At 65.6% G+C, this 56,905-nt stretch carries 51 protein-coding genes and 1 tRNA gene (1 of these 52 running past the window's edge); 24 read left to right on the top strand and 28 right to left on the bottom strand.

The genetic code is table 11. The features are described from left to right. Nucleotides 1-83: 83 nt before the first annotated feature. The 7 genes from leuD to BMX07_RS21975 all read right to left on the bottom strand — a co-directional run bounded on the left by leuD (nt 84) and on the right by BMX07_RS21975 (nt 7,530). A complete protein-coding gene (leuD, locus tag BMX07_RS21945) occupies nt 84-719 on the bottom strand; it encodes a 3-isopropylmalate dehydratase small subunit (RefSeq protein WP_090622555.1) in 636 nt (211 codons plus the stop codon). Continuing rightward, on the bottom strand, nt 716-2,137 hold the full coding sequence (gene leuC / locus BMX07_RS21950) for a 3-isopropylmalate dehydratase large subunit (RefSeq protein WP_090622559.1): 1,422 nt from the start codon (nt 2,135-2,137) through the stop codon (nt 716-718). The genes leuD and leuC overlap by 4 nt, the downstream gene beginning before the upstream one ends. Further along, the gene (locus tag BMX07_RS21955) at nt 2,134-2,430 is read right to left on the bottom strand and encodes a DUF7989 family protein (RefSeq protein WP_090622562.1); all 297 of its coding nucleotides are present in this window, start codon (nt 2,428-2,430) and stop codon (nt 2,134-2,136) included. The genes leuC and BMX07_RS21955 overlap by 4 nt, the downstream gene beginning before the upstream one ends. Before the next feature lie 10 nt (nt 2,431-2,440). Next, the gene (gene ilvC / locus BMX07_RS21960; protein ID WP_090622564.1) at nt 2,441-3,496 is read right to left on the bottom strand and encodes a ketol-acid reductoisomerase; all 1,056 of its coding nucleotides are present in this window, start codon (nt 3,494-3,496) and stop codon (nt 2,441-2,443) included. Then, nucleotides 3,489-4,154, bottom strand: coding sequence for an acetolactate synthase small subunit (gene ilvN / locus BMX07_RS21965; RefSeq protein ID WP_090622569.1), 666 nt, complete (start codon nt 4,152-4,154; stop codon nt 3,489-3,491). Before ilvN ends, ilvC begins: the two co-directional genes overlap by 8 nt. Next, a complete protein-coding gene (gene ilvB, locus BMX07_RS21970) occupies nt 4,151-5,965 on the bottom strand; it encodes a biosynthetic-type acetolactate synthase large subunit (protein WP_090622573.1) in 1,815 nt (604 codons plus the stop codon). The genes ilvN and ilvB overlap by 4 nt, the downstream gene beginning before the upstream one ends. Before the next feature lie 326 nt (nt 5,966-6,291). Beyond that, nucleotides 6,292-7,530 (bottom strand): LeuA family protein, encoded by a 1,239-nt coding sequence (locus BMX07_RS21975; RefSeq protein ID WP_449289582.1) that lies wholly within the window; start codon nt 7,528-7,530, stop codon nt 6,292-6,294. Nucleotides 7,531-8,032: 502 nt separating this feature from the next. Between BMX07_RS21975 and BMX07_RS21980 the strand changes: the two genes are divergently transcribed. Together BMX07_RS21980 and BMX07_RS21985 are read left to right on the top strand one after the other, a co-directional pair. Beyond that, on the top strand, nt 8,033-8,488 hold the full coding sequence (locus tag BMX07_RS21980; RefSeq protein WP_090622580.1) for a ferritin-like domain-containing protein: 456 nt from the start codon (nt 8,033-8,035) through the stop codon (nt 8,486-8,488). Nucleotides 8,489-8,795: 307 nt separating this feature from the next. After that, complete coding sequence (locus BMX07_RS21985) at nt 8,796-9,086, top strand: DUF5779 family protein (RefSeq protein WP_090622584.1); 291 nt, start codon at nt 8,796-8,798, stop codon at nt 9,084-9,086. A gap of 9 nt (nt 9,087-9,095) precedes the next feature. On the opposite strand, the gene BMX07_RS21990 is transcribed toward BMX07_RS21985, so the two are convergent. Both BMX07_RS21990 and BMX07_RS21995 read right to left on the bottom strand, forming a co-directional pair. Then, nucleotides 9,096-9,869 (bottom strand): FkbM family methyltransferase, encoded by a 774-nt coding sequence (locus tag BMX07_RS21990; RefSeq protein WP_090622587.1) that lies wholly within the window; start codon nt 9,867-9,869, stop codon nt 9,096-9,098. Between the two features lie 216 nt (nt 9,870-10,085). Next, nucleotides 10,086-10,772 (bottom strand): VOC family protein, encoded by a 687-nt coding sequence (locus tag BMX07_RS21995; protein ID WP_090622590.1) that lies wholly within the window; start codon nt 10,770-10,772, stop codon nt 10,086-10,088. A 157-nt stretch (nt 10,773-10,929) separates the two neighbouring features. Between BMX07_RS21995 and BMX07_RS22000 the strand changes: the two genes are divergently transcribed. Together BMX07_RS22000 and BMX07_RS22005 are read left to right on the top strand one after the other, a co-directional pair. Continuing rightward, nucleotides 10,930-11,613: a hypothetical protein gene (locus tag BMX07_RS22000; RefSeq protein ID WP_090622594.1), complete on the top strand. Its 684-nt coding sequence runs from the start codon at nt 10,930-10,932 to the stop codon at nt 11,611-11,613. Nucleotides 11,614-11,686: 73 nt separating this feature from the next. After that, nucleotides 11,687-12,109: a JAB/MPN domain protein-containing protein gene (locus BMX07_RS22005; RefSeq protein ID WP_090622598.1), complete on the top strand. Its 423-nt coding sequence runs from the start codon at nt 11,687-11,689 to the stop codon at nt 12,107-12,109. A 132-nt stretch (nt 12,110-12,241) separates the two neighbouring features. On the opposite strand, the gene BMX07_RS22010 is transcribed toward BMX07_RS22005, so the two are convergent. Continuing rightward, complete coding sequence (locus tag BMX07_RS22010; RefSeq protein ID WP_090622605.1) at nt 12,242-12,451, bottom strand: ribbon-helix-helix domain-containing protein; 210 nt, start codon at nt 12,449-12,451, stop codon at nt 12,242-12,244. Nucleotides 12,452-12,636: 185 nt separating this feature from the next. Here BMX07_RS22010 and BMX07_RS22015 point away from each other — a divergent pair, with 185 nt between their 5' ends. Next, nucleotides 12,637-12,966 (top strand): DUF5789 family protein, encoded by a 330-nt coding sequence (locus BMX07_RS22015; protein WP_090622609.1) that lies wholly within the window; start codon nt 12,637-12,639, stop codon nt 12,964-12,966. Between the two features lie 91 nt (nt 12,967-13,057). Here BMX07_RS22015 and aglJ read toward each other — a convergent pair whose 3' ends face one another. Next, entirely contained in the window at nt 13,058-14,065 is a 1,008-nt protein-coding gene (aglJ, locus tag BMX07_RS22020) for an S-layer glycoprotein N-glycosyltransferase AglJ (protein WP_090622613.1), read from the bottom strand. A 180-nt stretch (nt 14,066-14,245) separates the two neighbouring features. Here aglJ and BMX07_RS25350 point away from each other — a divergent pair, with 180 nt between their 5' ends. Beyond that, nucleotides 14,246-14,803 (top strand): OB-like fold-containing membrane protein, encoded by a 558-nt coding sequence (locus tag BMX07_RS25350; RefSeq protein WP_090622618.1) that lies wholly within the window; start codon nt 14,246-14,248, stop codon nt 14,801-14,803. Then, nucleotides 14,787-15,299, top strand: a complete 513-nt coding sequence (locus BMX07_RS22030; RefSeq protein ID WP_090622621.1) for a metal-dependent hydrolase — start codon at nt 14,787-14,789, stop codon at nt 15,297-15,299. The genes BMX07_RS25350 and BMX07_RS22030 overlap by 17 nt, the downstream gene beginning before the upstream one ends. A gap of 13 nt (nt 15,300-15,312) precedes the next feature. Here the strand turns inward: BMX07_RS22030 and BMX07_RS22035 are convergent, their stop codons facing one another. Next, nucleotides 15,313-17,322 carry a hypothetical protein gene (locus BMX07_RS22035; protein WP_090622624.1) on the bottom strand — a complete coding sequence of 670 codons (2,010 nt, stop codon included), beginning with the start codon at nt 17,320-17,322 and terminating at the stop codon, nt 15,313-15,315. Nucleotides 17,323-17,651: 329 nt separating this feature from the next. On the opposite strand from BMX07_RS22035, the gene BMX07_RS22040 reads away from it, so the two are divergent. Together BMX07_RS22040 and glmS are read left to right on the top strand one after the other, a co-directional pair. Beyond that, nucleotides 17,652-18,818, top strand: a complete 1,167-nt coding sequence (locus tag BMX07_RS22040) for a sugar phosphate nucleotidyltransferase (RefSeq protein ID WP_090622627.1) — start codon at nt 17,652-17,654, stop codon at nt 18,816-18,818. Between the two features lies 1 nt (nt 18,819). Beyond that, nucleotides 18,820-20,625, top strand: a complete 1,806-nt coding sequence (gene glmS / locus BMX07_RS22045) for a glutamine--fructose-6-phosphate transaminase (isomerizing) (protein ID WP_090622632.1) — start codon at nt 18,820-18,822, stop codon at nt 20,623-20,625. Between the two features lie 19 nt (nt 20,626-20,644). Here the strand turns inward: glmS and BMX07_RS24785 are convergent, their stop codons facing one another. Beyond that, complete coding sequence (locus tag BMX07_RS24785; protein ID WP_175480238.1) at nt 20,645-20,782, bottom strand: hypothetical protein; 138 nt, start codon at nt 20,780-20,782, stop codon at nt 20,645-20,647. 244 nt (nt 20,783-21,026) lie between these two features. Between BMX07_RS24785 and BMX07_RS22050 the strand changes: the two genes are divergently transcribed. From BMX07_RS22050 to BMX07_RS22065, 4 genes are all read left to right on the top strand, one after another. Beyond that, nucleotides 21,027-22,202 carry an NAD-dependent epimerase/dehydratase family protein gene (locus tag BMX07_RS22050; RefSeq protein ID WP_090622636.1) on the top strand — a complete coding sequence of 392 codons (1,176 nt, stop codon included), beginning with the start codon at nt 21,027-21,029 and terminating at the stop codon, nt 22,200-22,202. 1 nt (nt 22,203) lies between these two features. Beyond that, the gene (locus tag BMX07_RS22055; RefSeq protein WP_090622639.1) at nt 22,204-23,157 is read left to right on the top strand and encodes an NAD-dependent epimerase/dehydratase family protein; all 954 of its coding nucleotides are present in this window, start codon (nt 22,204-22,206) and stop codon (nt 23,155-23,157) included. After that, nucleotides 23,154-24,143: an NAD-dependent epimerase/dehydratase family protein gene (locus BMX07_RS22060; RefSeq protein ID WP_090622643.1), complete on the top strand. Its 990-nt coding sequence runs from the start codon at nt 23,154-23,156 to the stop codon at nt 24,141-24,143. Before BMX07_RS22055 ends, BMX07_RS22060 begins: the two co-directional genes overlap by 4 nt. 87 nt (nt 24,144-24,230) lie before the next feature. Next, nucleotides 24,231-25,088: a TrmB family transcriptional regulator gene (locus BMX07_RS22065; protein ID WP_090622649.1), complete on the top strand. Its 858-nt coding sequence runs from the start codon at nt 24,231-24,233 to the stop codon at nt 25,086-25,088. A gap of 69 nt (nt 25,089-25,157) precedes the next feature. Here the strand turns inward: BMX07_RS22065 and aglF are convergent, their stop codons facing one another. The 8 genes from aglF to aglG form a co-directional block, all read right to left on the bottom strand. Next, nucleotides 25,158-25,883 (bottom strand): UTP--glucose-1-phosphate uridylyltransferase AglF, encoded by a 726-nt coding sequence (aglF, locus tag BMX07_RS22070; RefSeq protein ID WP_090622655.1) that lies wholly within the window; start codon nt 25,881-25,883, stop codon nt 25,158-25,160. Between the two features lie 136 nt (nt 25,884-26,019). Further along, on the bottom strand, nt 26,020-27,438 hold the full coding sequence (locus tag BMX07_RS22075; protein ID WP_090622659.1) for an oligosaccharide flippase family protein: 1,419 nt from the start codon (nt 27,436-27,438) through the stop codon (nt 26,020-26,022). Between the two features lie 160 nt (nt 27,439-27,598). Further along, complete coding sequence (locus BMX07_RS22080) at nt 27,599-29,464, bottom strand: asparagine synthase-related protein (RefSeq protein WP_090622663.1); 1,866 nt, start codon at nt 29,462-29,464, stop codon at nt 27,599-27,601. Nucleotides 29,465-29,609: 145 nt separating this feature from the next. Further along, nucleotides 29,610-30,668, bottom strand: coding sequence for a PLP-dependent cysteine synthase family protein (locus tag BMX07_RS22085; RefSeq protein WP_090622667.1), 1,059 nt, complete (start codon nt 30,666-30,668; stop codon nt 29,610-29,612). A 318-nt stretch (nt 30,669-30,986) separates the two neighbouring features. After that, complete coding sequence (locus BMX07_RS22090) at nt 30,987-31,922, bottom strand: glycosyltransferase family 2 protein (RefSeq protein ID WP_090622670.1); 936 nt, start codon at nt 31,920-31,922, stop codon at nt 30,987-30,989. 1 nt (nt 31,923) lies between these two features. Next, nucleotides 31,924-33,282 carry a sulfatase family protein gene (locus BMX07_RS22095; protein WP_090622674.1) on the bottom strand — a complete coding sequence of 453 codons (1,359 nt, stop codon included), beginning with the start codon at nt 33,280-33,282 and terminating at the stop codon, nt 31,924-31,926. A gap of 21 nt (nt 33,283-33,303) precedes the next feature. Then, nucleotides 33,304-34,296 carry a glycosyltransferase gene (locus tag BMX07_RS22100; protein ID WP_090622678.1) on the bottom strand — a complete coding sequence of 331 codons (993 nt, stop codon included), beginning with the start codon at nt 34,294-34,296 and terminating at the stop codon, nt 33,304-33,306. Next, nucleotides 34,293-35,213, bottom strand: coding sequence for a glucosyl-dolichyl phosphate glucuronosyltransferase (gene aglG, locus BMX07_RS22105; protein WP_090622682.1), 921 nt, complete (start codon nt 35,211-35,213; stop codon nt 34,293-34,295). The genes BMX07_RS22100 and aglG overlap by 4 nt, the downstream gene beginning before the upstream one ends. 112 nt (nt 35,214-35,325) lie before the next feature. Between aglG and BMX07_RS22110 the strand changes: the two genes are divergently transcribed. Both BMX07_RS22110 and BMX07_RS25525 read left to right on the top strand, forming a co-directional pair. Then, complete coding sequence (locus BMX07_RS22110) at nt 35,326-38,277, top strand: oligosaccharyl transferase, archaeosortase A system-associated (RefSeq protein WP_090622686.1); 2,952 nt, start codon at nt 35,326-35,328, stop codon at nt 38,275-38,277. A gap of 393 nt (nt 38,278-38,670) precedes the next feature. Continuing rightward, nucleotides 38,671-38,805: a DUF7503 family protein gene (locus BMX07_RS25525; protein WP_281246991.1), complete on the top strand. Its 135-nt coding sequence runs from the start codon at nt 38,671-38,673 to the stop codon at nt 38,803-38,805. Nucleotides 38,806-39,016: 211 nt separating this feature from the next. Here BMX07_RS25525 and BMX07_RS22115 read toward each other — a convergent pair whose 3' ends face one another. The 5 genes from BMX07_RS22115 to glpA all read right to left on the bottom strand — a co-directional run bounded on the left by BMX07_RS22115 (nt 39,017) and on the right by glpA (nt 46,757). Beyond that, on the bottom strand, nt 39,017-41,095 hold the full coding sequence (locus tag BMX07_RS22115; protein ID WP_090622689.1) for a hypothetical protein: 2,079 nt from the start codon (nt 41,093-41,095) through the stop codon (nt 39,017-39,019). Between the two features lie 67 nt (nt 41,096-41,162). Beyond that, a complete protein-coding gene (locus BMX07_RS22120) occupies nt 41,163-42,347 on the bottom strand; it encodes a Cdc6/Cdc18 family protein (RefSeq protein ID WP_090622693.1) in 1,185 nt (394 codons plus the stop codon). Next, nucleotides 42,347-43,681 carry an anaerobic glycerol-3-phosphate dehydrogenase subunit C gene (locus BMX07_RS22125; RefSeq protein ID WP_090622697.1) on the bottom strand — a complete coding sequence of 445 codons (1,335 nt, stop codon included), beginning with the start codon at nt 43,679-43,681 and terminating at the stop codon, nt 42,347-42,349. Before BMX07_RS22125 ends, BMX07_RS22120 begins: the two co-directional genes overlap by 1 nt. A gap of 109 nt (nt 43,682-43,790) precedes the next feature. Then, complete coding sequence (gene glpB, locus BMX07_RS22130; protein WP_090622700.1) at nt 43,791-45,083, bottom strand: glycerol-3-phosphate dehydrogenase subunit GlpB; 1,293 nt, start codon at nt 45,081-45,083, stop codon at nt 43,791-43,793. Next, nucleotides 45,084-46,757: an anaerobic glycerol-3-phosphate dehydrogenase subunit GlpA gene (gene glpA, locus BMX07_RS22135; protein WP_090622705.1), complete on the bottom strand. Its 1,674-nt coding sequence runs from the start codon at nt 46,755-46,757 to the stop codon at nt 45,084-45,086. Between the two features lie 305 nt (nt 46,758-47,062). Here glpA and glpK point away from each other — a divergent pair, with 305 nt between their 5' ends. The 4 genes from glpK to BMX07_RS22155 all read left to right on the top strand — a co-directional run bounded on the left by glpK (nt 47,063) and on the right by BMX07_RS22155 (nt 51,377). Then, on the top strand, nt 47,063-48,604 hold the full coding sequence (glpK, locus tag BMX07_RS22140) for a glycerol kinase GlpK (protein ID WP_090622709.1): 1,542 nt from the start codon (nt 47,063-47,065) through the stop codon (nt 48,602-48,604). 3 nt (nt 48,605-48,607) lie between these two features. Beyond that, nucleotides 48,608-49,660, top strand: coding sequence for a DUF7973 family transport facilitator (locus BMX07_RS22145; protein ID WP_090622712.1), 1,053 nt, complete (start codon nt 48,608-48,610; stop codon nt 49,658-49,660). Nucleotides 49,661-50,013: 353 nt separating this feature from the next. Further along, the gene (locus BMX07_RS22150; protein WP_090622717.1) at nt 50,014-50,703 is read left to right on the top strand and encodes an HAD-IIB family hydrolase; all 690 of its coding nucleotides are present in this window, start codon (nt 50,014-50,016) and stop codon (nt 50,701-50,703) included. 149 nt (nt 50,704-50,852) lie between these two features. Further along, nucleotides 50,853-51,377 carry a response regulator gene (locus BMX07_RS22155; RefSeq protein ID WP_090622721.1) on the top strand — a complete coding sequence of 175 codons (525 nt, stop codon included), beginning with the start codon at nt 50,853-50,855 and terminating at the stop codon, nt 51,375-51,377. A gap of 79 nt (nt 51,378-51,456) precedes the next feature. Here the strand turns inward: BMX07_RS22155 and BMX07_RS22160 are convergent, their stop codons facing one another. Next, entirely contained in the window at nt 51,457-52,221 is a 765-nt protein-coding gene (locus BMX07_RS22160) for a TVP38/TMEM64 family protein (protein ID WP_090622884.1), read from the bottom strand. 234 nt (nt 52,222-52,455) lie between these two features. On the opposite strand from BMX07_RS22160, the gene BMX07_RS22165 reads away from it, so the two are divergent. Both BMX07_RS22165 and BMX07_RS22170 read left to right on the top strand, forming a co-directional pair. Then, nucleotides 52,456-52,540: transfer RNA gene (locus BMX07_RS22165), tRNA-Leu, on the top strand. Between the two features lie 251 nt (nt 52,541-52,791). After that, nucleotides 52,792-53,355, top strand: coding sequence for a DUF420 domain-containing protein (locus BMX07_RS22170; protein ID WP_090622724.1), 564 nt, complete (start codon nt 52,792-52,794; stop codon nt 53,353-53,355). 33 nt (nt 53,356-53,388) lie between these two features. Here the strand turns inward: BMX07_RS22170 and BMX07_RS22175 are convergent, their stop codons facing one another. After that, entirely contained in the window at nt 53,389-53,586 is a 198-nt protein-coding gene (locus tag BMX07_RS22175; protein WP_006186216.1) for a DUF5800 family protein, read from the bottom strand. A 152-nt stretch (nt 53,587-53,738) separates the two neighbouring features. On the opposite strand from BMX07_RS22175, the gene BMX07_RS22180 reads away from it, so the two are divergent. The 3 genes from BMX07_RS22180 to BMX07_RS22195 all read left to right on the top strand — a co-directional run. Then, the gene (locus BMX07_RS22180) at nt 53,739-54,596 is read left to right on the top strand and encodes a polymer-forming cytoskeletal protein (protein ID WP_090622888.1); all 858 of its coding nucleotides are present in this window, start codon (nt 53,739-53,741) and stop codon (nt 54,594-54,596) included. Between the two features lie 264 nt (nt 54,597-54,860). Next, complete coding sequence (locus tag BMX07_RS22190; protein WP_090622730.1) at nt 54,861-55,727, top strand: electron transfer flavoprotein subunit beta/FixA family protein; 867 nt, start codon at nt 54,861-54,863, stop codon at nt 55,725-55,727. Nucleotide 55,728: 1 nt separating this feature from the next. After that, nucleotides 55,729-56,905: the 5' portion of an electron transfer flavoprotein subunit alpha/FixB family protein gene (locus tag BMX07_RS22195; protein WP_090622733.1), read on the top strand. It continues 434 nt past the right edge of the window; only the first 1,177 of its 1,611 coding nucleotides appear in the window; its start codon is at nt 55,729-55,731; the stop codon falls past the right edge of the window.

The raw sequence follows: 56,905 nt of genomic DNA on the forward strand, positions 1-56,905 counted from the left end.
GCACTCTCTCAAGGATAGACGATTCCGGATACTCGAGCAGCCAGCTCGACGAAAACCGCACTCGAGCGGGTCGAGAGACGAGGCTATTCGGCTTCCGGGATCGCCGCGTCGTCGACGTAGGGCAGTTCTCGAGCCGTCTCTCGGACTGCGCCGGCGTTGGACTTCATCAGCGCCGTCGTGTCCCAGACGCCGTCGACGAGGGCCTTGCGCTGGGCGTCGTCGACGGTGACGTCGATGGTTCGATCGCCGTAGGTGACCGTCTCGGCCTCGACGTCGATGTCGATCTCGCCGTCGGGGTGTTCGTCCACCCACTCCTGCAGGTCCTCGATCGTCTCGCTGTCGGCCGTAACGGTCGGAATACCGAGTGCCAGACAGTTGCCCGCGAAGATCTCGGCGAAGCTCTCGCCGATGATCGCGTCGATCCCCCAGCGCATCAGGGCCTGGGGTGCGTGCTCGCGCGAGGAGCCACACCCGAAGTTCGAGTTGACGACCATCACCGAGGAGTCCTGAAACCGGTCCTCGTTGAACGGGTGCTCCTTCTGGTTGTCGTCGTCGTCGAACCGCAGGTCGAAGAACGCGAACTCGCCCAGCCCGTCGAAGGTGACGACCTTCATGAACCGCGCGGGGATGATCTGGTCGGTGTCGATGTCGTTGCCCCGAATCGGGACGCCCGAACCGGAAACGGAGTTGACCTCCGGAATCTCGACGTCGTCCGTCATGCGAGGTTCACCTCCTTCAGCTCGCGCACGTCAGAGACTTCGCCGGTGATCGCTGCCGCCGCGACCATCCGCGGGTTCATCAGGACGGTCCGCCCGTCCTTACTCCCTTGGCGGCCGACGAAGTTCCGGTTCGAGGAGGAGGCGCAGGCCTCGTCGCCCTCGAGTTGGTCCTCGTTCATGCCCAGACACATCGAACAGCCGGCGTTTCGCCACTCGAAGCCGGCTTCCTCGAAGGTGTCCTTGAGACCTTCCTCCTCGGCGGCTTTCTGGACCCGCTGGCTGCCGGGGACGACCATCGCGCGGACGTCGTCGTCGACCTCCCGCCCCTCGACGATTCGGGCCGCGCGTCGCAGGTCCGGCAGGCGAGCGTTCGTACAGGAGCCGAGGAAGGCCACGTCGATATCGTAGCCCTCCATCGAGTCGCCGGCCTCGACGCGCATGTGCTCCTGCGCGCGTCGGGCAGTATCCTGCTTGTCTTCGGCCAGATCCTCGGGTGCCGGGATCGGCTCCGTGACGCCGACGCCCTGGCCGGGTGTGGTGCCCCAGGTGACGACCGGCTCGAGTTCGTTCGCGTCGATGTGGACGACGTCGTCGTATTCGGCGTCCGCGTCGGAGCGGATGGACTCCCAGTAGGGCTTGAGTTCGTCGAATTTTTCCGGATTCTCCTGGAAGTAGTCGGTCTCCGCGAGCCACTCGTAGGTGGTCTCGTCGGGGTTGACGTAGCCCGCGCGAGCGCCGCCCTCGATGGACATGTTACAGATCGACATCCGACCCTCCATCCCCAGCGACTCGATGGCCTCGCCGGCGTACTCGTAGACGTAGCCGACGCCGCCCTCGGTGCCGAGTCGGCGGATGATCTCGAGGATGACGTCTTTCGCCTCGACGCCGTCGCCGAGTTCGCCGTCGACCTGGATCTTGCGGACCTTCTGTTTCTCCATCGCGACGGTACCCGTCGCGAGCACGTCGCGGATCTGGGAGGTCCCGATGCCGAAGGCGAGCGCGCCGAAGGCACCGTGCGTCGAGGTGTGGGAGTCCCCACAGACGATCGTCTTCCCGGGCTGGGTGATCCCCTGCTCCGGTCCGATGACGTGGACGATCCCCTGATCCCCCGTCGTCGGGTCCGAGAACGCGATGCCCGCCTCGCGGACGTTCTCCTCGAGTTCGGCCATCATCTCCTCGGCCGCGTCCTCCTCGTAGGGGCGGGACTGGTCGGCCGTCGGGACGATGTGGTCGACCGTCGCGTGGGTCAGTTCGGGGTAGGCGACCTCGAGGTCGCGCTCGCGGAGCATCCCGAACGCCTGCGGGCTGGTCACCTCGTGGATGAGGTGAAGCCCGACGAACAGCTGGTCCTGTCCGGTGGGCAGCGTGGTGACCTTGTGTCGATCCCAGACCTTGTCGTACAGTGTGCCCGTACTCATTCCTCTTCCTCTACGACCGTGTCGGTGTCCGATCGTCGTCCGTGTTCGGTCCCTCGCTCGAAGACGCGGTTCGCGTCGTCGGCTTCCTTCGGCGGCGTGTGGTCGACGTCGCGCATCGTTCCCTTGCCCTCGGAGTCAGGACGCTCGTCCTCGTCGGTCGCCGTCGTGTCCGGCGTCCCGCCGTCGGCCGCGACGATCGGTCCGCGGTTGAACAGCCGGCCGGCCGTTTCTCCTGTGTAGGGGTTGGTGTGGCTAACGTCGCCCATCGTGTCCGTGTTGTCGTGTTCTGTCATGGGTTCGCTCTCAGTCGTCCGCCTGCACCTGGACGGACTCGTCTTCGTTCTCGGTCTCCTGGTCCTCCGCCCACGCGAACAGGTCGCGCAGTCGCTCGCCGACGTCCTCGATCTCGTGGTTCTTCTCGGCCTCCCGAAGCTGGTTGTAGCTCGGCCGACCCGCCTGGTTCTCGAGGATCCACTCGCGGGTGAACTCGCCGTTCTGAATCTCCTCGAGGGTCTCCTCCATGTTTTCGCGGACGTGTTCGTCGACGATGCGGTCTCCGCGGCTCAGCCCGCCGTATTCGGCGGTGTCGGAGACGGAGTCCCACATCTCGGCGTGACCGCCTTCGTACATCAGATCGACGATCAGCTTGAGCTCGTTGAGACACTCGAAGTAGGCGATCTCGGGCGAGTAGCCGGCGTCGACCAGCGTCTCGTAGCCGTGCTTGACCAGCGAGGTGACGCCGCCACAGAGGACGGCCTGCTCGCCGAAGAGGTCGGACTCGACCTCCTCCTGAAACGTCGTCTCGATGACGCCCGCACGGGTACAGCCGATCCCCTTCGCGTAGGCGAGCGCGCGGTCCTCGGCGTCGCCCGTCGTGTCCTGGTAGATCGCCAGCAGCCCGGGCGTCCCCTCGTCGTTCTCGAAGTTCCGTCGGACGAGGTGGCCCGGGCTCTTGGGCGCGACCATCGTCACGTCGACGTTCTCCGGCGGCTCGATCTGGTTGTAGTGGATGTTCAGCCCGTGGGCGAACTGGAGCGTGTCGCCGGCCTCGAGGTTGGGCTCGATGGCGTTCTCGTAGACCGACGCCTGGACGGTGTCGGGAACGAGCACGGAGACGTACGAGGCCTGCGCGACCGCGTCGGCCGGCGTCGCGACCGTCAGCCCGTCCGCCTCGGCGGCGTCTCGCGAGGCCGAGTCCTCGCGCAGGCCGACGACCACGTCGACCCCACTGTCGTGGAGGCTCAGCGCGTGAGCGTGGCCCTGGCTCCCGTAGCCGAGCACGGCTACAGTCTCGTCGTCGAGCGTCGATACGTCAGCGTCGTCGTCGTAGTAGATGTCGGTGGTGAAGTCGTCAGTCATCGTCTGCTGGATTGGTATGTTGGAGGTCGCGGTTCGCCTCGTCGGCGGTCTGTGCTGTCGAATCGGTCGCAGCCGTCCGGTCGGTGCCGCGGGCCAGCGCCGTCGTCCCCGTTCGGGAGATCTCCAGGATTCCGAACTGACTGAAGGTGTCGATCGCGGCCTCGATCTTCCGGCGCGCACCGGTCACTTCGATCGTCGCCGTCTCCGGACTCGAGTCGACGGTCTTGCCGTCGTACATGTCCGCGACGGCGGCGACCTGATCGGGACGCTCGGCGCGTACCTTGATCAGCGCCAGTTCCCGACGCATCGCGTCGGGCTCGAGTTCGCGCACGGAGACGACCGGCACGAGCTTGCGGAGCTGTTTCTCGACCTGATCGATCCCCGGATCGGGCTCCTCGACGACGATCGTGATCCGCGCGCGATCCTCGTTCGCCGTGGGGCCGACGGTCAGGCTCTCGATGTTGAACTGCCGCCGCGAGAACAGTCCCGAGACGTCGGAGAGCACGCCGGGCTCGTGTGCGACCAGCGCCGAGATGACGGTGCGCCGGGGCTCGTGTGTCGCTTCGACCTCGGGGTCGATGCGGATGCCCTGCTTGTTGCGCCGTCCCGCGGGGGTCGGTCGCTCCTCGGGAGTCGGTCCGTCGAGTCCGCGCTTCATAGCTGGTCCTCCGCCAGCGCGAACTGGCCGTTGTCGCCGCCACTCGGCACCATCGGGTAGACGTTGGCGTCGGGATCGATGTGGACGTCGATCACCGATGGACCGTCGTAGGCGATCGCCTCGTCGATCGTCTCGGCGACGTCGTCGTAGTCGTCGATCCGGAAGCCGGACGCGCCGAACGCTTCGGCGAGTTTGTCGAACTCCGGCATCCAGCCGTAGTCCGACGCGGAGTGGCGGCCGTCGAAGAAGGCGTCCTGCCACTGTCGGACCATGCCGATGTACTCGTTGTTGAGCACGGCGACGGTGATGTCGAGTTCCTCGCGGACGGCGACCGACAGCCCCTGTAACGTCATCAGGAACGAGCCGTCGCCGTCGATGCAGACGACCTCCTGATCGTCGTCGGCCGCGAGCCGCGCGCCGATCGCCGAGGGCAGCCCGTAGCCCATCGTCCCGAGGCCGTGACTCGAGACCCAAGTGCGGGGCTCGGTAAACGTCCAGTACTGGCAGGCCCACATCTGGTGTTGACCGACGCCGGTCGTGACGATCGCCCGATCGCTCGTGGCCTCGTCCAGCGCCTCGACGACGAACTCCGGCTGGACCGGCTCGTCCTCGGGTGCGTCGTAGGCCATCGAGTAGTCGGACTTCCACTGCTGGCACTGGGCGCGCCACTTCTTCGCCTCCGGCGAGGCGTCGACGGCCGCGGCCAGTTGCTCGACGACCGTCTCGGCGTCGCCGACCAGCGGGTAGTCCGCGTGGATGTTCTTCGAGATCTCGGCCGGATCGATGTCGATGTGAATGAGCTCCGCCTCGGGCGCGAAGGTCTCGATGCCGCCGGTCAGCCGGTCGTCGAACCGGGTTCCGATCCCGATCAGCGTGTCGCAGTGGGTGATCGCCATGTTGGCGTACCCGGTGCCGTGCATCCCCGCCATCTCGAGGGACAGCTCGTGATCCTCGGGGAACGCGCCGAGGCCGGGCATCGTGGTGATGACCGGGATTTCGTGTTCCATGGCGAACTCGCGGCAGGCCTCGCTGGCCTCGCCTTTGATGATGCCGCCGCCGAGCAATATGACGGGCCGGGCGGCGTTCTCGATCCGCTCGGCCGCGGCCGCGACGATCTCAGGCTCGGCTCGCTCCTGCACCTCGTAGGTGTCCGGAACTGCGGGGGCGTCGGGCTCGCGATCGGTCTCGCCGTTCGTGACGTCTTTCGGCAGGTCGACCAGGGTCGGTCCCGGCCGTCCCTCGCGGGCGAGCGCGAACGCCTCGCTGACGTCGCTGCCGACGCGGTCCGAGTCGCTCGCGAACGTGTTGTCCTTCGTGATCGGCGTCGTGACGCCGGTGGTGTCGGTCTCCTGGAAGGCGTCGTTGCCGACGAAGTCGGTCGCAACTTGGCCGGTCAGTGCGACCAGCGGGTCCGAGTCCATGTCGGCGTCCGCGATGCCGGTGACCAGGTTGGTCGCGCCCGGCCCCGAGGTCGCGAGGCAGATGCCCGGTTCGCCCGAGACGATTCCGTAGGCATCGGCCGCGTGGGCCGCGCCTTGCTCGTGCGCCATCGTCACGTGACGAATGTCCGAGTCGTAGAGCGCGTCGTAGACGGGCATGATCGCCCCGCCCTGCACGCCGAAGGCGTACTCGACGCCCGCGTTCTCCAACGCGCGGACGACGGACTCGGCACCCGTGGTGACGGGGTCGGTCGGCTCGGCGTCGATCGTCGCGTCGTCCTCGGCGGCCGCGTCGGGCGCGGCACCGTCGGTGAGCTGGTCGTCGTCCTGTTCCTCTTCCGCTGGCGAAATCTTTGCTGCGCGTTCGCTCATCGGTTGCCTCCCGCCGTTGGCTGGCGATCGGGTGGTGTACGGTAGTGTGTCATCTGGGGGGTTGCTGATCGCTCGGAGAACGATGCGGCGAATTCGGGTCTGAAGCGACGAAGTACTATATGAGGGGCTATACTGCCCCTACAATACGAATCGAATCGAACGCGCTGCTGTCGACCGCCTGGGCGGATGCCGACAGGGAAGCGCGGACCGTCATTACTGTCTACGTAGCTTCCTCGAGGGATATAATCCTTACGAGTGACCCGGGTCCGATCGTTCGAACGCGATAGCCGAGGCTCGCGAACGGTGGCAAACGGGGAGGACATCCCTCAGACGCGCACCTCCTCCTCCTCGTGCTGACGCTCGACGTCGGCCTCCTCGGCGAAGCGCTCGAGGTCGTCGACGGTGACTCGGCGTTTCTCGGCCCCGTAGTCCTTGACGCGGCGGGTGACCGCGCGGACCTGGTCGTCGGTGGGGTCGAACCCGCACTCGACGAGCCGCTCGCGGACCGAGTGAGTCCCGGTGTGTTTCCCCATGACCAGTCGGCGTTCGGCACCGACCATCTCCGGGGTCATGACGCCGGGTTCGAAGGTATCGGAGTTCTCGATGACGCCGGCGGCGTGGATACCGCTCTCGTGGGAGAAGGCGTTGGCACCGACGATGGGCTTGTTGCCCGGCGTGTCCATGCCGCTTTTCTCCTCGACGACGTTCGAGAGCTCGGCGATGCGCGTCGTGTCGATACCAGTATCGCACTGGTAGAGCGACTCGACGGCCATCACGTACTCCTCGTAGGCGGCGTTGCCGGCCCGCTCGCCGATCGAGTTGACCGACACCTGCGCCTGCGCTGCGCCCGCTTCGATCCCGGCCAAGGCGTTGGCGGTGGCCAGCCCGAAGTCGTCGTGGGTGTGGACGTCGATCCGCGCGTCGGTGTGGGCACAGACCTTCTCGATCATGGCCCGGAATCGGGTCGGCGTGGCGACGCCGCAGGTGTCGGGAATATTGATCCAGTCGGTTCCCGCCTCGGTGACCGCTTCGATCACCTCGATCAGGTACGCCTCGTCGGTCCGAGTCGCATCCATCGGCGAGAACATGCAGGTCGCACCCGCCTCTTTGATGCGTTCGACCGACTCGACTGCGCGCTGTACGACTTCCTCCCGGGTGGCGTGCATCGAATCCTCGATCTGGACGTCGCTGGTGCTGACGAACGTGTGCACCATTTCGACGCCGGAATCGAGTGCGGCTTCGATGTCTCCGTCGACGACGCGGGCCAGGCCGCAGGTCGTCGAACTGGTCGCCGAAGCGATATCACGAACGGCCTCGAACTCCGCGTCGGAGTTGACGGGGAACCCGGCCTCGATGACGTGGGTTCCCATCTCGTCCAGAATGGACGCGATCTGCCGTTTATCGTCGTAGGAGAACGAAGTTCCGGGTGACTGCTCGCCGTCCCGGAGGGTCGTATCGAAGACACGTGCTGACTCTATTTCGTCAGTGGAATCTAACGTGCCCTGGAAGAACTCGACCCCCCTGATTGGTATCAGAGGATGGGCTGTCTTGTGAAGACATTGTATCTGAACCCGACGTGCGACGATGTATATAAAACTACCGCTGCAGGGGACTCCGCTCGACGGCCTGCTCTATAATTATCGTTCGTGTTTATCCGAAAACCGCAAGACTGCGACGACCTATTATCTGACCCTACATCCTAATACAGTATAGGCCAGCGCCGAGCGACCGGCCCGATACGCCGGAATCGACCGCCGATTGTCGGCCGTTCGCTCCCGCTCGACACCCTCGAGCGCTGGCGCGCGGTCGCCGGTCGACGTTCGGTCAGTGCGGGCGACCAACTGCAGACCGAAGTGTACACTCTGTGATTGCGGCGACCATTTCTTCACGAGCGTTCATTTTATCCCGGGGAGTCACACAGAGCCGCATGGATACGAGTGCGAGCGACGATTTCGACTATTCGCGACTCTCCGCTCGAGGACCGGAGCGGAATCGACCGAAGACACTGACGATCGAGGCGAGCGCGCGTGTCAACACTTTATGTGTGGTCGTGATAGGACGGTGCGCATGACGACAGACGAGATCACCGACCTGCTGACCGGCGCGTACGTCGACGAACACGAGACGGTGATGAACTACCAGACCAACGCGATCGTCCTCGACGGAATCCACGCCGAGGAGGTGAAGGCGAGCCTCGAGGAGGATATTCAGGAGGAACTCGACCACGCGCAGATGCTCGGCGAGCGGTTGAAGCAACTCGACGAGTCCCCGCCCGGGTCCGAGGGGTTCGAGGCCACCCAGCACAGCCTCCAGCCACCCGAGGACACGACGGACGTCCAGTCGGTCATCGAGGGCGTCCTCGCGGCCGAGGAGGACGCCATCGAGACCTACCGGTCCCTGATCGAGGCCGCGACCGAGGCGAACGATCCCGTTACGGAGGACGTGGCGGTGACGATTCTCACCGACGAGGAGGCCCACCGCACCGAGTTCCGCGGGTTCCAGAAGGAGTTCCCCATGGACTGAGTATGTGATAGCAACCGCGAGCGGACCGACGACCGATGTGGAGAGCGCGGCGCTACGCGCCGCGATCAGGCAAACGGCGAAGCCGTGAGCCAGGCTCGCGTAGCGAGCCGAAACGGAAAGAGGAGTGCTTTTGATCGACCGTTTGCCGAGGGACGCCGTGCTGTGTGGCGTAGCCACCAGCACGGCAGACCGTCGTTCGAGACGGCTCCGCCGTCTCGTGATCACGAAAGACGCAACGCGTCTTTCGAACGACAGAGCAAACGGTCGGAGGCGAACGTTTTTCTCGCCCCGGTTCGACCCACCCGGTATGAGCGACTTCGACCTCGACCTTCGGGCCGTCGAGGAGCACATCGACGACGAACTCGAGCTCGAGGGCAGTATCGTCCTCGGGGTCCTCGACGGGGAGACGCCGGCCGACGAGTGGCTCGAAGGAATCTCGAAGGGGAACGTACTGATCCTGAACGTCGACGGCGACGTCAACGAACTGGCGTCCGGGTTCGCGCGGGACGTGAAGGAATCGGGCGGCAACCTCGTCCACTTCCGGGGCTTTCTGGTCGTCACGCCGCCGGGTGTGGACGTGAGTACGGAACGACTGTAGTGACGGGCCCTATTTCGTTCCCATCACGTGGAGTTCGTTCTCCCGGTCCGCTAGCGCAGTAATCGAAAAGCCGGCGGACGTAAGCGTCTCGAGGACGTCGTCGACGCTCGACCCGAAGTCTTCGACCGAGGTGCGCGACGCTTTCGGTCGATGGATCTCGCAGAACACGGCCCGGCAGCCGTCCGTGCGAAGCGTTTCTTCCAGTCCATCGAGCACGAGCGGTTCGGCCCCCTCGACATCGATCTTGACGACGTTCGGAACCCCCAGCTCGTCCGCGACTGCATCGCCCCGCTTCGTGGTCGCAGTGAGTGGCCCGTCGTGTGCGGATCCGAGCGTCTCCTCGGTCATCGTGATCGATCCCTCGGAATCCGACAGCGCGTACTGCTGGACGCGAACGGAGAGATCGTTGCGGAACGCGTTCGTCCGGATTCGGTCGCAGAGCACGGGGACCGGTTCGAACGCGACGACGTCCGTCTCCGCGTGGGCGGCCGCAAAGCAGGAGTAAAACCCGAGGTTTGCGCCGACGTCCCAGACGGTATCCCCGTCGTCGAGTTCGGCGAGGAACGCGTCGAGCATCGTTCGTTCGGCCAAGTGAAAGTAATTCAGCGAATCCGAACTTCGGCCCTCGGTCACGAAGGTGACTGCGGTCCCGTTCTGACTCATCGTTCGCTTGCCTCGGACGCGTCCAGCGTACACGTCGAACCGGCGTTTGCCGTACGAAATCGCTCGAGACGTGAACTCGAGCCCGTCACTGAGGACCCGTCCGATAGTGGTGGCAGACATCTGTGGACCCCGCCGTGATCTATCTTCCTCCTTTGTGCACGTCGTAGTTACAATTTATTCACGGGTACTGTACAACTAGCATACGGTGACGTACTCGAGTCGCATAGTTACCGCCGGCGGTATCGATCTCGCATCGGACTCCCGTTCGACGGGCGGAGCCCGTCAGGTCGTGTTCGTCGCTGCTGACGGACCGATCTGTCGAGTTCGTCGACCACGTCACGACGACGTGAACGTCAGGACGTGTCCGTCTGGATCGCGAACCACGACTTCTCCGTCCGATTCCCGGTCGACCGCTCGAACGCGGTCGCGAACGGCCTCGAGCGCTGCATTCGGATCGTCCGTCTCGAACCCGAGGTCGACGTGGACGCCGCCGCGGGCGTCCGCGATGCCCAGGTGGGGCTCCCAGAGCTCGAGCGCCATCGGTCCCTGGAGCCGCACGCGCGTGCGGTCGTCGCCCTCGTCGACGGTCGCGAAGCCGAGGTCCTCGTAGAACTCCCGAGCGCGGTCGAGGTCCTCGACCTCGAGAACGACTTCGAAGATCCCGTCGATTCCGGGTCCGGCCACGTCCTGCTGGCCGAGTTCGACGCAGTTGCCGTCGGGATCGTACAGGTACAGCGACCGCGCGGGGCCGAACTGCGCCTCCTCGAGGTCGTACTCGTCGCCGAGTCGGTCCCACCAGTCGTCGTACTCGCCCTCGGGGATCGAGAACGCGTAGTGGGTGTGGAGCCCGCCGCGCGGAAATCCGGCCGGCCGGCGGAGCAGGAGATCGGTTTCGCCGGCCGCGAAGACGAGTTCGTCCGCCCGCCGCTCGCGGACGGTCAGTCCCAGCCGTTCCTCGTAGAACTCCCTCGCCGGCTCGAGGTACTTGGCCTCGAGCGCCAGCCAGGCCAGCCCGGTTACCATGCGCGACCGTACGCGGAGGGGACGCATAGAAGCGTCGCCGATCCCGTCGCCGGAGGCGACAGGTCTCGCGCAGCCGCCCTCGGTCAGGTGAAACAACGTGGAACTCCCGAGAAATCGTTTACCCAGGCTTATGGGGTTACGTCTCGTAACCTATGGCATGGCTTCACGTGTCGACGAGCGGCCGAGCAGTTTCGAGGAGATCGACCGATTCGACGGCGGCGTCGGCTGGATCGCCTATCCCGAGGAAACGATGGGACGCGCCAGTCACGCCCTCGAGATCGACGGTGACGTCTGGGTTCTCGACCCCGTCGACGCCGACGGGATCGACGAACTCTTCGCGGAGTTCGGCGACGTCGCGGGCGTCGTCGTCATGCTCGACCGACACAAACGCGACGCCGCTGCCGTCGCGGACCGCCACGACGTCCCGGTCTACCTCCCCGAGTTCTTCGAGGGAGTCACCGAGGAACTCGACGCGCCGGTCGCCCGGTTCGACGACGAACTCTCCGATACCGGGCTACAGGCGTTTCCCGTGGTCGACAACCGCTTCTGGCAGGAAGTCGCGCTCTACGACCCGACCGACGGCACGCTCGTCGTTCCCGAAACGGTAGGGACGGTCGACTACTTCCTGGCCGGCGACGAGCACCTCGGCGTCCACCCCATGTTGCGACTGAACCCCCCGCGGGCGGCCCTCCGTGGCGTCGCCCCCGAACGCGTGCTCGTCGGCCACGGCTCCGGTATCATGGAGGGTGCATCGCAGACGCTCGAGGACGCGCTCGCCGGCTCCCGCAAGCGGACGCCGCGGCTGTACGGGGGGATCGTCCGGGACCTGCTTCCCGTCTGAAGCGAGTGCGACCGGCTCCGACTCGCACCGCTGGTGGGCATACATCTAACTACTATCCACCCGAAGGTGGCCTGTGGTTTACGTAACTCGCGCGCTCGTCGACGTCCTGTTGGATCTGGCCAGCGACGCGGATCCGGACGACGTGACGACCGGCGTCTCCGTCAGCCCCGCCGGCGATCTCGAGGGCGCGGATGGCCTCCCGGCCGAGACGCCGGTCTTCACCGACTTCTATCTCCCCGATCCGGGCAACTCGGTCAACGCCGTCTTCGGCGTCGATCTCTCGACGCCCGCCCGGCAGGCACAGGGCCGGTTCGTCTCCCACCCCGTCGGCGAACTCGAGGTGACGCGACGGGACGATCTGGCCGAGATCGTCTTCGTCGCCGTCCCGCCGTGGACGGTCGAAGAGCGGTCGTTCGCCGCGTTCGACCGGAGCGGCGAGCGCCACCCCCTCGAGATCGTCGACGCCTTGCCGCCGGGGCAATCGCTGACAGACTGAGTCGCGCCGTTCGCCCCTCGAAACGTCGATCCGAAGGCCGTCGAAAACGAGTGCGGGGTCGAACGTTCGGCGTGGAGGAGACCCGGCTTCGGATTCGGACGCGCCCCTCGCGACGGCGGGCGCGCGTCGGTCCTACTCGAGGTAGCCGAGTCCGCGAAGCTGCTCGGTAATCTCTTCGAACTCCGCTTCGGTGAGTTCGCCCTGTTTCTGGTGCTGGATGACGATGCTGCGCAGCAGGAACCGGACGAGGTCGCTCGTGCTCTGGAAGCTCGTCCCGTCGATCGTTTCCTCGACGCGGTCCGCGAGATCTTTCGGGATCGAGACCGTGGTGTACTCGGTCATACGCCATACTCCGTCGCGGCCCCCAAAGGAGTGTCGGCAGGGCGCGACCGATCCCCGCCCGGGAGGCCCGTCTCCGGCCTCTCCGAGCAGTGACAGCAGCGGCCTCTCCGAGCAGCAACGGCGGTCGCCCCTCGCCCGTCTCCACAGGCATTTTTATATCAGGCTCCGTAGCGAGAGGTACAGGCATGGGAGTCCGGCCACCATCGAGCGGAGACGACGAGGAACCCGACAGTATCGAGTTCGGCATCGCTGCCGTCGACGCTCATCTCAGGGACGCTGATCTCACCTTTCCGGTCACGAAAGACGACGTCAGGGCCGAGCTCGGTCACGAACGCATCCCCTACGACGTCCACGGGAACGACGTGGCGCTGAGCGAGATACTCGCCGACGTCCCGGCGGAGCAGTTCGATTCCCGACAGGAGCTGTTGAACGCGCTTCACCAGCCCTTCGAGGAGTATCGACACACGCACTCGAGCGGCGTCGTCGCGCAGGTCCGCTCGCTGTTGCCGTTCTGAGTCCGGACACGGGGGGCCGACGCCAGCTGGTCGTCGCGTTTCGTCCGCGAAGCAACGTCCCGGTCGGGCTCGCTGAGGGGCCCTGATGCGGTCACCGGTCGTTCGACTCTCGAGCGATCCGCTCGAGTCGGCGGCGCTGCTCGCGGTGGAGGGTGACGAGCATGTCCGAGAGGACGCCGAACATGAGCAGTTGGACGCCCAGCATGATCGCGGCAGCCGAGGCGACGGCCATGACCTCGTGGCTCTGGTGGTACTGGACCCACTCCCAGAGGACGTACGCCGCGATGAACGTCCCCGAGGCGATGCCCCCCAGTCCGAGACTTCCGAAGTAAAACAGCGGGTTGTTCGTCTTGGCGAGGGTGTACAGCGTCAGGAGAATCGTGCCGCCATCTCTGATCGGGTGCAGGTTCGTCTCCGACTCGTCGGGTCGGGCGCTGTAACTGATCGGGACGACCGTGGTCTCGACCCCGTGTTTGACGCACTCGACGGCGAGTTCGGTCTCGATCGTGAACCCGTCGGAGTCGAGCGAGAGCCGTCTGAACGAGTCGACGGTAAACGCCCGATACCCCGAGAGGATGTCCTGGTAGTTGGCCCCGTGGACGAACCCGAACGCGCGGTTTATCATCCGGTTGCCGAAGCCGTTCAGCGCGCGCATCGCGTCGTCGTCCATGTCGGCGAAGCGATTCCCGATCACGTGCTCGTACCCCCGCGAGAGGGGCTCGACCATCTTGTCGGCGTCGGCCGGATCGTAGGTGCCGTCGCCGTCGACCATCAACACGTACGGCACCGTCACGTACTCGAGCGCTTCGCGGACAGCCTGTCCCTTCCCGGAACCGGACTGGACCAGTACCTCGGCACCGTGATCGCGGGCGATGTCGCGGGTCTCGTCGGTGGAGTCGCCGTCGACGACGACGACGTTCGTGTACCCCTGCTCGTAGAAGCCCTCGATCACGTCGCCGATCGTGGCCGCCTCGTCGAGCGTCGGGATGAGCACGCAGACGTCGTCGGCCGAGATCTCGGCGGTTTCCTCGGTCACGGCGATGGTCTCGCCGCCGTCCGAGCGGGGACTCGAGCCCGTCCGAACCGCGTCGTCTTCCATTGGGCAATACTCCCCCACCGAACTGCAAAAGGTTACTGATTGACCAGTCGACGGGGTCCGTCGTGACCGCGCCGAACCGAGCGATCGAGTCGCGGCGCGCGTACCGCCGCCGCCGATCGCGGGTGTGGCGAACTCGAAAGATATTCTTTCAAGGGAGACCACCGATCGGAGAAGAGTGGTATGCAGGACCCCCTCGGCAGACACGGCCGTCTCGTCGCCGGAATCGTTCTCCTCACCGTCCTGGCGGGACTCGTGCTGTGGGCGGGCGCGACGACCGACGACCTGATGGAGAGCGATTACCCGGACCAACTCGACGTCAACCAAGACCGCGAGGCGTACGTCGGCGAGCGAGTCGTCCTCGGCGGCCGCATCGTCGACACGGACCCCGTCGTCGTCGCAACTCGCGCCAACGGATACGGCAGATACACCCTCGTGAACGCGGACGACAGACTGCAGAACGCGGACGGTCCCCTCGAGCGGGGAGACCGCGCGACCGCCTTCGGGACGCTTGAGGACGAGTCCACGCTCGTCGTCGAGCGCACGACGATCGGCGATGTGGCCGGGACGGTGTACATGCTCGTCGCGTCGTTCGTCGCCGGACTCTGGGCCTTCGGCCGGTTCGCCCGCGACTGGCGGTTCGACCGCGACCGACTCGCGTTCGTCCCGCGGGCCGCTCCGCTCTCGCTCCGGGACGTCCTCCCCACTGGGGACGCGAGCGACGGTGATCGCGGTGCCTGACGTCCTCACCCACGTCCTCGTCGGCTACGTCGTCGGGACGCTCCTGTCGATCCGGTACGAGCGGATTCGGCGGGCACACGTCGGGCTCGTCATGATCGGCGCGCTCTCGCCCGATTTCGTGAAGATCGATCTCGTGTTCCCGTCGGAGTTCGTCGGCTACGTGCTCGGCGTTCCGTTCGCCTGGGGGCCGCTGCACACGCTCGGCGGGACGCTCGTCGTGGCGGGGCTCGGATCGCTCCTGTTCGCACCCGAGTACCGGCGGGACGCGATCGCGCTGGTCCTGCTCGGTGCCGTGTCACACCACGTTCTCGATCTGGGGCTGATGACGCCGACGGGGTACTCCTACGCCGCCTTCTGGCCGTTCACGGAGTTCCGTCCGCCGGCGGGCAGTCTCTACATGAGCACCGACCGCTGGCCGTCGCTCGTCGCCGGGCTGTGTGCGGTTGTCGTCCGGGCGGCCAAACGCCGATTCGAGTCGGCGTCCGCCGCGCCGTGACCTGCCGGCTCGGTCAGTCCGGAGCCGTGTACTCGAGCGCGAAGCGTTCCGCTTCGTCGGGCTGCTCGTCGAGGAGGGCAGCCGCGCGAGTCGGGGCGCGGAAGGTGGTGGAGCCCGCGTACGGCATCGCGTAGACCGCGTCGACGGCCGCCGCCGCGTCGTCCGCTACCTCGAGCCCGTCCTCGCCGAGAAACCGGTCGCGCTCGAGCCCGTACCAGATCGCCAGCGAGTCCGTCGACGCGACGAAGCCGACGTCGTCCGGCGTTCGCTCGGTGCCGTCGCCGTCGACGATCGATGGGAGTGCGGCCGGCTCCGCCAGCCCCGAGCCGCTCATCCAGCAGTCGAAGCGGGCCGCCGGATCGACGGATTCGCGCTCTTCGAACGACGCGAGCCGACCGATCAGGTCGGCGTGATCGGGGTGCCGGAGTCGTTCGAGCGACTCGCCCGCCGCGTCGGTGATCGGGATCGTGACCCGTCGCCGCTCGCCGGGCACTAACGGCGTGCGATCGGTCCGTTGGCCGAGGCTGAACTCCTCGAGCGGCGCGTCCCCCCGGGCGAACCGGGCGGCGTCCCGCTCGCTCACGTAGTCGTCCGGGTCGCACGGCATGACGAACGCCGCCTGCAGGTCGGTGCCGGAACCGTCCTCGACCGTCTCGAGCCGGCAGTCGAGCGCTCCCCCGTCGAGGAACCGGTCCCGATCCAGCCCGCGAAAGACGGTCGCTCGGTCGGTCGCCGCGCTCCCGTCCGGATATTCGCCGTCGGCGTAGCCGCCGACGTCGCCGACGTACTCCCAGCCCCCGTCGGCCGTTCGCAGCGACAGTCGATGGTCGTAGAAGCCGAGTTCGTCACCGACGAGCCAGAGATCGAACGCCTCGTCCGCCTCGAACCGATCGCCGGCCGCGAGCGTCGCCAGCGACGGGTAGAGGAACCGATCGCGAGCGACCGTCAGCGTGGTGATCGAGTCGCCGTCGACCTCGGCGCCGTCGACGTTCGGAACGAACGGGTCGAAGCCGCTCTCGGTCGGCACGTATCCGCCTCGAATGTACCATCCCAGGCCGGCCGCCCCGGACTCGAGCGAGGCGCGCAGGTTCATCCGCATGGCCTGCTTGCTCGGCGTGTGGTTCGGGTTGATCGTATGGCTCTGTCCGAGGTAGAACACGGGTCGGTCGTCGAGGGCGGCTCGCACGTTCGAAACGAGGCTGCGAACGGCGGCGTTGGCCGGTTGCGGGCCGACGTCCTTCTCGTACCAGCCGCGATAGAAGTCGACGAACCCGAAGTCCGGCATGGCGTTTCGCTGTCGGAGGCCGCGCGCCAGCGACTCGAACACCTCGGGCCGCTTCGAATCGACGATGTAGGGAAAGTGGACGAACAGCCCGACCTCGAGGGCGTCGTTTTCCGACTCGACGGCTCGTTTCTGGGCGTCGAAGATCTGCGGGCCGAACTCGACCAGGTTGCCGACCGCCGCCTGGTTCCACTCCCCGCCCTCGGCCCACTGCCCCATGACCGGTGCTTCCTGCCAGAGAACGACTCGCCCGGTATCGAACAGGTCGCCGTGGGCCGCCACCACCTCGCGGAGCCGACCGAGGTACTCCTCGCGGGTGTCGTCCTCAGTGACGAACGCGGACGCGGAGATGGCGTTCAGTAGCCCGACGTTGAGCCAGACGTCGAGGTCGAACTCGCTCGCGGCGGTCAACACCGTCTCGAACGCCTCGTCGGCCGCCCCGTCGCTCAGGTCGCTCACGACGAGGATCACCGCGAGGTCGTGGCGGCGCGCGAACGCGAACAGGTTCTCCCGGATCGCCACGTCGTGCCACAGGCCGCCGCCGAGCCAGAGGAAGTCCTCGCCGGTCACGGGCGGGTCGCCGAGCGGCGGCGAGTCGTCCGTCGACCGCTGCTCGAGGAATCTGTCGAGACCGACGTAGCCGCCCACTAGCCCGGCGCTGAGGCCGCCCGCGACGAGATAGCCGCGGCGGGAGAAGCGAGCGCGGTCGGGCGTCGTCTCGGTCGAAGAGTTGTCAACCATGGATTTCGTGGAATGTTTCCGCCGAAGACCGGACCCCCGGTCTCCGTGCCGGAATACGTGTGGTATCGATAGCCCCGCGTTTGATGGTTACCCTGGAAATGGCCACAACGGACGGCGGTGATCGGGATCGAGCCGACGGCGTGGACCGAGCGAGCCGTCGGCGGACGGACCGGTTCGCGACTGGCTGACCGGACGCCGGTCGATCGAGCGCACAATCCGTCGGGTGAACTGGGCAGAAATTCCGATCACCCGCGTTCGCGCGCTGATTTTCGACTCAAAGCTCTCATTTACCGGCACCTATTCAAACGGTCGGGTCGCACGCATGTGATATGCAAGAGGAGAACGTGTCAGCCGTCGTCCTCGCGGCCGGCGAGGGACGCCGGCTCGAGCCGCTGACCAATCGGCGGCCCAAGCCGATGGTTCCCGTCTCGAACCGCCCGATACTCGAGTACGTCGTCTCGGCGATCGCGGATGCGGGTCTCGAGCGGATCGTCCTGGTCGTCGGCTATCAGCAAGAGCGGATTCGGAACTACTTCGGCGATGGCGACGACTGGGGGATCGACATCGAGTACGTCGTCCAGGAGAACCAGCTCGGCACGGCGCACGCGATCGCGCAGGCCGAGTCGGCCGTCACGGGATCGTTCCTGGTTCTGAACGGCGACCGCCTCGTCGAGGCGTCGCTCGTCGAGCAGGTCCGGGACGAGGTCGGGACCAGCGACGGGCCGGTGATGGCGGTGACACGATCGGATCACGCAAGCGACTACGGGGTCGTTTCGATGGACGGCGAGCGCGTAACCGAAATCAGCGAGAAACCGCGGGAGCCGATCACGTCGGAAGTGATCAACGCCGGCGTCTACGGGTTCGACGAATCGGTCTTCGACGCGATCCGGGCGACGCCGACCGAGGGCGGCGAACTGGCGATCACGGCGACGCTCGAGCGGATCGCCGAGAAACGATCGATTCGAGCCGTCCGCTACCGCGGCCTCTGGCAGGACGTCTCGCACCTCTGGGACTTGCTCGAGATCAACGCGGCAGTGATCGACGAAGTCGACGAGGACGACTCGACGCTCCATCACGATGCCGTCGCAAGCGATACCGCGATCGGGGACGACGTAACGCTCGGTCGGAACGCGACGATCGGCGGCGGAACGGCCATCGGCGACAACGTGACGATCGAAGCCAACGCCGTGCTCTCGAACGCGGTCGTCTTCTCGGACGCGGTCATCGAAGCCGGTGCCGTCGTTCGCGACGCGATCGTCGCCGGCAACGCGCGGATCGGCGCGAACGCGACGATCGCGGGCGGATCGACCACGGTCGTCGTCGAGGGTGAAGTCCACGAGGACGTCGATCTCGGCGGTGTCGTCGGCGACAACGCGACCGTCGGCAGCGGCGTCACCGCCGCGCCCGGGACCGTCGTCGGCGACGGCGCGACCGTCGATCACGGCGTGAGCGTCGACGGACGGATCGAACCCGACGCGATCGTCAGGAGGGGATAACATGTGTGGAATCGTCGGCTACGTCGGCGGCGAACCCGCCGGTCCGATCGTCTACAGCGGCCTCGAGAACCTCGACTATCGCGGCTACGACTCCGCCGGGGTCGCGCTCGTGGAACAGGATCTCACGATCGCGAAGCGCGCGGGCGAAGTGAGCGAACTGGACGTTCCCGACGTCCCGGGAGCCACCTGCGGGATCGGTCACACCCGCTGGTCGACACACGGGCCGCCGACGGACGAAAACGCGCATCCGCACACCGGGCAAGCCGATGACGTCGCGGTGGTCCACAACGGCATCGTCGAGAACTACGACGCGATCAAAGCCGAGTTGACCGACGCGGGTCACGTGTTCTCGAGCGAGACGGATACGGAAGTCATCCCACACCTCTTGGAGCGGGAACTCGAGAGCGGTCACGATCTGCTCTCCGGGCTCGAACGCGTCGTCGACAGGCTCGAGGGGAGCTACGCGATCGCCGCGGTGCGTGCGGGAAGCGATCGGATCGTCGCGACGCGCCACGAGAGCCCGCTGGTCGTCGGCCACGGTGACGGCGAGTCGTTCCTCGCGAGCGACGTCACGGCGTTTCTCGACCGGACGCGCGACGTGACGTATCTCGAGGACGGCGACGTCGTCTCGCTCGAGGGCGGGTCCGCGACGGTCTACCGCGACGGCGACGTCGTCGATCGCGACGTCGAGACCGTCGAGTGGGACGCCGACGCGGCGGAGAAGGGCGGCTACGAGCACTACATGCGCAAGGAGATCCACGAACAGCCCACGTCCCTCCGGCAGACGCTCTCGGGACGGATCGACGTCGAACGCGGCGACGCCGACCTCGACGTGGCGTTCCCGCAGGGCTACCTCGAGTCGCTCCAGGAGATCCAGCTCGTCGCCTGCGGGACGTCCTACTACGCGAGTCAGTACGCGGCGCGATTGCTCGAGGAGTTCGCCGACGTTCGCGCGACGGTGGAGATCGCCAGCGAGTACTCCTTCGACGGCGGCCGGGATCCCTGGCGGACGCTCGTCATCGCCGTGACCCAGAGCGGCGAGACGGCGGACACCCTCGGTGCGATTCGTCGCGCTGGCGGGGCGGGGGCTCGAACGCTCGCGGTGACGAACACGCTCGGGAGTTCGGTAACGCGCGAGACCGAAGACTCGGTGTTCATCCGCGCCGGCCCGGAGATCGGGGTCGCGGCGACCAAGACGTTCGCCTCGCAGGTGACGACGCTCGCGCTGTTAGCGGTCGAAATCGGCCGACAGCGCGGTTCGCTCGCAGCCACCGACGCCCGAGCGGTGCTCGAGGACCTCCGGGGGTTGCCGGGGGCCGTCCAGCAAGTGCTCGACGAGGAGGATCGCGTGCTCGAGGGGGCCAAACGGTTCGCCGACGCCGATGCCTTCTTCTTCGTGGGTCGGCAGTTCGGCTATCCGGTCGCGCTCGAAGGCGCGCTGAAGCTCAAGGAGATCGCCTACGATCACGCGGAGGGGTTCGCCGCGGGAGAGCTGAAACACGGTCCGCTGGCGCTGATCACCGGGGACACGCCGGTCCTGTCGGTGCTGACGGAGCGTTCGCGTCCGGACGAAACGCTGAACAACGTCACGGAAGCGCAGACGCGCGAGGCACCGGCGATCGGGGTCACGGACGGGACCGTCGAGACGGACTCGCTCGACCTCGAACTCGAGGTGCCCGACCTCGGATACGTGACGCCGCTCGTCGCGAACGTCTACTTCCAGCTGTTTGCCTATCACATCGCGGACCTGCAGGGGCGGTCGATCGACAAGCCGCGAAACCTCGCGAAGAGCGTTACTGTCGAGTGAGCCGGTAACCAACTGTTCTCTAGTCGTCCGTTCGGTGGTCGGCGAGGTGCTCCCAGATTTCGGTACACCCGCAGCCGTCGTCGACGCTCGAGAGATGGTCTCGGTCCCGCTCTTCCTCGTCGTCCGGCGCGTCTCGCTCGTTTGTCATGGTACTCACTTTCTGAGTAACTCCGACCACCTAATTAAGTCCTTCGGCAATTTGGTAGGATAGTTGACAAATACGGCCCCGCAAACAGGATATTACGCGGGTGTAACGGACGGAACTCGTGGCCTTCTCGAACGGTTCGCGTGAGCGAGAGCGATTCGAACCGCTGGCCGTTCGACCGTCGTTCGCGTCGCGACGACCAATCAGCGATCAACGATAACACTTATATCTCTACTTACTCAGTATCTGAGTAACTATGACCGTACTCGTAACGGGAGCGGACGGCTACATCGGCTGGCCGACGGCACTTCGAATCGCGAACCGAACGACCGACCGAGTCGTCCTCGTGGACAACTTCGCCAGACGGGAGTGGGTCGAATCCGTCGGCTCGACGAGCGCCGTTCCAGTCACCGACATCGACGACCGGATCGCCGCCGCCGAGTCGGTCCACGGCCTCACCAACCTGTCGTTCGTGCAGGGCGATCTCACGGACAAGGCGACCGTCGACCGCCTGCTGTCGATCCACGAACCGGAGACGATCGTCCACACGGCTGCACAGCCGTCGGCACCGTACTCCCAGATCAACGGCGAGCGGGCGAACTACACCCAGCACAACAACCTCCAGGCGACCCGCAACCTGCTGTGGGGGCTCGAGGAACAGGGCCTGACGGACACGCACTTCATCGAGACGACGACGACCGGCGTCTACGGCGCGCCCGAGTTCCCGATCCCGGAAGGGGGCGCGACGATGGAGAACCAGGGCGAGCGCGACGAGGTACCGTTCCCCGCGATGGCCGGCTCGTGGTACCACCTCACCAAGAGCCACGACGCGGCGAACATGCGCCTGGCGCACAAACAGTTCGACATTCCGGTCTCGGACGTCCGGACCGCGATCACGTACGGGACCGAGACCGAGGAGACGGCCGCGGACCCGCGGCTGGCGACTCGCTTCGACTTCGACTACTACTTCGGGGTCGTCGCTCACCGCTTCTGCGCACAGGCCGTCGCCGGCTACCCGATGACCGTCTACGGGCGGGGCGAACAGCGCAAACCATTCATCGCGCTCGAGGACGCCGTCGAGGGACTGGCGCAGCTAGCCGTCTCCGATCCCGACGCGAGACCCGACGACTACACCGTCTACAATCAGGTGACGCGAGCGATCAGCATCGTGGAAATCGCGGAGACGATCGCCGGCGTCTCCGACGAGTTCGATCTCGACGTCGACGTCGAACACTTCGAGAACCCGCGCGAGGAGGACGAAACCCACAAGATGGAGATCGAGAACGACCGCTACGCGGCCCTGATCGACGGCCAGTCGACCACGTTCGAACAGGGCGTCCGAGAGATCCTCGGGACGCTGGTCGACTACCGGGAGACGGTCGAATCGCACGAGGATCGGTTCCTCCCCGGCGTGCTGACGGAGGACGAGTAGCATGCGCGTCCTCGTGACCGGCGGATGCGGGTACATCGGTAGCGAACTCGTTCCGCTGTTGCTCGAGGACGACCGGGTCGACGACGTCGTCGTCCTCGATTCGCTCGCGTCCGGTTCCCCCGCGAACCTCCGCGGGTGTATCGACGACCGACTGGACTTCCGCCGCGGCGACGTCCGCGAGTACGGCGACGTCGAGAGCGCGATGCGCGGCGTCGACCGCGTCGTCCACCTGGCGGCGATTACGGGCGCGGCCTCGACGCACGACCGCCGCGAGGAGACGTTCGCGGTCAATCGCCACGGGACGGAGAACGTGCTCACCGCCGCCGGGAAACTCGGTGTCGACTCCCTCGTGTTCGCGTCCTCGTGTAACAACTACGGGCGCGCCGCCAGTACGAACATCGACGAAGAGACCGAACAGGACCCGCTCAACCCCTACGCAGAATCGAAAGTCGAGTCCGAGCGGTTGCTCGCCGACGCGATGGACGACTACGGCATCGACGGCACCGCGCTGCGGATGAGCACGAACTACGGCTGGGCACCGGGTATCCGGTTCAATCTGGTCGTGAACCACTTCGTCTTCCGCGGGCTGACCGATCGGCCGCTGACGGTCTACGGCGACGGCAACAACTGGCGGCCGTTCATCCACGTCGCGGATGCGGCGCGGGCGTACGCCCACGCCGCCCTCGAGCCCGAGTCGTGGCCGCAGCTGGTCTACAACGTCGGGTCGAACGACGGGAACTATCGGATCTCGGAGATCGCCGAAATCGTCCGCGACGAACTCGAGCGCGACCTCGACATCACGTACCTCGAGGACGAACACCCCGGCCCGTCCTACCACGTGAACTTCGATCGACTGGCCGAGACCGGATTCGAACCCGAGTGGACGCTCCGCCGGGGCGTCCGCGAACTCGCGGATCAGTTGCGGCGAAATCGAACCGAGGTCGTCGAAGCATGAGCGACTCCGAGACTGCTCCCGACGAGCCCACGATCGCGATCACCGGTGCGGCCGGCTACATCGGCAGCCGCGTCGTCCAGCAACTCGAGGCGGCCCACCCCGAGTGGAAGCTGACCGCGCTCGACAACCAGTTCCTCGGGCAGGTCGACGCCGTCGGCGAGACGGAGATCGCCCACGTCGACGTCCGAAACCGACGGCGACTCGAGGACTGTCTCGAGGGCGCGGACGTCGTGCTCCACCTGGCGGCGGTCAGCGGCGTCGACGACTGCGACGAGAATCCGGATCTGACCTACGACGTCAACGTCACGGGGACGAACAACGTCGCCTGGTTCTGCCGAAAGACCGGCGCAGCGATGGCGTTTCCGTTCAGTATGGCCGTTCTCGGCGATCCCGAGACGTTCCCGATCACTGCGGACCTCCCGCGGGATCCGTTCAACTGGTACGGCCGGACGAAGTACATAAGCGAGCGGGCCATCGAGTCGTTCGCCGAGGGGGCGTTCCCCGCCCACCTGTTCCTGAAGTCGAACCTCTACGGCGACCACGTCGTCGGCGACACGGTCGTCTCGAAACCCACCGTCATCAATTTCTTCGTCGACCGTGCGACGGCCGGCGAGCCGCTGACGGTGTACGAACCGGGGACGCAGTCCCGAAACTTCGTTCACGTCAAAGACGTCGCCAGATCCTACGTCCGGAGCACGGAACGGCTGCTCGAGCAGCTGGCCGACGGCGACACGGGCACCGAGACCTACGAGATCGCGGGCAACGAAGACCCGTCGGTGATGTCGGTCGCGGAGACGGTACAGGAACTCGCCCGCGACGAACTCGGCGTCTCGGTCGATGTCGAACTCGTCGAGAACCCCCGAAGCGCCGAAACGATGGTCGAGGACTTCACGGTCGATACCTCGAAAGCGAACGAGATACTCGGTTGGGAGGCGCGCCACACGGTCGACGAGTCGGTGCGGGAACTGCTCCGGCGGAACGCCTAACTCCCGCCGGTCACTCGTTCGGGGCCCGTTCGCCCGCGGAACGTCGAACACTCGGGTTTACGGTCTTCCACTGCCAATCGGTCGCCAATGGGTACGCGAACCGGTTCGACGGAACTGCTCCAGCGATTGGACCTGAAGGAGTACGAAGCCACGGCCCTCGCCCACCTGCTGAGCGCCGGCCGGACGACCGCGCCGAACGTCTCCGAGGCGACCGGTATCCCCAAAGCGCGGGTGTACGGCGTTCTCGACTCGCTCTCCGAGTACGGCTTCATCAAGGTGATCCCCGGCCGTCCGAAACAGTACCAGCCGAAATCGCCCGCGGAAATCCTCGAGCGCGCGAAAGAGAACCGGCGACAGCAGTACGAGGACTACTGCAACGCGGTCGACGGCCTGGAAGAGGAGTTCATCGCGGAGTTCGGGCCGCGCTACGAGCAGGCCGACGAGGAAGTGTCACCGATGTCCGAACTGTTTTCGGTCGTCGACGTCGGCGAGCCGAGCGAGACGGAGACCAGACAGCTCTACCAGAACGCGTCGGACCGGGTCTTCGTCATCACGAACAGCTTCGCGTACTTCGACGACGTCGAACCGGCCGTCGACGATGCGCTCGAGCGCGACCTCGAGATCTCGGTGCTGTTCCTCGATCCGCGGGCGCTTCCCGAGGAAAAGGCGACGGTACAGGCGGAGATCGTCGACCGAATCGCGAGCGAGTATCCCGCGATCGACTACCGATTCAGCGAAACGGTGCTACCCTGGCGTGGCACCTTCATCGACCCGAGCATGGAGTACGATTCGGGGAAGGCAATCTTCCTCGTCGAGGAGACCGACGTGCCCGATTACCGGCGACAGGCCGCGATCACGGAGAACGGCTCGTTCGTCGCCGGCATGAAACGGTACTTCGACCTGATCTGGGAGTACGAGAGCCTCGAGACGCCGCAGTCGGCGTGAGTGGTCGGGCCGACTACGTCGGCCTGTCGACCGCGGTCGCCGTTCGCCGGCCCTGGCGATCCGCCACGGTCACTCCCGTTCGGATTCCGTGAGCAGCCGGTCTTCGGCCTTGTCGCGATCCGCCGGATAGCCGACGTCGACGCGCCAGCCGTCCATACGGATCGCGTCGATGGTCCGCCCTGACTGGATGAGCAGATCGATCGCGTCCGGCAGTTCGTACTCGCCGCGGTCGCTCGGTTGCACGAGATGACAGGCGTGAAAGATCGCTGGCGTGAACGTGTAGAAGCCAGTCATCACGAGGTTCGACGGCGGATCGTCCGGCTTTTCCACCACTTCGACGATCTCTCCGTACTCGTTCGTGTCGAGGACGCCGTAGCGAGAGGCCTCGTCGAACGGGACTTCCTCGACGAGGAAGGCTGCGTCCGCGCGATCTTCCCGCTGTCGGTTGACGACGTCGCTGAGGTTGGCGCGAAAGATGTTGTCCCCGAGCATGAGCATGAAGTCGTCGTCGATGTACGGCTCCGCTTGCAGGATCGCGTGAGCGAGTCCGAGTTGCTCGCGCTGGTGTGCGTACGTGATCGGAATGCCCCGGTACTCGTCGTCGTACCGCTCGATGATCTTCTCCTTGCGGTAGCCGACGACGACGATGAACTCCGTCGCCCCGATGTCGATCAGATTGTCGAAGACGTCCTCGATGAGTGGCGTTCCGTCGACCTCGACGAGCACTTTCGGTTTCTCTTCGGTGAGGGGACGGAGGCGGGTTCCTTCGCCTGCGGCGAGCACGACGGCTTGCATATCCCCGTCTATTCGTCCGTCCGCTATGAATGACCGGGATCACAGTGACTCGATACGTCCCGTTCCGGAGCGCCACCGGTCGAGTAGGACGTTCGTACACCGAATCGGGGGCACCGTTACGCCCGTCTCGAGCGAGCTACGAGCCGCCGTACCCCATCGGCAAGTTTCGAACCACGGTCGTCCGGAAGCGCCCGGACAGGAGAAACAGTGCTGCGAAGTACGTGGTCGCACCGAGCGCGACCAGCACGACGGCCGCCATTTCGCTGGGATCGAGGAACAGCCGTCCGATCCCGACGACGACGGCCATCGGCGCGGCGGCGAGAACCTGTATCGCGACTTCTCGGGCCGGAAACGAGACGGAAATGAAGCGAGTGAGAACCCGGTAGCCGACCACGACCGTTACGAGCGCGGAAACGGCCGTTGCGACCGCCGCACCGATCCACCCGTACTCGGACACGAGCGCGAAGTTGAGCGAGATGTTCGTGACGAAAAAGATCCCGTTAATTCGAAACGCGAGATCGGGTCTGTCGAGCCCGTTGAGTGCGTTCAGGAACTGTTCGCCGTACGCGTACGCGAGCCGTGACGCGACGAGTATCACGAGCACGGTGTGTCCGACGCTGAATTCGGCACCGTAGATCCGGAGGACGAAATCGCCGATGAGGAGGCTTCCGACCAAGCCGGGAATGAGAAACAGCCCGGCGTACGCGAACGCGTCGTCGAGCAGGTTCGCGATCCGCTCGCGGTTGTCGTCCGCTGCGACGCTACTAATTTCGGGGAACAACGTTTGCTGTATCGCGAGGCTGAAAATCGCGAGCAGTGATGCGAGATTCCAGGAAATCTCGTACACGCCGATGAGATCGGGAGCGACGAACACGCCGAGGACGAGCGTGTCCATCGAGGAAAACGTGCGCGAACTCAGTCGGCCGAGCCACGAGTATCGGGCGTAATCGAACAGGCTCCGAACGTGACGGCGGGTCGGGCGTTCCCACTTCCAGCCGACGAATACCGCACCGACGACCCCTGCGATAACGCTCGCGATCGCGTATCCGGTGAGGAGGCCGATCAATCCGGAGCCGAGCAACACGGCGGCGATCTGGAGCGCGCTCCGTGAGAACGTATCCACCGGCTGGAGCGCACCCGAAATATGAACGCGATGCTGTCCCTGCAGAACTCCCGAAACGAACAGAAGCAGTAACGTCGCGAAGAGAACGACGGCGATCGGTACCGTCACGGCTTGGCCGATGTAGTCGTTGACGAGATCGCGTGCGAGGAACAGTCCGACGAGAAGCACCGCGTAGATGCCGACAAACAACCCGATTCCAGCGGTAAGGTACGCGCCGGTCTCCTCGCCTTCGCTTAGACGCTTCGTAAGCGCCGACTGAACCCCACCGAACATGATCACCTTTACCCAGATGACGATCGCTATGACGAGAAAATACGTCCCTAACACGCCCGCACCCAGCGTTCGAGCGAGATAAATCGTCGCGATGAAACCGAATACCGATGACGCGATCTGGGAGGCGAAGTTGACGAACGATATTTGACCTAGCTTCATACTACCATTTATCGTCGTACCCGTCGGTCGCACCAATGGACGCTCGCGAAAAAACGCTATCGAACGCGACCTCGATGCGTTCTCCTCGAGCGTGCCGGCCTACTGCCGGCCGGTCGTCGGATCGAACGACTGTGGGACGTGGTGTCATCGATAGTCGTGCCTACCGCGGAGCCACGAGATCGTTTTTCGCAGGATACGAATTGCAGAGAGAGAGCACCGCGTACAGGTCGAAGTAGTTGTTTTCCCCCTCGAGATGGCGTCGGTACAGCGCTTCGATTTCGTCCCAATCGATCATCGCCGGGCACCGTTCGGCGTGCTCCTCGTTCAACAGGTGCGACTCGGCGATATTCGTCTCCCTGAGTACCGCGGCGTTATCGCTCCACGAGCCGCCGCCGGAACCGGAATCGGGAACGATGTTCGTCTTGAAGCTCCGCCACAGCTCTGCGACGCTGTACACCGTTCGCGGGTACGTCAACGGAAGGCCGATCCCCGCTTTCGGAATCTCTGCGAGGGCACGGTTCCGTTCTGTGAGGGTGCGGTTGACGATACTCCGTCGGACGTGATGGCGGTGCGGAACGGACAGCGAGAAGTCGATCACTCGGTTGTCCAGAAACGGATAGTGCGTCGGCAACATCTGATTCGCCGTGTAGTACGTGAAATACGCCTTATTATTGGTTATCGGATAGAATCCACCGGCGTGCGCTAACGCGTCGAGCGACGGATATGTAACGCCATGATGAACGATGCCGTCGGCCGATTCGGTCATATACTCGCGCAACACCGCCACCGGCGATTTGTCGAGCGTCACGTAGGCCGGTTGCGTATTCGTCGACGACCCCCTGTGATACTGGTAGTCGTTGACGATGTACTCGGCGTACGAACTCACGCTCTCGACGGGTTCGAGGACCGGCAACGGAATCGTCCATCCCAGATGCGGGACGGGAACCTCTCGCGTCGGCAGATAAAACCCCTCCAGTATCGTGTCCGCTGTGTGGCCGGAAAACACGGCGTCGACCTCGTCGGTGAGTTCGTCTTCGAACCCCGCGAAGTGCGCCTGGTCGAAAAACGACTGGAAGAGCTGAAAGTCCGCGACTCGCTCGAGCACGTCCGTCAGATAGTCCGGTTCCCGCTGCAGGAATCTGAACGCCACTCCCGCCGTCTCACACGCTTCCCGTGCGATTTCGGCCTCGGTGTTCATCGAGTCGTTCAGATGATAGCCCGTGACGTCGTCGGCCAACAGGGACAGGAGTAATCTCGAGTCGCTCCCGCCGCTGACGAAGAGGCCTTCGGTCGCCGACGGATCGCTGCGCTCTTCGACGCTCCGTTGGATGATCGAGGAGAATTCCCGGACGTGCTCGTCGTACGGTCGATCTATGGGTCGATACCGCGGCACCCAGTATCGCTCGAGCGAGGTCGATCCGGTCTCGAGATCGACCGTGAGCGTCGAGCCCGGATGGAGTTGAGACACGCCCTCGAACGGCGTGTAGATGCCGAACGTTCGCTCGAGTGTGAGAAATTCCGACAGCAGTTCGTCGTCGACCGACGGCTCGAAAGCAGGATGTGCCAGGATGCTATTCAGGTGGGTCGAAAAGAGGACGGAGTCGTCGAGTTCGTCGGTGAAATAGATCGGCCGCGCACCAAGTCGATCCGTGAACAGTGTTGCCTCCGTTCGGTCCCGTTCGAGGATCACTCCCGCAAATTCGCTGTTCAGGCCCTCGACGAACGACGGCCCGTGGGAGCGCAGTAAGTCAGCACAGTACGCTGCGTCCGAGACGTCGGTCCCTTCCCGCGGCGTATAGCCCGTCGAATCCTCGAATCCGATAACGTCTCCCCAGATCCACAGTCGCCGCTCTTCTCGCGTCGTTTCGGGTTGGTGTGCATCGGATTCCCGATGTACTGAGTGGGATATCTGGACGGTATCGTCCCTGTAAACGCCGCCTTCCTCGTGGTCAGCCCATTCGATGGTGTGGTCGATCGCATCGATGTCGTGTTGCGGATCGCCCAGAATCCCACAGATACCGACCATGGGTGCGAGGTTGGGGTGACGGAGAGAAAAGAATCCTCTGCCTACCGACCTGCTCTCGGATCGAGTCGTGGGGTCTCGGTAGGGGTTGGTCGCATCCGTTCGGCTCGCGTTTCCGCGCGGTAGTTTACTCGGACCGGAGTCGGTGCTACTCCGTTCGGTAGCCGCGCTCTTGCATCCACGAGTCGTCGAAAATCGTATCGAAGTACTGCTCGCCACCGTCACAGCCGATCACGACGATCCGCGCGTCCGGCTGATCGCTCGCGACGTCGCGGGCGACAGCGAGTGCCGCTCCGGTGGACCCACCCACGAGAACCCCGTGGTCAGCGGCAGCGCGCCGGGTCTGAACGAAGGCCCGTTCATCATCGACGCTCCGGACCTCGTCGACGTACTGGAACCACATGGTCGGAAGTTCGTGCCCCTTCCCGAGCCCCTCGACATCGGTGTCGTAGGGTCCGGGGTCAGTACCGTAAAACGAAGCGGAGATGTTCGATTGCTGGGCGTCGACGCCGATGACGTGCACGTCCGAACTCTGCTCCGTCACGTATCTGGCAATACCGGAGACTGTACCACCGGTACCCATCGGACAGACGATGTGCGTCACGTCACCCCCCGCCTGTTCCCACAGTTCGGGTCCGGTCCACTTGTAATGAACTGTCGGATTCAACTGATTCGAATACTGGTCCAACCAGACACCGTTCCGTTCCGATGCGATCCGTTTCGCCGTCGTTCGATAGTGCCGTTCGTCGTCGGAATCGACGTTCGGGCACTCGACGATCTCGCTCCCCAGCGACCGAACGTAGCCGATTTTCTGTGCGCTCGTTCCAGCCGGAGTCGTCAGTACGCTATCGTAGCCGAGACGATTAGTCACCAGAGAGACAGCACCCGCGGTATTCCCCGACGACGCTTCGACGACGACATCGTCGGCCGCTAGTCGACCGTCGTCAGCTAACTCCCGGATGATTCCGAGCGCGATCCGATCCTTCATCGACCCGGTCGGATTCTCCATCTCCAATTTGAGCGCGATATCTCCACCGGTCCCCGATTCGGGATAGTCGACGAGCGGCGTTCCGCCGATACGGCTCAGTATCGGATCGTCGGTCGGATACGGGGAGGCGACCCTCTCAGTCGGCCTCGCCTCGCCCGTACTGTAATCACTCGTGCTGGCAGCGTAACTGCCGGGAGCAGGACGTCCATCGTCGCTCATAGTTGTCGCTCTTCGGAAAGGCGACGCGAGGGCGTTTGTTTCGAACGTGACGGCGACACCGCCGTTGCGAGCGTCCCGTGTGATCTGATCGGCGGTATACAGCCGAATACGCGGGATGAAAACTGTGAGGGGGATGTCCCTGACTGTCGCATACGACCGATCTACGACCGCATGCGGTTTAGTCGAATCCGATGCATAGTCAACCTATATCATCCGATACACGATTCGACCGGATGTCAGTGGGGTCCGTATCCGACTCCGAGAACAGTACCAACGGAGACCGCGGTTCGAGCCCGGATCACTTCCGTCCCGTAGCGATCACCGCTTTGCCCACTCGAAGACTCGTGTCGCCGGTTCGCCGCCGACGGCGATCGCGGCGTAGAGGAAGAACTGCGGTTCGAGGGGATAGATCGTGATCGCGCGTCGGAGGAACCGGCGCGCCGTCTCGTACTGCCCGGACGGAAGCGCATACCACGCGCCGATCCGGAACGCGGCCCAGCCGAGCATTTTGCGTTCGAACAGCGCACCGTACGCCGCCGCTCGCGGGCGGTGTTTCCAGAGGAAGCGCGGATACGTCTCCTCGATCAGCGCCTCGAGGTCGTCGGTGATCCGGTCGTGCGTCCCCGCGGCGTTCGTGACGAGCGGGTCGGAAATCGGCTGGACGGTCCAGTTCTCGGAAATACGGATGTACCAGTCCAGATCCTGCCAGCTCGGAAACGCCTCGTCGAGGGGGCCGGCGTCGGCGGCCGCCGTGGACCGAACCATCACGCAGGAGAACGAGCCGATAGCGTTCCGACACAGGAGCTGTCGCGTCACGTCACCGGCGACCGACGCGTCGGTCGTCCGGAGGACCGTTCCGTCGTCGTCGACGAGTCGAAGCGCGGTGTATACCAATCCGAGGTCGTCGGACGCCCGCTGAAAGGCGTCTACCTGCCGGGTCACCTTCGACGGGTTCCACTCGTCATCGTCGTCGAGAAACGCGAGGAATTCGCCCGACGCTTCACGGATACCCGTATTGCGGGCCGCGTTCGCGCCGCGATTCTCGTCGTGTCTGATGACGGTGACTTCGTACGGGAGTTCATCGCGAACTGGCGCGACGACGTCCGTGGCTGGTGTCTCCGATCCGTCGTCGACGACGATGACCTCGAGGCGCTCGTAGGTCTGGTCGGCGACGCTCTCGAGGGATCGCACCAACCGTTCGGGTCTGTTGTACGTCGGGACGATAACGCTCACTAGCGGCGTTCGATCGCTCATCTTACTCCTTGTAGCCGAGGTCGCGTAGTCGGTCCTTGACCGCCTCTTCCATCTCCACGTCACCGAGATCGGTCGCGGTTTCCTCGATGGCCCGTTCGTGATCGTCGATCACGTCTCGTGCGTGCTCGAGGATTTCCGGTTCGGTGTCGACGACGCTCTCCCGTTCACCGGGATCGGTCGTCAGATCGTAGAGTTCCTCGCCGTCGCCGGTCCGAATGTACTTCCACTCGTGGTCGCGGTAGGAGAAGCGACGCTCGCCCGTATTCGTGTTGGCCCAATCGCCGATGAGGTGGTCCCGGGACCACCCGTCGCCGTCGAACAGAGCGTGTAAACTCTCCCCGCGGAAGTTCGACGGCGGCTCGAGTCCCGCGCGCTCGACGAGCGTCGGCGCGACGTCGAGGAGGCCGACGAGTTCGTCGTGGCTGCCACCGGAGCCGGATTCGTCGTCGTACAACAGCGGAACGTGGAGCACCTCGTCGTAGAAGGTCGCATAGTGGCTGAACTGGCCGTGATCGAGGAACTCCTCGCCGTGGTCGGCCGTGACGAGCGTGGTCGCACCGTCCCACGATTCTCGAACGGTTTCGACCAACCGCCCGATCTGTTCGTCAGTAAAGCGGATCTCCGCGTCGTAGAGGTCGATAATGTCGTCGAGCTCTCGCTGAGTGACCTCGTCGGGAGACTCGATCATCTTGCGCCGAAGTTTTATCGCCCGTCGATCGCCGATCGGTTCGTCCCGGAACGCTCGTTGATGGCGCTCCGGCGGGACGTACGGATGGTGAACGTCCATGTAGTGGACCCACAGGAATCGCGGACCGTCGTCGCGGACCGACTCCACCCACTCGAGCGCGTGATCGGTTATCTCGTCGGCGTTCACGTACGCGGAGCCGACGTTCGCGCCCGCGGTCCGTTCGGCGGTCTCGAACGCTTGCGCGAGCGTCTGGTAGAGCAATCCGTCGGAATCCAATCGGTCTTTCACGAACTGGCGAAGCCGTGCGGTCGCCGATGGATCCGTCTTCGAATCGTAGAACTCGTCGAACCCGCGGTCGTACCCGAAATCAGCGCTCAAGTAGAGGTTCGAGTGGAACCCAGCCGTCCGGTAGCCAGCACTGTCGAACACTTCCGAGAGCAGCGTTCGCTTCTCGGAAATCCGCTCGTAGCCGCCGTACATGAGTGCGTACGACGACGTGAGAATCGACGGAAACGAGGGCCGAGTGCTGCATGCATGTGCGAACGCGTTCGTGAAAGTCTCCCCACGCTCGGCAAGCGCATCGAGATTCGGGGTCGTCTCGCGCTCGTACTCGTGCCAGCCGACGTGATCCGCGCGGAGAGAATCGACTGTCACGAGGAGGATATCGTCCATGCCGACAACTGCATTCTCCCGTTATTTTACGGTTGTGATGACCTGTTTATACGTTTCAGCGATTTTCGACCAGTCGAAGGCTCGAGCAAACGATTGCAGCGGCGTTGGGTCCGCCGTCGCGGCGCGCTCCACGGCGCGGGCGATACTGTCCGGCGTCGGATCGCAAAACTCGACGCGGCCGTCGAACCGGTTCTCGGCGCGACCGCGAACCTGCACGGTCGGTACTCCCGCTGCGCCGTACTCGAGGACCTTCAGCGTGTGCGGATCGTCGACGAGACAGATGCCGACGTCGGCGGCGTGAAGGTATCCCGGAACGAGGTGGTGATCGACCGTCCCCGGGAAAACGATGCACTCGTGTGCTGCTGCCGTTCGTTCGACGAGATCCGCGAGCGATCCCGTGCCCAGGACGACCAGCGTCCACCCGTCAATAGCCGTGAACGCGTCGAGTAGGTCACGGATATGATAAATCGGCTCGAGGCCGCCGACGTAGATCGCCACGTTCTCCTCGTCGAACGGGCCGAGTGCCGATTTCGCGCTCGATACCGTCTCCTCGGGGGGGTTCGCGAACCGATCGAACTCGACGCCGAGATCCGTTTTCGTTGCGGACGCGAAGCGCTCGACGCGGTCTTCCTCCTCGGCGTAGACGTACAGTACGTGGTCGGCGATACGGAACGCCGCGTTCTCGAGTTGGCGGACGATCGCCCCGAGCCAGCGTGGATGGGTCGCCTCGAACTGCCTGATCGGGTCGATGTGATCGACGACCAACGGCGTCCCGGTCGCGAGTTTCAGAACCAGTCCGGCGATAGCGCCCGCTCGCGTCGTTCCGACGACGACATCGTACCGATCGGCCTCGCGGAGCGATTGCAACACCGTCTTCGGCGTGGTTCCGCGAAGGGCCACCGCGATCCCGTCGCTGGAGAGGTGATCGGCGATACGCTGTCGTCCGACGCTGATATCGGCCGGTTTGTCCGGTGTGAGCCAGAGTACCCTCGATGTGGCGGACGTGGTAGTCATCGGTACCGCGTGACACCGTACAGGTATCCGACCCCGACGACGACCGTGAAGACGACCAGTGCGAGTAGCTGGGTCGCTCGTCCGATGGTCGGGTCCGTCGCGAGGCGGTGCGCTCGGTGGGGAACGAAATCGAGGAGGAGCGTTCCGAGGAACGCGCTCTCTTCGTCGCTCGAGTCCGGAACGAGGGTCTCCATCGCCCGCTTCGAGTACCCCTGCCAGAAGGCCCGTTCGAGTAGCCATTTCGGGTCCGTTCGATACTCGAAGACCTTGTGCTCGACTGCCGCATCGGGGACGTACCAGACGCCGCGGCCGTACTCGCGTTGCATCCGTGCGCACAGTTCGGTCTCTCCGCCCTGCAGGTTTTTGTCCCCCTTCCGGCCGCCGATGTCCGTATCGAAGCCGCCGAGGTTCAGGAACACGTCGCGACGAAAGGAGATGTTCGAGCCGAACGTGTTTCGAACCTCGCCCGCGCCGTCGGCGAACCCTCGATGGGTGACGCCGACGAGCCAGTAGAACTCTTCCGGGAGGAACTCCGGTCTGCCGGCGACCCACCGCGGCGTCATCTTCCCGCCGGCTGCGATCGCGTTCTCTCCCTCGTACGCCTCGAGCAGGAACTCGATCCACTCTTCGTCGGCGACGGCGTCGTCGTCGAGGAACGCGACCACGTCACCGCTCGCGAGTTCGACGCCGCGGTTGCGACTCGCCAGCAGTCCGCGGTTCTCGTCGTTACAGTGGATCACGATATCGTCACGATCACCGAAGTCCTCGCGAACGCGTTCATAGACGGCGTCGACGCCGTCGACGACGATCACGAGTTCGACGCTATCGTACGTCTGCTCGAGGACGCTCGTCGCGGCCTCACAGAAGTCATCGTACGTCCCGGGGTCGTAGGTACAGAGGATGACCGAAACGTCCATCGGAGCTACGTTCTCGGCCGGGCTCCGTCAGTGTGTCGGACAGTTCTTCGTACCGAAAGACTCCGCAAGTATATGACAAGGCTTATTCTTGGCTTCGGTCTCGTGCAACCTAATGAGCACCGACACCGAACGCGTCGAGGACGGGACCGAAACGTCGGTCCTGACGGCGTGGCGGAACTGGTATCACCTCCCCGTAATCGGGGCCGTGATGCTGTTCATGTTGTGGTTGCGGACCCAGTCGTACGATCGGTTCGTCACCGAGGACGGAACGCCCGCGCTCGCGGGGATCGACTCCTGGTACCACTGGCGATCGATCCAGTGGACCGCGGAAAACTATCCGCACACGATGCCGTACGAGGTCTGGACGGGGTTCCCGACCGGCCACTACGTCGGCCAGTTCGGGACGCTGTTCGATCAACTCATCGTCACCGCGGCGATGATCGTCGGCCTCGGCGATCCGTCGACCCAGACGCTGTACACGGTTTCACTGCTCGCGATCCCGACGATGGCCGCGCTCATCGCGATTCCGGTCTTCTACATGGGGCGGCGACTCGGTGGGACGCTGGGCGGTATCGTTTCGATCCTCATTCTCGCGCTCGCCCGCGGCCAGTTCCTCTCGCGGTCGACCGTCGGGCAGCTCGATCACCACATCGGGGAAGCGCTGTTCATGGCGATCGCCGTGCTCGCGATGATGGTCGCGCTCTCCGTCGGCGAACGCGAGAAGCCGATCTACGAGTTGGTCGCCGACAGGGACTGGAAACCGCTCCGGACGCCCGCCATCTACAGCGCGCTCGCCGGGTTCGCGCTCGCACTGTACATCTGGGTCTGGCCGGCAGGCGTCGTCCTGATCGGTATCTTCGGGACCTTCTTCGCCGTCCAGCTCTGTCTGGACTACCTCCGCGGCGTCTCCCCCGATCACATCGCGTTCGTCGGTGCAGTGAGCCTCGGTGTGACCACCATCGTGACCGCACTGCTCATCGAACAGCCCGAGTTCGGCACGACGTCGTTCAGCTATCTCCAGCCGCTTCTCGCGGCGCTGGTCGCAGTCGGCTGCGTCTTCATGGCGTGGCTCGCTCGAGCGTGGAACGACCGCGGAATCGAGCGCCGGTACTACCCCGCTGCGATCGTCGGTATCGCGGGTGCCGGGCTGGTGGTCATGTGGCTCGTCCTGCCAGCCCTGTACAGTACGCTGATCGGGAACCTCACGGGACGGCTGCTTCCCCTGGGTGCGACCGATGCCGCGCTCACCGTCCAGGAGGTCCAACCGCCGGACAACTTCTTCGACCACGCCTTCACGGAAGTCGGGGCCGCGTTCTACACGATGCTCGCCGGGCTCGCCTTCCTCGCGATCCGCCCACTGTTCGGTCGCCGGTTCCGGGCCGAGCACGCCCTCGTCATCGTCTGGTCGCTGTTCCTGATCAGCATGGCGGCGACGCAGGTTCGCTTCTCCTACTACCTCGTGCTCGCGGTCGCGGTCGTCAACGCCGCGTTCGTCGCGGAGATCGCCCAGCTCTTCGATCTCGATCTCACGAGCAGTCTCGAGTCGCTCCGCGGGATCGAGACCTATCAGGTTATCGTCGTCGTGCTGGTCGTCTTGCTCCTCTTCGCACCGCTGCTCCCGCCGTTAGCCGGCGGTGACCAGGACCAGTCGGTCGGCACTGCCTGGGACAGAGCCGAGCAGACCGGCCCCCATTCCTCCGCGATGACGTGGGAGGGATCGAACGAGTGGCTCCAGGAGAACACGCCCGCGCCGGGCAACTACGGGAACGCGACCAAAGCGGACGAACTCGACTATTACGGGAGCTATAACCCAGGAGACGGGGACTACGAGTATCCCGACGGCGCGTACGGGGTCATGTCGTGGTGGGACTACGGCCACCTGATAACGACCCAGGCCGAGCGGATCCCGCACTCGAACCCGTTCCAGCAGAACGCGAAGTCGTCGTCTGCCTTCCTGACCGCGGAATCCGAACGCCGCGGTGAGCTGATCCTCGATGCGATCGCCGCGGGCGAACCCGTCGCCGATCGGTCCACTGAAGACCTCCAGCAGGCGGTTGCGGAGGGCGAGGGCGACGAACCGATCCGATACGTGATGATCGATTACCAGATGGCCGGCGGCAAGTTCGGGGCGATCACGCAGTTCTCCGGGCCGGATTACGGTCACTACGTGACTCCCGAGGACTACAACGGCCAGCCGGTCAACGCCTCCGAGATCAGGCAGGTCTTCGGCGACATGCCGTACGACGACACGATGTTGTCACAGCTGTACTTCGACGATACGCGGGGGATGGAGCATTACCGGCTCGTCAACGAGGACGCCGACGCCGGGACGGCAGTGTTCGTCAGCTACGCGCAGGTCGACAACAACGGCCAACTCCTCTACGTCAACGGAAACGGACAGCCGGTCTCGCCCGGGCAGGGACGGCCCGCAGTGGTCGTGAACCAGCGCATGCCCCGGTCGCAGGTGGCCCAGCTCCAGAACCACCCGAACTACCAGCTCTTCGACGCCAAGAGCGCGGCGGCCGTGAAGACGTTCGAACGCGTCGAGGGCGCGACCATCACCGGGAACCTCGACGACGCGAACGTCTCCGACACGGCCAACGCGACGGTCGCCGCATCGGTCGAACTCGAGACCAGTGACGGGCGGACGTTCAATTACACGCAGCGAACGGACGTCTCGGACGACGGGAGCTACGAGCTGACGGTGCCGTACGCGACCGACGACGAGCTCGGCGTCGACGACGGCTACACGAACAGTAGCGTCGAGGCCACGGGCGACTACAACGTCAGCGTCATCACGCCCGGCGAACAGGGCTTCCCCGTCGTCCAGTACAGAGGACAGACCGACGTCCCCGAGACGGCGGTCGTGCGGGGTGAGACGATCGACGACGTCACGCTCGAGGAACTCGAGTCCGAGGAGCCGGCGAACGAGACGACCGGGAACGAAAGCGAGACCGGGTCGGGCGACGACGGATCGACGACCGACGGATCGAGCGACAACGAAACCGCGGAGAACGAAACCGCGGCGTCGTTCGAACCCGTCGCCGCCGAACCGGCGCACTGAGCCCGGCGAGAGCGGTCGTCACGAGTCGAGACCCGAACCACGTTTCGAACGACGAACGGTGCTGGAAGACGTGTTCTTTTGCTGCCGTCGGCGATACCGCTCGAGCCCCGACAGACGGCCCCGGTATCGACCGCGGTGCTGATACGGCGGGGCTCGAGGTGCCGGTAGCCCCGTGGACGGTCGCGCCGATCGACACGGCCGGCGCGATCGGTCGCGACGACTCGTACGTCGACCGAGATACCGATGACCTCTCTCACTGGGGCTCACCGAACGCGGCGGCCATGAGTTGCAGCCGATTCTGCACACCGGCACAGATTTTCATTGGTTTATAATAAATACTATATGTAAACATAAGATAAATTTATTACCGATGGCAGCTACCATTGGAATGTAATGTCCGCAAAAGACAGCATGAAGGATTACCTCGCACAGCACCCCCGAATGATCGGCGCAATGTTCACCCTGTTCGTTCTGCTCAGCCAGGCGGGCACGGTCGTTGCGGGAACGTCCTCGCAGGTCGGCCCCTAAAATCCGAGTTCGAATTCGACGCTTCGGTACGCCGTATTTTCTCGCGATCCACTACACGCGCTTCCGCCCCGGTAGCGCCGGACGGAGTCGCATACCCCACCACCGTCGGAACCCGTCGCTCACGGTTCGATAGTGGCGGAAAACGACATGTATTCGGTCGGTCCGACCCGCGTGTCGAAGCGTCTCGCCCGCCGGGCGAACTGACGTGCTGTCAGTCGATCAGCGCGGGGCCGATCCCGTCGTTCCACTGCAGTTCGTCGTCGACAATGAGCGGCAGTTCGGTCCACGTGATATACTCGTGGAGGGAGTCCCGTGTGACGTTCGAAAACGGCGTTACGCCCGGGCTCAGATGCCGATCGGACACCGTATGAAGGGTCGACTCGGTCGCGGTGCCCAGCTTGAACTCCTTCGTCGAGTAGGATCGAATGGCGAAATCGAACCCGTCGGCGCTCCGCTCGAGTTCGATGACGGCGGGCGCGCCGCCGTCCGACTGGGCGATATCCGCCGATCCGTCACCGACGATGAGGTACTGATCGCCCAACAGCGAGTTCGCCCGGGCGATCTCGAGCGCACCCCGGAGCGAGAAGCCGCGGTTGAGCAGCCTCGCCATCGTTTCGCCGGCGTCGACGGCGTGGTCGTTGTTGACGTCGGCGTACGTACTGACGCCGCCGAACGCGCCGCGCCGCGTGAGCGCGAGTCCCTGTTCGTAGGAGCGACAGGCGTTCAGGAAGAACACGCCCACGTCGACCGACGGGAGGGTTCTGACGTCCAGTTCGCCGTCCGGACAGCGGAGTCCGTCCTCGGTCGCGTGGCCGATGTAGTGGAAGAAGTCGTAGCCGCCGTCGGTGAGTAACTCGGCGAGCTGATCGGTATCGACGCCGAACGCCGAGCGGATCTCGAAGGGGAGCAGCTCCCGGTTCCCGTAGGCCCCGTCGAGGAGGTCGTGTTCGTCGATCATCCGGGCGTCGTTACAGACGAGCAGGATCTCGATCGACTCGTTTCTCGCGTCGCGGGCCATCTGGTTTCGATACGCCTCGAGCGTCGCTTTCGAGGCGCGCTGCGGGATGCCGTCCCCGAACCAGGCGTGCTCGACGGACTCGTCGGTAACGGCGGGAACGACGAACGACGATCGATCGAGACCGGAAGACTCCGACGGGCCGCTGGCGCGGGTCGCGGATCGGACGAGCCCGGAGAGCTCTCCGGAGCCGGGTATCGTCTCGGGCTGTTCGCCCCGCGAGTCGCGGACGATCCCGAGCTCGTTGACGAGAAACGGTAGCAGTTCGACGGTGTCCGGATCGTCCGGCACGTGTGCGGTCAGCGGCCAGCGCGGGATGTACGGCTCGAGTCGCTCGGCCGGGACGTCGAGATACCGCTCGAGTCGCGCCGGAAGGTCGGCCTCGTAGATGTCGGCGAGGTCGTACGGGAGTTCGGGTTCCAGTTCCCGGCGTTCGTGGAGTTCGTACCGGAAGATCCCCTCCGTCCTCGTCAGACACTCGAGGAAGAAGAACCGTTTCAGCAGTCGAGCGATGGTGTTCTCGAACTCGGGCCCGTCCGTCGGGAGGGCTCGTTCGAACCGACCGGCTTCGAGCGCCGGCCGGGAGCCCGGCCGAACGGTCGCCCCGAGAAAAAACGCCAGCGGTGCGGCCCGGTACAGCGACAGTCGATCCGGCGGGACGGTCAGCGTGACGTCGCCGTCGGGGGCGCTGACGGCGTCCGGTATCTCGAGGTCGTCGCCCAGTTCGATCAGCGGCGGGTGGCCGCGCAGCGTCGGCCAGGTTCGTTCCGCCGTGGTCGTCTTCAGGGCCGACGGCAGTGCGGAGACCGCCGCCATCATGGACTCGACATCGGGCGGCGTCGTAATGGTCGCGGCCGGCCGCTCGTGGAGGGAGCGCATGCCGAGTTCGATCGACACCTCCCGATCGAGAGTGATCCGGACGGACGTGACGCCGACGTCGATCGTGCCCGCCACGTCGATCCGGCAGTAGAGTTTGATCGGGCCGCTCAGTCCGATGAACTGCAGTTCGTCGTCGAGTCGGATCGTTTCACCCGTGTCGAAACTCGCGTCGCTCTGTCCGGTCCGATCGTGGATCGTGACCGAGTAGGGCTGGTCGAACACGAGTTCGTCCGTTTCGATCACGCACGTCGTATCGACCGGAAAACAGAACCCGGCGGGTTCGATCTCCTCGGGTGAGACCGGACCCGACGTTTCGACCTGGAGGCGGCGTTGCTCGATCGAGTCGTGCACTTCGAGCCCGGGGGGAGCGGTCGTCTCCGAGAACGTGATCGTCATATCTCACCCGTTATTGAATGCACTCATTCCCCCCACGGTCAAAAAGGATTGTATCCACCGGTCCGGGTCAGGGATCGCCGCCGTCGTCGTTGCCCGGTGCCGCGGTCGTCGTGAGCGCTCTGAACGCGATCGTCGGAAACCGCGCCTCGACGGTGCTCGGCTGGCGGCCGCTCCCGCGTTCGTCGGTCGGCAGCGGCACCCGTTCGATGACGCCACGATCCGCGAGTTCGTACAGGAACCGCTTGACCGTGCCGGCGGTCAGCGACGACCGATCGGCGATCGCGGCCGCGATCTCGCGAATACGGCGACCGCTCGACTCGAGTTCCGCGAGCGCGAGTAACACCTGCTGGCGGGTCTCGGAGAGTGCGAGCGGGCGACCGACGTGGACGCCGGAGTCGGGGACGTCGCGTCGCGCCGCCTCGAGGTGAGCGGGGGCGATGTGGTCCGCGTCGTCCTCGCTCGCGAGCACGGTGGCTCCGAACAGGGCCGCGAGCGCGTCGTGGGCGTTACCGTTCGCCCAGCCGGCGAGCTCGCGAACGACGTCGTGGTCGAGTGCGCCCGCCGCGAGTCCCGTCGACGCGCGGTCGGTCACCACGTCGACGAGTTCGTGATCGCGATAGGCCGGGACGGTGACGGTCGCTCCCTGGTGGTCGTCGGGTTCGCGCTGGCCGACTGCGACGGGGGTGACGCGGTCCGCGACCGGAGCCAGTAGCTCGCGAACGCGGCCAGCGCCGAGCGTCTCGGGTTCGTCGTGGTGATCGATCGCGACGATCGCGCGTCGGTCGGGACGGGCGAGCCTGTCACACAGTCGTTCGCGTAGCTCGTCGGTGCCGACGCCGCTCTTGGGGACCGGATCGCTCGAGATCCCCGAGAGCACGGCCCGGTAGAAGGCGAACGGGCTCTCGACCCGCCGACCGTCGACGGTGACGAACCACGTCACCGGGTCGGTACTGCCGGCCCGCGTCGTCGTGCCGATCGCGCTGCTCGAGCCGCCGAACTGATCGTTCATCGCGCCGAAGACCGCGGTCACGATCGCCGACGTTCCCGAGCCCGCGGGGCCGACGACCGCGATCGGCGGCGGGAGCTCGCCGTCGAAGACCGGCTCGAGCGTGTCGAGTAGTTGTTCGAGGACGGGTCCACGGCCCACCGGCTCAGGTCTGTGAACGACCGGACTGAGGTGGTCGCGGTCCACGACGACGCGTCGCCCGTTCCGTGCCGATCGTCGCCGGGCGATTCGCTCCTGCAGGTCCATTACTGCGCGCCTGCCTCCGTCGCCGCGCCGACGAGCGCCGCCTCGAGCACCTCGAGCGTGTGGGTGATCTCGTAGCCGGTTCCGTGTTCCATCTGCATCGAGCAGGTCGGACACTCCGTGAGCCCCGCCGTCGCGTCCGCGTCTTCCATGTGGTCGAACATTTCTGCACCGATTTTCATTGACGTCTCGTAGTTCTCCGCCTTCCAGCCATACGTGCCGGAAATGCCCGAACAGGAGTCGCCGACGTCGTGGGCGTCGACCCCCTCGATCGCGGACAGCACCTCCGTCGTCTGCCCGTCGAGGCCCTGATTCCGGGCGTGACACGGCGCGTGGTAGGCGAAGTCCTCGAACTCGTCCCCGACCGACGTCCCCTCGAGTTCGCCCTCGAGGTCCTCGTGAACCCGGAGATACTCGACGGCGTCCCAGGTGTTCTCCGCGACGTCCTCGGTCCCGTCGAAGTCGAACAGTTCGGGGTACTCCTGGCGGAGCGACATCGAACAGGAACTACAGGAAGCGACGATGTCCGCACCCTCCTCGAGCGCCGCGGCGAGTTCGCGGACGTTCGTCTCGGCCGACCGGCGCGCGTCCTCGAGCATCCCGTTGGCGAACATCGGCGTCCCCGAACAGTGCTGCTCGGGGACCATGATCTCGTAGCCGAAGTGTTCGTAGACGCGGACCAGGGCCTTCGCCACCTCGGGCGTGTTGTAGTTCGCGTAGCAGCCGTGGAAGTACGCGATGCGCTTGTCCTCGTTTCGCACCTGCGCACCGCCTCGAGCCGTCCACCACTCCCGAAAGGTCTCCGTCGCGAACGCCGGGAACTCCCGCTCGCCCGTGATCCCGAGCACTTTCTCGCCCAGCCACTGGGTCACCGACAGCCCCATGACGAAGTTCGTCGTCCGCGGGAACGCGGCCCCGAGCGGGGCGAGTCGCCGGTAGTTGGCGAGAATCCGATTGCGGACGTACTCCCGCGAGAACGTGTCCATCTGTTCCTCGACGTACTCGCCCCGGGCGGTGTTGTGCATCTGCGAGAGCGGGACGTCGGAGGGGCAGGCGCTGTCACAGCGCATGCAGTTCGAACACTTCATCACCGAGTCGTCGATGTCCTGATCGTCCTGGCGCTTGAGCCGCCACTGTTCGGGGCCCTGGAACTTCGGCCCGGGGAACTCGTCGTCGACCTCGGCGACGGGACAGTTGGTGTCGCAGGTCGAACACTTGTAACAGTTGTCCGCGCCCGGCCGGAGGTCCATCTCCTCGGCCTCTGGAAAGACCTGAATCGGCTCGAACTCGTCGTCTCCCGGTGCGCCATCGTCGGTCGGTCGTTCTGCATCACTCATCGAATCACCGTAGTCGGTCGGTCGCTGTCGGTCGCGTCGTGCGGTCGCCCTGTCTCCCGGTCGCTCGGCGGTCGCTCGAGTCGGACCCTCGGGAGGGGGCGGTCGCGGATCATCGACCCCCCTCCGTCCCGGCGCGTCGGCCGGCGACGTAGCCCGTCGCGAGCGACACGCCGGCACCGGACTTCTCCGCCGCGAAGTCGTAGCCGCCCAGTACCGCGCCCGCGGCGCGCAGGTTCGAAAACTCGGGGTCGGCGGCGGCGTCGAGCGGGCGGAGGTCGCGGTCGACCGCCAGCCCGAACCGCGCGTAGGGCTGGTCGCCGAAGGCGTCGTCGACGAACCAGTCGTAGCGGTCGGTCGGGTGCGGGACGTGGCAGTCGAAGATCGGTTCGAACACCCGTTCGCGTTCCGACCGCACGCCCTTCCCGACCAGTCCGCCCGTCGCGAGCACGTACTGGTCGGCCCGGTGGGGAATTTCGGTCCCGTTGCGGTCGACGATCACGTGGTCGATCCGTTCGGGGTCGGTCGGGGTCGTCTCGTACTCGACCACCGGAACCCCGGTCGTCACTCGAACGCCCGCGTCCTCGAGCGCCCCGTAGAGCAGGTCCTCGAGTCGCAGTCCGGGGAGGCTCGGCGGTCCCATCGGGACTTCGAAGACGTCGACGCCGAGCCGGTCCGCGAGTTCGGCCCTGACCGCGTCGGTCCGTTCGTCGCCGAGGACGGCGGGGAAACCGACGCGAGACGCGTCCTCGAGATGCGGGCGGACGGTTTCGGCGAGGGCCTCGCGAGCGGTCGCGTCCCCCCCAGCAGTCCGGACGGTCTCCGGCTGATCGAGCAGGTGCGCGTACCGCGTGACCTTCGCGTCGTCCCGGGCGATGCCCGGGAACCGAACGGTCACGCCGCGGGCCGCGAAGGGCGCACCCGCCGCCTCGAGGTGTGCGGCCGCGAGCGGTGCCTCGAAGTCGGGGAGCGTCTCGAACCCGACGAGCAGGGTGTCGCGGTCGTCGCTCGCGAGGCCGGCGGCGGTCCCGGCCGGGTACCGCGCGGTCGGCTTGACGGTGCCGCCGTGGGTCGGGACGAGCGCGTTCGCGTCGGTGTGTGCCCCCGCGTACGCGTCGCCCGCGACGTCGTCGAAGAACGAGAGGGCGTCGTGGACCGCCTCGATACCCACCCGCTCGTAGGGGTGACCGTCGGGGAGGTCCGCGAGCGCCTCGAACGGATCGACGAGGGGGCCGTCGCCGGCCGGCGTGTAGCCCAGCACGTCGATCAGCCCGCTGGCGTGGCGGAGCGTGCTCTGCTTGGCGGACACGAGCCGAACCTGTACGTCCCGGTCGGCGGCGGCGAGCGCGGCGGTCGCGCCGGCGAGGCCACCGCCGACGATGAGGACGTCGTCTTCGATCGCCATTCAGCGATCGCCTCCGTCGAACGACGCGAAATCGACGGCCGCCGGCGCGTTCGCCGGATCGCGATCGCGGTTCATCGTCGTCGCGTGCAGCGCGTAGTTCAGCATCGCCTGGGAGAGCTGCTCGCCCCACAGCGCGTGGCGCTCGCCCTTCCAGCGCTCCTGGTAGAGCTCGTCCAGCGCCTCGCGGACCGTCTCCTCGTCGTAGGCCGGGTGGAGCTCGTTCGCCATGTTCTGACAGCAAAAGCCGCCCTGACAGTTGCCCATCGAGGCGCGGGTGCGGATGCGAACCGCGTTCAGGTCCGAACCCGACTGGGTGATGGCGTCTCGAATCTCCGCGCGCGTTACGCCTTCACACTGGCAGATCACGGGGTTCGCGTCGTCCGTCTCGAGCACCTCGCTCGCGCGACTCCCCAGTCGCTGCTTGCTCCGGCGGGCCACCGGCGAGCGCAGTCCGAAATCGTCCATCCCCCGCTCGAGGGCCTCGAGGTTCTCGCTGCCGGGGAGTGGTTCCTCGGCGGTCGCACAGCCGGCGGTTGCGCCGAGCTTCTCGCAGACGTGGTCCGAGATCTCTTCGGCCATCGCCCGGTAGGTCGTGAACTTCCCGCCGACGATGCTCGACATCCCCGAGACGCCGTCGCGATCGGCGTGGTCGAGCAGGAAGAAGTCCCGCGTGATGTCGGTCGGGTCCTGTGTCCCGGTCCCCGGGGGCTCGTACAGCGGCCGCACGCCCCAGAACGAGCGGATCGTCCGGGCCTCCTGGAGGATCGGGACGAGTTCCGAGAGGGTGTCGATCATCTGGTCGACTTCCCATCCCGCCTCGGGGTAGTCGTCCGGGTCCGAGACCTCCTCGTCGGTCGTGCCGAGGATGGCCGTCGTCTCGTGCGGGACGACGATGTCCGCGTCGCCTTTCGGTCGGCACCGGTTGATGACGGTGTCGACCTGCCGGACGTTCATGATCGTCATCACGCCCTTGGAGGGCCGAACCTCGATCTCGAGGTCGGCCATCGCACCGATCTGACCGGCCCACGCGCCGGTCGCGTTGACGACGTACTCGGCGGTGATCTCCTCGGTCGTCCCCGGCGTCTTGTGGGTGCGCTTTCCGGGACCGGAGTCGTGTCGGACCTCGACGCCGTAGATGTCGTCGCCGTCGCGCAGGAGATCGATCACCTCGGCGTGGGTCTCGACGCGCGCACCGTGGTTCTCGGCGTCGATCGCGTTCGCGACGCAGAGTCGGAACGGGTCGACCGCACCGTCGGGAACCTCGATCGCTCGCGTCACGTCGCTCGCGAGGTAGGGCTCGACCTCGCGGGCTTCCGCGCCCGACAGGACGCGGGCGGGGATTCCGCAGTCCCGACAGCCCTCGAGTTTCTCCCGGAAGTAGTCGTCCGAGTCCTCGGGCCGCTGGACGAACAGCCCGCCGGTGGGCTCGACGCAGTGGCCGGCGATCTCCCGAAGGATCTCGTTTTCCTCGATACACTCCGTCGCGCTGGCCTGGTCGGAGACGGCGTATCGCCCGCCGCTGTGCAGCAGGCCGTGCATTCGACCGGTCGTCCCGTCCGTGAGGTTGCCTCGCTCGACGAGCGTGACCTCGAGGCCGCGCATCGCCAGATCGCGGGCGATGCCACAGCCGGTCGAACCACCGCCGAGTACGAGAACCTCGGTATCGCGTGCCATTCCTTCGTTGGCCCCTACGGACACCCGCGTCTTTACTTTATCGACGGTACGAGAACGCCCATAACAATTGACTGGTCTCGAGGAAACGCGGCATCGAACGAAGCCGCAATTCGCCGACGGGATGGAGGCGAGCCGCGCTAAAGTGCTGAAAAAAATCGTGTTCGGCCCCACAGCCGTCGACCAGCTCGATTGCGTTATGATATTTGGATTATGGATTTAGCAACATTTATAATGATCGTAGAAATTGTTTACCAGTAGCACGCTGCCGACAGTAAACGCGGCGCGTGGGAGTCTGGGTGACCACTATGACAGAGAATACCTATGTCGGTGCGGTAGACCAGGGAACGACCGGGACGCGCTTCATCGTGTTCGATCACGAGGGGCAGGTCGTCGCGAACGCCTACGAGAAACACGAACAGATCTACCCGGAACCGGGCTGGGTCGAGCACGACCCGATGGAGATCTGGGAGAACACCAAGGACGTCATCAGGCAGGCGCTCGGGCAAGCGGGGGTCAGTCCCGACCAGCTCGAGGCCATCGGCGTGACCAACCAGCGGGAGACGACGCTCCTGTGGGACGCCGACTCCGGTCGGCCGGTGCACAACGCCATCGTCTGGCAGGACCGCCGGACGACCGACCGCGTCGAGCAGCTCGAGGACGACGATCTGGTCGGGACGATCCGTGAGAAGACCGGACTGGAGGCCGACGCCTACTTCTCGGCGACGAAGGCCGAGTGGCTGCTCGACAACGCCGATCCGATCAAACTCGAGCGCTCGCGGCCCGAGGACATCCGCGACCGCGCGGAGAAGGGTGATGTCCTGTTCGGCACCATCGACACGTGGCTGATCTACAACCTCACGGGCGAGCACATCACCGAGGTCACGAACGCCTCGCGGACGATGCTGTACAACATCCACGACCTCGAGTGGGACGACGACCTCCTCGCGGAGTTCGACGTTCCCGAGGCGATGCTCCCCGAGGTGCGGCCGTCGAGCGACGACGCGACGTACGGATCGACCGATCCGGACGGCTTCCTCGAGGCCGAGGTTCCGGTCGCGGGCGCGCTGGGCGACCAGCAGGCCGCCCTCTTCGGGCAGACCTGTTTCGACGCCGGCGACGCGAAGAACACCTACGGTACCGGGTCCTTCTTCCTGATGAACACCGGCGACGAGGCCGTCGAGAGCGACCACGGCCTGCTGACGACGATCGGCTTCCAGCGCTCGGGCGAGGACGTCCAGTACGCGCTCGAGGGCTCGATCTTCATCACCGGCGCGGCGATCGAGTGGCTCGAGGACATGACGCTGATCGACGACCCGGCCGAGACGGCGGAGCTGGCCCGCAGCGTCGACTCGACGGACGGCGTCTACGTCGTCCCCGCCTTCACGGGACTGGGTGCGCCCCACTGGGATCAGCGCGCACGCGGGACCATCGTCGGCATGACCCGCGGCACGCGGAAAGAACACGTCGTCCGCGCGACCCTCGAGTCGATCGCCTACCAGACGCGCGACGTCGCGGAGGCGATGGAGGCCGACTCGGGGATCGAGATGCGGTCGCTGAAGGTCGACGGCGGCGCGGTCAAGAACAACTTCCTCTGCCAGCTCCAGTCGGACATCATCGGCTCCGAGATCGTTCGTCCGGTCGTCGACGAGACGACGGCGCTGGGCTCGGCCTACGCGGCCGGCCTCGCCGTCGGCTACTGGAGCGACCCCGACGAACTCCGGAGCAACTGGCAGGTCGACGCGGAGTTCACACCTGAGATGGATCCGGACGCCGCCGATCGGCGGTACGACCGCTGGTCGGACGCCGTCGACCGATCGCGTGACTGGGCGCGGGACGGTGAGGAGTAATCCATGTACGGGACGCTACTGCAGATTCCGGTCATCGGCCTGGAACTCGGCGAGTTCGCCGTCCTGCTCATCGCCGCCCTCGCCGGTGGTGCCTTCGGCGCCGCGATCGGCGCGCTGCCCGCGTTTATCTTCACGGGTTTCGTCGTCTTCCTCGGCGAAGGGATCAACATTCTCAAAGGCGAACTCGGCGGTGACATCGCGACCGATATCACCGCGGTCATCGGCTTCGGAATGGTTACCGGTCCGCACATCGCCTTCGCCGGCGGCGTCGCCGCGACGGCCTACGCCGGGCGGCGGTACCCCGAGATGGAGCCCGACGACTGGGACTACCACTTCGGGAAGAACATCCTGTACGCGTTCGGGACCAAACCCGACATCCTCGCGGTCGGTGCGATCTTCGGAGCCCTCGGGATGCTCATCACGCAGGTGATGACCGAGCTCGGCTTCCCGACGGACAACATCGCCCTTTCGGTCGTGGCGACGGCCTTCATTGCCCGACTCGTGTTCGGGTACCCGATCGTCGGCAAGGTCGGCGGCGCGAGCATTCTCGACATGACGCCGTTTGAGCGCGAGGAGAAACGCGTGGCCGCCGACGGCGGCACCGAGACCGCCCGGCTGGCGACCGAACCCTGGCTGCCCCACCAGTACAAGTGGTCCGGCGTGACGGCCATCGGTATCGTGGGCGGTATCCTCGGCGGTTACATCTGGCTCGAGACCGGGAGCATCTTCATGGGCTACGCGATCTCAGCCATGAGCCTGCTCTTTCTCAACCTCGGCGTCGAGAAGATTCCCGTCACCCACCACATCACGCTCCTGGGTGCGGTCGGCGCGGTGATCGCGATGCCGGCCATCGGGAGCGAACCGGTCGCCCTGCTGGCCGCCGGCGCGTTCGGCGCGATCAGCGGTCTGATCGGTGAGCTGTCACAGCGGGTGTTCTACTCCCACTCCGGGACGCACGTCGACCCGCCGGCGATGGCCATCGCGGCGTTCATGTTCGTTCTCGGAATCCTCTACCTGGCCGGGCTCCTGCCCAACGCGGGCTACCTCGCTCTCTGAGGTGGACGCGGGGAGCGAACGCGTCGGGGGCTTTTCCCTCGAAATTCTGTAACGGATACCAACAGCCGGTGAGACACCACGGCGGAGTGATTGATCCTCGGTGACGGTCCGTATCGAGAGCGCGTCGACGCACGGTCGGCGACACACACCAATCTCGCGGCGCTACTCCCTATTCGCAACCGATCGGCGGAGTGCTTCGATCGTGACACAATAGCTGGACACGATCACGGAAGCGACGGCGCCCGAACCGAAACGGACGTGAGAGCGGTCCGTCCCCGTCACCGCCTCGAGTGCGACCGCGGAGCCGATTACCGATCAGATCGCTTTAGGTGCCGGACCGCTCATCTGCGGTCATGGCAGCCGATCCGCCGCTCGTCCTCGACGTCGACGGCACCCTGACCCGCCCCGAAGGGTGGGGAATCGATCCTCGCGTCTTCGATCCGCTCCGCGAGTGGGACGCACCCGTCGTGATCGCCACCGGGAAGGCCTTTCCGTACCCCGTCGCCCTCTGTCACTTTATCGGCATCCCCGAACTCGTCGTCGCCGAGAACGGCGGCGTCGTCTACACCGGCGACGACGTCTTTTTTACCGCCGATCGGGCGGCCGCACAGGCCGTCGTCGAGGAGTACCGCGCCGCCGGCTACGACCCGGGCTGGGGGCCGGAGGACACCGTCAACCGCTGGCGCGAGACCGAGATCGCCGTCAACCGCGAGCAGCCGGTCGAACCGCTGCGCGAGATCGCCGCCGAGTACGGCCTCGAGGTGATCGATACCGGCTACGCCTACCACGTCAAGGACGCCGATCCGACCAAGGGCGAGGGGCTCGAGCGGATCGCCGATCACATCGGGATCGACCCCGCGGACTGCGTCGCCGTCGGCGACTCGATCAACGACGTCTCGACGTTCGAGACCGTGGGTCGGAGTTTCGCCGTCGCCAACGCCGACGAGGCAGCGACGGCGGCCGCCGACGAGGTGTTCGACGAGCGGCACGCGGACGGCACGCTCGCGGTACTCGAACGGGTTCGCGGCGCGAACAGCGCGTAGGAACGCAGGTCGAGGGACCTCGAACTCCCGTGGACGCTCGAGAGGGGCGCTCGAACGGGCGACGCGGGCGGATTCACCGGCCGACTCGAGCGCTGAGTCGCCCGGTACCCCTACAAGACGACGGTCTGTGGTCTCGGACACTGATCTCTATGTCTGCGCAACCGACGATCCTCGTGGTCGACGACGAACGAGAGCTGGCCGACCTCTACGCGATGTGGGTCGGCGAGGATTACGAGGTCGTGACCGCCTACGACGGGACCACGGCACTCGAGCGGATGAGCGACGCGATCGACGTCGTCCTGCTCGACAGGCACATGCCCGACATCACGGGGGATCGAGTGCTCGAGGAGATCCGCGCCGCGGGCTACGACTGCTGGGTGATCATGGTGACCGCCGTCGATCCCGGACTCGACATCGTCGAACTCGATATCGACGACTACGTCACGAAGCCCGTCACGCGAGCCCAGCTCACCCGGATCATCGAGAACCTCCGTGTGCAATCGCGCTACGGCGGCGACGGCCGGCGCGAACTCGAGTCTCTCTCGAACAAGATGGAGAGCTTAGAGGACGAACACGCCGTCGAGGAGCTGACCGAGACCGAGTCCTATCAGCGCCTCGAGTCCGAACTGAAGGAGTTGAGCGGGTCGCTGGTCGGCGATCTCGACGACGACTGAGCCGCGACCGATCGTCGGGAGCTGTACCTCGTTCTCGTCGCTCGATTCTCGTTTCTCGACGACGCTCCCGCGTCGAGGCTTAGCTATCCGTCGACCGGCCGGTGCCGTCCGTCGCCTCCGTTTGCGTTCGCCGCCGGGTCCGGAGCGCGCGGTAGGCGGGGCCGGCGAGGAGGACGACCGCGGCGACGGCACAGCCGAGCGATAGCGCCACGCCGAGTTCACCGAGCCCGCTCGAGGTGACCGTCGCCGCCGAGGCACCGACGACGACCGCCGCGACCGTCCACGGGAGTTCGCCGATCACGGTGCCGAGCACCAGGTGACGGAGTCGAACGCCGCTGACCGCCGCGGCACACGTCGCCACGTCCGACGGGATCGGTGCCAGCCGCGACGCGGTGACGCCGCGGAGCGGCCCCGTCGCGTCGTAATAGCGCGCGACGACGTCGCTCGCTCGTCCGAGGGCCCCTCCGCCGTTCGCTCCGTTCTCGTTCCGGGGACGACTCGCTCGAGCGTCGCGGACCGACTCCCCGTCGGCGGCAGTAAGCCACCGGACGGCCAGAAAGACGGGGAAGACGGTCGCGACGACCCCGACGAGCGCGATCGGGACGCCGGCTGCGACGCCGAAGCCGTAGCCGACGACGACTGCGAGCGGCGTCGTCGGCCACGCGAGAAGCGGGCGAACGAGATAGAGCCCGGCGACGGCGAGCCCGAACAGGAGCGGCTCCCCGCTGAGTGAGTCGACGGCACCGATCACCGTCGACGGCGAGACGAGTACGCCCGCAGCGACGATTCCGCTGACGACGATCACACCTGCCAGCACGCGCGTCCGAGCCACCGACAACCGCATCGGTCGGAGATTTCGCTCGAGCGTTGAAACCTTTGTGTCTCCCGCGGCGCGACGGGCGCGTTCGCGGCGCGGAACGACGGCTCGCAGTGGCGACTCGAGTGTGCCGGTATCCATCGTCCCGTCGGTCGTCACGTGAGGCCCTCGGTGCCGTGTGACCCGACCGCAGTCGCCGACCCAAAGGAAAGGGCTTTTATAATCACACTGGATACGATTGAGTGCAGACAGAGACCGCGAGCGTGGGTAGCCAAGCCAGGCCAACGGCGCAGCGTTGAGGGCGCTGTCCCGTAGGGGTCCGCCGGTTCGAATCCGGTCCCACGCATCGCACGGGTGGACGATGTCCACCACTATCGATGCAGGTGATCTCCCTTCGAGGACATCACCCACGCATAATCCTTTCCGACGCTACTCCTCGAGCGATAGCCATCCATCTCGATTGGGTGGTCCGAATCGGTACACAGCGGAGCCGACGATCCGACGTCGGCTCCCCGGTGCCCACAGGCTGGATCTCGACCGAATGGACACACCGGTAGAGAAGGGAATCGCTTTCCCGCTCCGCTCGAACGATCACACATGGAGTACGTCCCTCGAGAGCGTGTGCGCCTTCTCACCGGGGTATTGAGCGTCGTGTCGCTGGCGGTCGTCTTCGCGGCCGCCGGTGGGCGGATTCCGTCCTCGAGCGTGCCGGCGGCTCCCGAGTGGGTTCTCGAGACGATTCCGCTCGTCAACGCCCTGATCAGCGCGGCGGCGATCGGGACGATTACGGTCGGCTGGCGGGCGATCCGTCGCGGCGATATCGAGCGCCACCGCGTCGCGATGGTGACGTCCTTCGGGCTGTTCGTGAGTTTCCTCGCGCTCTATCTCTACCGGCTGACGGTGACCGGCGGTCCGCAGCCGTTCCCGGGCCCGGACTCGGTCTACCAGTTCGTCTACCTGCCGCTGCTGGCGATCCACATCCTCCTCGCGATCGTCTGTATCCCGCTGCTCTACTACGTCCTGTTGCTCGCGCTCTCCCGTCCGATCGCGGAGCTACGGAAGACGGCCCACGCTCGCGTCGGTCGAATCGCGGCGGCGCTGTGGCTGATCTCGTTCTCGCTCGGTATCGTCGTGTTCGTCCTGTTGCACGTCGTGTACTGATCGGGCTCGGGTCGCGGTTCCGTTCGGCGCGACTCAGTCCAGAATGTCGCCGATACGGCGGGGTTCGCCCTGCAGGTTCGGCTGTTCGGCGACGATCTGCAACACCTCGTGGTCGGTTACGTCGTAGTAGGATTTTTCGGTCGCGTCCTCGATGAGATCCTGCTCGAGTCGAAATTCGGTGCCTTCGTAGACGACGTCGACGCCGTCGTCGTCGAACGCGAGCGTAGTCATGGCCGGACGTACGCAGCGGGAGAGTAAAAGCGAGGCGACTGCGGTCGATCGGGCCGCGACGGCGAGGACGCCGTCGACGGAGCGGACGAGCGTCAGACGAACGACTGACGACGCGCGAGGTTTATTAGGCGGTGCTCCCTTTGGATGCGAGTGTGGCCTTCAGTAGGGACCCGCTCGACGAACTCGTCGTTCCCGACGGAACGGAAGCCCAGGAACGCGACCTCGTGACTGACGGGGACGTCCTCGTGGGTAGTCGCTCGACCGTCGAGTTCGGCGTCCGCGGCCGAAACGTGCTGGCCGGCGAAGGGGCCGAGTTCGGCGGCGCGATCGAGGCGGACGGCGACTGTCGGCTCGACATGTGGTGCGACGTCGCCGAGAACGTGCTGGTCGGGCAGGACGCATACATCGGCGAACGCGTCCACATCGGCGGCAAACTGAAAGTCGCGGGCGACCTCGATATCGGCGACGACGTCGAGATCGAGGAGGGGTTCGAGGCCAACGGGTGGATCGTCATCCGCAACCCGATGCCGACGATCGTCTTCCTCTTCGTGTACCTCAAACACCTCCTGCTGATCGGCGAGGAAGACACCGCCCAGCGGCTCATCTCCGAACTCGTCGACGAGGAGGACGGCGAACCCGAGGCCGACCCGCTCGTCATCCCCCGAAACGCGACCGTGGGCGACGACGCCTGGCGCGTCTCGACACCCGCGACGATCGGCAACGAGTGCCGACTCCACGGCAACGTCCGCGCGGAAACGGTCGACGTCGGGACGAACTGCAACGTCTTCGGCAGCCTTCGTGCTCGCGGCGACGTCACCGTCGGCGACGGCACCCGCATCCACGGCGACGTGACCACGCGCGACGGCGACGTCGTCATCGAGGGCGAGGCCCGCGTCCTCGGCGACGTCTCCTGTGGGGACCTCGCGCTCGGCCCCGACGCCGAGGTCGACGGCACGATCCGGGCCGACGGCGAAATCACGATGCGGACGACCGAACGCGAGCGCGAGTAACCCGCTTCTCGCAGTGCGCTACTCGACCCTCGAGCGGCGGGTCGATCTCGGTGGGCGATTCGGCGGTCTCGGGACGTTCGTCGGCGGGGCGGGCGTCTCGGGTCGGTTCGTCCGTACTGGACGATATCGATCCGTCCGGCGAGTAGCACCGCTGCGAGCGGCGAATTCTCTCGGTGATCGCGACCCCTATTCTTAATACTGATAATTACGATAGGGGGAGACAGGCATGCTATTGATAAGCACACAACGGCGACGGAGGGATCCATGCGATCGATCGCGCTGACGAAAGGCGTCCCGGACTTCTCGGAGGGGGCCGTCTCGTTCGACGAGGACGGACACCTGGAGCGAGGGAAGACGCCGACGGTGATGAATCCGAACGACGAGTCCGCGCTGCAGGCCGCGCTCCAGACCAGGGTACGCCACGGCGGCCACGTCAGCGGAATGAGCATGGGCCCGCCGGGATACGCCGACGTCCTGCAGGGGGCGATGGAATCGGTCTACACCGACGACAGCTATTTGCTCTCGGACCGGGAACTGGCCGCCTCCGACACGTGGGCGACGGCCATCACGTTGAGCGCCGGCCTCGAGACGTACCAGGAGAACGTCGCAGAGATCGACCTCGTCTTCGCGGGGTTCAAGACGGCCGACGGCGAGACCGGCCAGACCGGGCCGCAGACGTGCTGGGCGATGGACTGGCCGATCGTCACCCACGTGATCGCGCTCGATATCGACCCGGACGAGCGGACCCTTCGCGCGAAACGACTCGTCGAGGGCGACATCGACGAGGTCGAGACGGTCGAAGCGCCCCTGCCCTGTTTCGTCGTCACCGATCCCGAGTTCGAGCCGACCTATCGGACAGCGTCCCACCGGCTGACGCACAAGCGACTCCGGGCCGAAACCGAGGAGCGCGCGGCGAATCACGACGACCACCTGACGACGTGGGATCACGCCGATCTGAACCTCGATCCCGACTACATCGGACTCGATGGCTCGCCGACGATCGTCTCGTCGGTCGATCCGATCCCGAAGGCCCCGTCCGAGCGCGAGGCGACGATGATCGATCCCGACGAGGACGACATGGGCGACGTACTCGAGGAAATGCATCCCTTCGCCGCGGGGGCGGGTGATTGAAATGACGTCGATCGATCCGGACGACCACACGGTCGACGAACTGACCGCGGAACTCGAGACGGTCGACGACGAGGACGAACTGCAGGCGATTCTCGAGGCCGAGCGCGCCGGGCAAGACCGGTCGACCGCTCGCGAGGCGGTCCACCGGCGACTCAAGGAGCTCGGTGCCGACGCGGCGGGCGAGCGCGACGGCGTCGAGGAGGGGACCGAGACGGAAGGCGAGTACGAGGAACCGAAGGAGGCGGTGGGCGACCAGGCGGCGGGCGAAGACCAGGCGGAAGCCGAGGGCGAGGGCGAAGACGAAGACGAAGGCACAGCGGCCGAGGAGACGGACTCGGCGACCGAGACCGACGAGGCGGACGACGACGGACTCTCCCACCCCACCCGCGACAAGAAGCACGTCCGGGCGCTCGAGGGCGGCGACTACGCCGACATGTGGGTCTTCTGTGAAACCCAGGGCGGCGAGTTACTCGACGTCTCGCGGGAGATGCTCGGCAAGGCCCGCGAGCTGATGGACCAGTTCGAGGCGGACTACGGCGACGAGGAAGACGTCGTCGCCTTCCTGATGGGCGACGACTGCGAGTCGCTCGCCGAGGAGTGTATCGCCGCCGGTGCCGACGTCGCCGTCTATCACGAGGACGAGCGTCTCGAGCGGTTCCTCCACAAGCCCTACACCGAAATCGCGGCCCACATGGCCCGTGGCGAGGGAACCGTCGAGAGCACCGATTGGCGCGACTACGACGAGCCGCGCTATATCCTGTTCCCGGCGACGAACAACGGCCGCGACCTCTCGGCGAAGGTCCAGGCCGAACTCGACTCGGGGCTGGCCTCCGACTGTTCCGACCTCTTCATCGAGGAAAACGAGGTGTCGAACCCGGTCAAGACCGGCGAACCCGGCGTCAAGAAGACCTTCGAGAAGGTCCTGCACATGAAGCGGCCTGACTTCTCCGGGTTCGAGTACTCGACGATTCTCTGTCTCGACAACCCGGGTCGGGACTTCCATCCGCAGGGCTGTTCGGTCATTCCCGGGAGCTTCGACCCGCTCGAGCCGGACGAGGACCGGGAGGGACTGGTCGTCGAACACGACATGGAACTCGAGGACGACTGGTTCCGCGTCGCGGTCACCGAGCACGATCGACTCGAGGCCGGCATCGACCTCACCGGCCACGACGTGATCG

Origin of the sequence: Natrinema salaciae (genome assembly GCF_900110865.1) — an archaeon.
In the GTDB taxonomy this organism is placed as follows: domain Archaea; phylum Halobacteriota; class Halobacteria; order Halobacteriales; family Natrialbaceae; genus Natrinema; species Natrinema salaciae.

What these genes read in the sequence shown, in the direction of transcription:
- glmS (WP_090622632.1), top strand. Translation starts at nt 18,820, where the DNA reads ATGTGTGGAATCGTCGGCTACGTCGGCGGCGAACCCGCCGGTCCGATC.
- BMX07_RS22040 (WP_090622627.1), top strand. Translation starts at nt 17,652, where the DNA reads ATGCAAGAGGAGAACGTGTCAGCCGTCGTCCTCGCGGCCGGCGAGGGA.
- glpK (WP_090622709.1), top strand. Translation starts at nt 47,063, where the DNA reads ATGACAGAGAATACCTATGTCGGTGCGGTAGACCAGGGAACGACCGGG.
- BMX07_RS22060 (WP_090622643.1), top strand. Translation starts at nt 23,154, where the DNA reads ATGAGCGACTCCGAGACTGCTCCCGACGAGCCCACGATCGCGATCACC.
- BMX07_RS22080 (WP_090622663.1), bottom strand. Translation starts at nt 29,464, where the DNA reads ATGGTCGGTATCTGTGGGATTCTGGGCGATCCGCAACACGACATCGAT.
- BMX07_RS22095 (WP_090622674.1), bottom strand. Translation starts at nt 33,282, where the DNA reads ATGGACGATATCCTCCTCGTGACAGTCGATTCTCTCCGCGCGGATCAC.
- BMX07_RS21955 (WP_090622562.1), bottom strand. Translation starts at nt 2,430, where the DNA reads ATGACAGAACACGACAACACGGACACGATGGGCGACGTTAGCCACACC.
- leuD (WP_090622555.1), bottom strand. Translation starts at nt 719, where the DNA reads ATGACGGACGACGTCGAGATTCCGGAGGTCAACTCCGTTTCCGGTTCG.
- BMX07_RS21995 (WP_090622590.1), bottom strand. Translation starts at nt 10,772, where the DNA reads ATGGTAACCGGGCTGGCCTGGCTGGCGCTCGAGGCCAAGTACCTCGAG.
- BMX07_RS22000 (WP_090622594.1), top strand. Translation starts at nt 10,930, where the DNA reads ATGGCTTCACGTGTCGACGAGCGGCCGAGCAGTTTCGAGGAGATCGAC.
- ilvB (WP_090622573.1), bottom strand. Translation starts at nt 5,965, where the DNA reads ATGAGCGAACGCGCAGCAAAGATTTCGCCAGCGGAAGAGGAACAGGAC.
- BMX07_RS22075 (WP_090622659.1), bottom strand. Translation starts at nt 27,438, where the DNA reads ATGAAGCTAGGTCAAATATCGTTCGTCAACTTCGCCTCCCAGATCGCG.
- BMX07_RS22015 (WP_090622609.1), top strand. Translation starts at nt 12,637, where the DNA reads ATGGGAGTCCGGCCACCATCGAGCGGAGACGACGAGGAACCCGACAGT.
- BMX07_RS25525 (WP_281246991.1), top strand. Translation starts at nt 38,671, where the DNA reads ATGTCCGCAAAAGACAGCATGAAGGATTACCTCGCACAGCACCCCCGA.
- BMX07_RS22090 (WP_090622670.1), bottom strand. Translation starts at nt 31,922, where the DNA reads ATGAGCGATCGAACGCCGCTAGTGAGCGTTATCGTCCCGACGTACAAC.
- aglF (WP_090622655.1), bottom strand. Translation starts at nt 25,883, where the DNA reads ATGCAAGCCGTCGTGCTCGCCGCAGGCGAAGGAACCCGCCTCCGTCCC.
- BMX07_RS22110 (WP_090622686.1), top strand. Translation starts at nt 35,326, where the DNA reads ATGAGCACCGACACCGAACGCGTCGAGGACGGGACCGAAACGTCGGTC.
- glpB (WP_090622700.1), bottom strand. Translation starts at nt 45,083, where the DNA reads ATGGCGATCGAAGACGACGTCCTCATCGTCGGCGGTGGCCTCGCCGGC.
- BMX07_RS25350 (WP_090622618.1), top strand. Translation starts at nt 14,246, where the DNA reads ATGCAGGACCCCCTCGGCAGACACGGCCGTCTCGTCGCCGGAATCGTT.
- glpA (WP_090622705.1), bottom strand. Translation starts at nt 46,757, where the DNA reads ATGGCACGCGATACCGAGGTTCTCGTACTCGGCGGTGGTTCGACCGGC.
- BMX07_RS22170 (WP_090622724.1), top strand. Translation starts at nt 52,792, where the DNA reads ATGGAGTACGTCCCTCGAGAGCGTGTGCGCCTTCTCACCGGGGTATTG.
- BMX07_RS22125 (WP_090622697.1), bottom strand. Translation starts at nt 43,681, where the DNA reads ATGAGTGATGCAGAACGACCGACCGACGATGGCGCACCGGGAGACGAC.
- aglJ (WP_090622613.1), bottom strand. Translation starts at nt 14,065, where the DNA reads ATGGAAGACGACGCGGTTCGGACGGGCTCGAGTCCCCGCTCGGACGGC.
- BMX07_RS22155 (WP_090622721.1), top strand. Translation starts at nt 50,853, where the DNA reads ATGTCTGCGCAACCGACGATCCTCGTGGTCGACGACGAACGAGAGCTG.
- BMX07_RS22065 (WP_090622649.1), top strand. Translation starts at nt 24,231, where the DNA reads ATGGGTACGCGAACCGGTTCGACGGAACTGCTCCAGCGATTGGACCTG.
- BMX07_RS22085 (WP_090622667.1), bottom strand. Translation starts at nt 30,668, where the DNA reads ATGAGCGACGATGGACGTCCTGCTCCCGGCAGTTACGCTGCCAGCACG.
- BMX07_RS22050 (WP_090622636.1), top strand. Translation starts at nt 21,027, where the DNA reads ATGACCGTACTCGTAACGGGAGCGGACGGCTACATCGGCTGGCCGACG.
- ilvC (WP_090622564.1), bottom strand. Translation starts at nt 3,496, where the DNA reads ATGACTGACGACTTCACCACCGACATCTACTACGACGACGACGCTGAC.
- ilvN (WP_090622569.1), bottom strand. Translation starts at nt 4,154, where the DNA reads ATGAAGCGCGGACTCGACGGACCGACTCCCGAGGAGCGACCGACCCCC.
- BMX07_RS22055 (WP_090622639.1), top strand. Translation starts at nt 22,204, where the DNA reads ATGCGCGTCCTCGTGACCGGCGGATGCGGGTACATCGGTAGCGAACTC.
- BMX07_RS22035 (WP_090622624.1), bottom strand. Translation starts at nt 17,322, where the DNA reads ATGGTTGACAACTCTTCGACCGAGACGACGCCCGACCGCGCTCGCTTC.
- BMX07_RS21980 (WP_090622580.1), top strand. Translation starts at nt 8,033, where the DNA reads ATGACGACAGACGAGATCACCGACCTGCTGACCGGCGCGTACGTCGAC.
- BMX07_RS22160 (WP_090622884.1), bottom strand. Translation starts at nt 52,221, where the DNA reads ATGCGGTTGTCGGTGGCTCGGACGCGCGTGCTGGCAGGTGTGATCGTC.
- BMX07_RS22190 (WP_090622730.1), top strand. Translation starts at nt 54,861, where the DNA reads ATGCGATCGATCGCGCTGACGAAAGGCGTCCCGGACTTCTCGGAGGGG.
- aglG (WP_090622682.1), bottom strand. Translation starts at nt 35,213, where the DNA reads ATGGACGTTTCGGTCATCCTCTGTACCTACGACCCCGGGACGTACGAT.
- BMX07_RS22115 (WP_090622689.1), bottom strand. Translation starts at nt 41,095, where the DNA reads ATGACGATCACGTTCTCGGAGACGACCGCTCCCCCCGGGCTCGAAGTG.
- BMX07_RS21990 (WP_090622587.1), bottom strand. Translation starts at nt 9,869, where the DNA reads ATGTCTGCCACCACTATCGGACGGGTCCTCAGTGACGGGCTCGAGTTC.
- leuC (WP_090622559.1), bottom strand. Translation starts at nt 2,137, where the DNA reads ATGAGTACGGGCACACTGTACGACAAGGTCTGGGATCGACACAAGGTC.
- BMX07_RS22010 (WP_090622605.1), bottom strand. Translation starts at nt 12,451, where the DNA reads ATGACCGAGTACACCACGGTCTCGATCCCGAAAGATCTCGCGGACCGC.
- BMX07_RS22145 (WP_090622712.1), top strand. Translation starts at nt 48,608, where the DNA reads ATGTACGGGACGCTACTGCAGATTCCGGTCATCGGCCTGGAACTCGGC.
- BMX07_RS22150 (WP_090622717.1), top strand. Translation starts at nt 50,014, where the DNA reads ATGGCAGCCGATCCGCCGCTCGTCCTCGACGTCGACGGCACCCTGACC.
- BMX07_RS21985 (WP_090622584.1), top strand. Translation starts at nt 8,796, where the DNA reads ATGAGCGACTTCGACCTCGACCTTCGGGCCGTCGAGGAGCACATCGAC.
- BMX07_RS22120 (WP_090622693.1), bottom strand. Translation starts at nt 42,347, where the DNA reads ATGGACCTGCAGGAGCGAATCGCCCGGCGACGATCGGCACGGAACGGG.
- BMX07_RS22100 (WP_090622678.1), bottom strand. Translation starts at nt 34,296, where the DNA reads ATGACTACCACGTCCGCCACATCGAGGGTACTCTGGCTCACACCGGAC.
- BMX07_RS22175 (WP_006186216.1), bottom strand. Translation starts at nt 53,586, where the DNA reads ATGACTACGCTCGCGTTCGACGACGACGGCGTCGACGTCGTCTACGAA.